Below are 49498 nucleotides of genomic sequence, written 5' to 3' on the forward strand. Positions count from 1 at the left end.
ACCCGATCCCGGCCCCCATCCCGGCCCCGGCCGAACCTCTCGCCGGCGCCCCGGACAAGCTGTTCGACCCCGCCGAGACCGAGCGGTTCCGGGAGCGGTGGCGGGAGGTGCAGTCGACGTTCGTCGACGACCCGGGCGAGTCCGTGCGCCGGGCGGACGACCTCGCGTCCGAGGCCGTCGACGCCCTCGGACGCGCGATCGCCGCGCACCGGCGGACGCTCACCGGGTCCCTGGAGAAGGGCGGCCCGGAGAAGGGCGGCCCGCCCGACACCGAGCGGCTCCGGCTGGCGCTGCGCGGCTACCGCGATCTGCTGGACCGCATCTTCGCCTCCTGAGCTCAGCCGAGCAGGAACGCGCTGACCGCTTCGCGCCCCTGCGTCCCGCGCTCACGGTTCTGGATGGAGTGGGAAGCCCCCTTCACCACGACGAGCCTGCCGCGCGGGGCGTAGCGAAGCGTCTCCCGCGCCCACTCCAGCGGCGTGGACAGGTCGTGGTCGCCGTTCACCAGCAGGACCGGGACGGACAGCTTCGCCCGGTGCGGCTCGGCGGTGTGCCGCGCCCACGGCCAGTGCAGGCATTCCTGGACGAACCCGTTGCCCACGGCGGTGTCGGCGGTGAATGGCCAGGTGGCCCGCGCCGGCAGGTGCTTGCGCGTCCGCTCCAGCGCGGCCTTGCGGAACGCGGGCGGGGTCTCCGACGTCCCCCACGGGAAGTGGCCGTCACCGCAGATGGTGGCGATGTGCAGGCCCGAGCTGTACTCGGCGATGTCCCCGCCGCCGGAGTCGAGCGCCTGGAGCAGCCGGTCGAGGTGCGCCGGATCCCCGTTCCTGGCGTCGTGGATCGCCGAGACCACGTCGCCCAGGCCCCCGAGAGCGCTTGCGTCCCGGTAGGACGGGTCGGCGAACTCGTAGCTCACCAGCATGTCCCAGATGAGGACGGCGTCGTCGCGGTGCCTGGCGAGCCAGGCCAGGTCCTCGGCCGGGTCGAATCCGCAGGCGGGCGCCGTCTCGCAGGCGTCCCGCAGGACGCGCGCGGTCGCGCGCTGGCCGGTGAGGTAGAGCATGTCGTCGTGCTGCGGATCGACGAACGGCAGCACGGAGTCGAGGACGAGCCTGTTCACGTTGCCCGGGTGGAGAGCGGCGTAGGTGGCGCCGGTCATGGTGCCGTAGGAGACGCCGTCCACCGTCCATTTCCGCACGCCGAGCGCTTGGCGCAGCAGGTCGAGGTCCCCGGCCGTCTGCTCGGTGGTGAAGTAGTGGCGCCGGTCGCCGAGAACGCCCGCGCACTCCTTGACCGCCGCGGGCGAGGGCGGCTCGATGTCGCTGCCGTCCACCTCCGCCTGCAGCCTCGGGCAGTCGATCGCGCCGAACTCGCCGGTGCCGCGCTGGTCGACCATGACGAACCGGTAGTTCGTCGCGAGCTCCGGCATCCGCTGCGAGATGCCGCCGATGAACGGGGCGCCGGGCTGGCCCGGGCCTCCGGTGAGGAACAGGAGGACGCCCTTGGGCGCGCCGGTGTTGCCGGCCGTCGCCACCTGGAGCTTCAGGGCGTCCTTCGCCCGCGGGCGGCGGTGGTCGAGGGGGACGGTCAGGAAGGAGCAGGTGAAGCCGGGCTCGTCCGCGCACGGGTGCGGGTCGGTGAGCTTCGGGCCGGACGGTCGCGCCGGCTCCGGCGCCTGGGGTGCCGCGGCCGCCGTCGCCCCGCCGGATGCGGCGAGCGCGAGGCCGAGGGCGAACACCGCTGTGAGACGTGATCGCATGGGGAGATCATCTCCCCGCCGGCGCCGCTTCGCCGGGATCTCGCCGGTACCGGTCAGGCGGGCAACCGCCGGCCCCGCCGTCCGGCCCGCCGGGGACCCTCGTCAGGAGGGGCGGCGAGGGTGAATACTGAATCCCGTTCGGTAACCCCGTGAGCGGAGGATCCAGGTGTCCGAGAACTTCTCGATGACCATCGGCGGCCAGGCCGTGACCGCGCCCGGCACCTTCGGCGTGATCGATCCGGCGACCGGCGAGGTGGCCGAGCAGGCGCCCGACGCGTCCAGGGAGCAGCTGGACGCGGCCATGGCCGCGGCGCAGGCCGCCTACCCGGAGTGGCGACGCGACGAGTCCGCGCGCCGCAAGGCGCTGCTCGCGGCGGCCGACGTCCTGTTCGCGAGATCGGAGGAGATCGGCCGGATCCTGACCCTGGAGCAGGGCAAACCACTGGCCGAGGGGACCATGGAGGTCGTCGGCGCCGGCGTGTGGCTGAAGTACTTCGCCGACCTGGAGCTGCCCCGCGAGGTCATCCAGGACGACGCGAACGCGCTGGTCGAGGTCGTCCGCCGCCCGATGGGCGTGGTCGCCGCGATCACCCCGTGGAACTACCCGCTGCTGCTGGCGATCTGGAAGCTCGCCCCCGCGCTGCTCGCGGGCAACACGATGGTGCTGAAGCCGTCGCCGTTCACGCCGCTGTCCAGCCTCAAGCTCGGCGAGGTGCTGCGCGACGTCCTGCCGCCCGGCGTGCTGAACGTCGTCACCGGCGGGGACGACCTCGGCGCCTGGATGACCGGGCACGACGTCCCGCGCAAGATCAGCTTCACCGGGAGCGTCGCGACCGGCAAGCGGGTCGCGGCCGCCGCGGCGCCCGACCTGAAGCGCGTCACGCTGGAGCTCGGCGGCAACGACCCGGCAATCCTGCTGGACGACGCCGACCCCGGCGCGGTCGCCGACCGGCTGTTCGGCGCCGCGTTCCAGAACAACGGCCAGGTGTGCTCGGCGATCAAGCGCGTCTACGTCCCGGAGTCGCTCTACGGGGACGTGGTGGACGCCCTCGCCGAGCGGGCCAGGGCCGCCAAGGTCGGCAACGGCCTGGAGGAGGGCGTCCAGTACGGGCCGATCAACAACAAGCCGCAGTACGAGCGGGTCGGCGCGCTGGTCGCGGAGGCGCTCGCCGGCGGCGCCCGCGCGGCGGCGGGCGGCAAGCCGATCGACGGGCCCGGCTACTTCTTCGAGCCGACGATCCTCGCCGACCTCGCCGACGGCGCCCGGATCGTGGACGAGGAGCAGTTCGGCCCGGCGCTGCCGATCGTCAAGTACACCGACCTGGACGACGCCCTCGCCCGCGCCAACGGCACCCACTTCGGGCTGTCCGGCTCGGTGTGGGGCGCCGACGCCGACCGGGCCGCCGAGGTCGCCGGGCGGCTGGAGTGCGGCACCGCCTGGGTCAACACGCACCTCGCGCTCGCCCCGCACCAGCCGTTCGGCGGGTTCAAGTGGAGCGGCGTCGGCGTCGAGAACGGGCCGTGGGGCCTGTACGGGTTCACCGAGCTCCAGGTGATCCACCGCTCGAAGAACTGAGGGATCCGGCGACAGGGGCCCGGCGGCCGGCCGCCGGGCCCTCCCCATTTCCGGCGCGTACTACATGAGCGGAAAGTCACGACTTCGAGTCCGGAAAGTGACATGGCCACTACTGGCGGTCGGTCCCCGGAATGGGACACTTCTGGACGAGGGGGCGTGGACCACCGCACCTACCGTGGAGGAGCCGGATGCACACCTGGGACGTCATGCGCCAGGACGACCTCGGCAACACGTTCCACGTCGCCGCGCACGACTCGCGGATCTCGGCCCTGGCGCAGGTCATGGTCATGGAGAGCGGCGTCCGCCACCGCCAGACGTACTGGGTGGACGGCCCGCCGGGACCGGCCGTCCGCAGCAACCGCGACCTGTACCTCGTGTTCCTGCATCTCGGCCAGGAGGCGCGGGCGGCATCCTGGTCGCTGTCGGCGTTCCTGCGCTCGCTCTGGAAGGTCAGCGCCCCGCTCGGCGGGCAGGAGCGGCTGGAGCCCGACGACGTCGCGGCGATGTTCGCCGCGGCGTCGACCACCCCGCCCGCCGCCTTCGACCCGGCGTGGAGCGCCAAGGACCTGTCCCTGCCCGGCGACGAGCCGGACGGCTACGCCGACTGGGAGCGGGTGCTGCTCTCCCAGATCGCCGACCTGGAGGACTTCCTGGCCGCTCCCCCGGGCCCGCAGGCCCGGTTCGGCGTGGACGCGCCCCGGCCGCCCGGCTCCGGGGGCCGCGCCACCCCGGCCCGCTGGTACAACTTCGACCCGGCGACGTACCTGGAGTGCGCGGTCGCCGGCAGCCTCGGCGGCTGGGACGCCGGCGACGGCGCCCGCGTGCCGCTGCCCACCGCCCCGGGCGAGGCGCCCGCCCGCTCCTACGTCCGCGCGATCACCACCATGAGCTGGACCGATCTGGCCCGCATCGCCGTCTGCGGGCAGATGTACGAGTAGCCGGTCCTGTCCGGCGCACGTGGTAGGACTGGAGCCATGGGCACGAGGCCGGTCGAGATCAGCGACCGGGGCGGCTGGTGGCTCGCGGAGGGGCGCCCGCACCCGGCGCTGCGCCCGTTCCTGGGCGCCTACCACGGCTACTGGGAGCCCGCGGTCGTCCCGACCCGGATGCGGACGCTGCCCACCCGCACCACCGTCGTGATCATCAACCTGGGTCCGCCGCTCTACCTGGAGGTGCCCGACCCCGGGGTGGGCCACCGCGAGTACGGCTCGTTCGTCGCGGGGATGCACGACGGCCACGGCATGTACCGCAGCCCGGGCGGGCAGCGCGGCATCCAGCTCGACATCACCCCGCTCGGCGCCTACAGCCTGCTCGGGGTCCCGATGGCGCACCTCACCAACGCCGCCGTCGAGCTGCCCGACCTGCTCGGCCCGGATGCGCGCCGGCTGGTCGAGCGGCTCGCCGGCGCCCCCTCGTGGAGCGCGCGCTTCGACGTCCTGGACGGCTTCCTGCTGCGCCGCCTCGACGCCGGTCCCGTTCCCGACCCGGAGGTGGCCAGGGCGTGGCGGCTGCTCGATGGCGACCCCGCGGTGCCGGTCGCCGACCTCGCCGCCGACGTCGGGTGGAGCCGCAAGCACCTGACCAACCGGTTCCGCGACCAGGCCGGGCTGCCGCCCAAGGTCATGGGGCGGGTGTTCCGCTTCCGGCGCGCCGTCGACCTGCTCACCGGCGGCGCCGGGTACGCCGAGGCCGCGTTCGCCTGCGGCTACTACGACCAGGCGCACCTCAACCGCGAGTTCCGCGCCCTGTCCGGCTGCACGCCGACCGAGCTGATCGGAGGCCAGCTGGACCAGCAGCGCGAGACCACCCTCCTCGAAGTCCCGGCCTGAGCCCCGCAAGGCGGACGCGGCCCGGGGGTGGACGCGGGCCGGGCACGGGGTGACGATCGGGACATGCCGCGCCTGATCCTGCTCGGTATCGGAACGACCCGCTCGTCGCCGCACGCCCCGGCCGGGCTGCTGGTCGAGTACGGCCACGCGCAGGTCGGGCTGGACGGCGGGCCCGGCTCGGAGCCGCCGGAGTTCTCCGCGGCCTGGCTGGTCCGCGACGAGCAAGGCCCCTGCCAGCCCGCCCGCCGCCGGATCGCCGCGGAGTGCGGCATGCCCGCGCCCGTCCGCGCGCCGTTCCGGCGCGGCGCCCTGCGCATCGAGCCGCTGCCGGTCCCGCATCCCGGCGGGGCGATGCACGGCTACCGGATCGCGGCCGGGCACCGGACGTGCGTGTGGGCGCCGGAGCTCGCCGAGCCGCCCGGCTGGGCGCGGGACGCCGACCTGATGTTCGCGGGCGTCCCCGGCGACGACGCGGAGGCGGCGGCCCGGGCGGCGCGGCGGCTCGGCGTGCTCCGGCTCGTGCTCGTCCGGCCGCCGTCGGCGGGGCGCGGCGAGGCGCCGCCGCACAGCGAATGGGGCGTCGCGGGCGACCTGTACCGGATGTGACGGCTCAGCCCTGGTGGACGCCGCCGCCCAGGTTCATGACGATGACGCCGACCACGATGATCACGGCGCCGGCGATGGCCACCGGCTTGACCGGCTCGTCGAACAGCAGGACCCCGCCGGCGAACGCCCCGATCGTGCCGAGCGCCGACCAGATCGCGTAGACCGGCCCGACGTTCAGCGACGTCAGCGCCCGCGCCATGAACACGAACGAGATCAGGTAGCCCGCCACGACGATGGCGATCGGCCCGGCCTTGGTGAACCCGTCGGAGGCGCGCATCGCCAGCGTCGCCGTGACCTCGAACGCGATCGCGAAGGCGAGCAGCACGAACGGCATCAGCTGCCCACTCCGTACTCGGCGGCGATCGCCTCGAAGACCTTCATGTCCGCCTCGAACGGCGTGCCGGGGCGGGGCCAGTGCAGCGCGATCTCGGTGATGCCGAGTTCCGCGTAGCGGCCCGCGAGGTCGGCGAACGCGCCGGGCGACTCGAGCCAGGGCTCCTCGCTGAAGCCCGTCATCAGGATGAGGTCGCCGATCCGGCGCCCCTCCGCCTCGCACGCGGCGTGCAGGGCGTCCAGCCGGGAGCGGACGACCTCCTGCGGCCTGCGTCCCGGGGCGTGGCCGCTGGTCACCCATCCGGTGCCGTGCCGGGCCGCGACCCGCATCCCGCGCGGCCCGTTCCCCGCGATGACGAACGGCACGCGCGGACGCTGCACGCAGCCGGGCTCCTCGACGACCTCCCGCGCGGTGTAGTACGTCCCCTCGTAGGACGTCTCCGCCTCGGTGAGCAGCCGGTCGAGCAGGCCGACCCACTCGGCGAACCGGGAGGCGCGCTCGTCCGGGCTCCAGTCGCCCCCGCCGAGGACGCCCGCGTCGGAGTCGCGGTGCGTACCGCCCGAGCCGATGCCGATGGACAGCCGCCCGCCGCTCACATGGTCGATCGTCTTGATCGCGTGCGCGGCCGGGACCGGATGCCGGAAGTTCGGCGAGGTCACCAGCGTGCCGATCCGCACCCGGGAGGTGACGGCGGCGGCCGCGGCCAACGTCGTGTACGCGTCGTACCAGGGCGTCGTGCCGTGCCAGGCGATGTGGTCGTACACCCAGGCGTGCCGGAACCCGAGGTCCTCGGCGCGCCGCCACAGCTCCCCGGCCTCCGGCCAGGACTGCATGGGCCACATGACGGTGCCGATCCTCGGTGTGGTCACCGGCTCCTCCGTTCTCCTCCGGGCGTCCCGGGGCGGGACGTCCCCAATAGATCATGACGTGGCGCGGGCCAGCCACCGGTGCAGGGCCCACCACCAGTTCGCTGTGCGGGACACCGCCGCGCCGTCCGCCGGGTCGAGCAGCGGCCGCCCGGCCAGCTCCTGGAAGCGGCGGATCCGGTACTTCACGGTGTTGCCGTGGACGTGCAGCGCCGCGGCGGTCGGCTCGATCCGGCCGCCGTGGTCGAGGTAGGCCAGGGCGGTCTCGGCCAGCTCCAGGTGGAAGGGCTCGTCCGGGTCGAGGCCGGGCAGCAGCGCGCCGGCGAGGAGGCCGCCCAGCTCCGGCTCGGCCCCGGTGACGGTGAGCAGGGCGAGGCCGGCGAGGTCGCGCATCCCGGTGAGCCCGGCGCCCGCGCCCGCCCGCAGCGCCCGCCGGCCGAGCGCGTACATCGGGGCGACGTCCCCGGGGCGGGCGGGCGGCGCCGCCACCATCAGCGGGCCGGGCGGCGGCGCGTCCGGGAGCCGGGCGACCAGCGCCGCGAACCGCCCGTCGACCAGCCCGCACAGGCCCGGCCCGGCGGCGGTGAGCCCCGCCTCCAGCCGCGCCGCCACCGCCGGGTCGCTCACCTCGGACACCACGCAGTGGTACGAGGCGGACGGGTCGAGCGGGGCGAGGACGGGGACGCTCTCGCCGTGCAGCAGCTGCCGGAGCATCTGGACGCGGCCCTCGCGGACGGTCCGCGCCAGCTCCAGCTCGGCGACCCGGTGGGCGTGCACCATCCGGTGGACGAGCGCGGTGGTGATCTCGTCGATGCGGGTCACGCCGTCCAGCAGCGCCGCGTCCGGGACGCCCAGCCGGCGGCCGTCGGCGATCAGCGTCCGGACCAGGTGGGCGCGGCCCGCCTGGAAGCCGTCCAGGAACGCCGCGACCGGCACCCCCTGGCGGGCCCGGTCCGAGCCGAGCCGCTCCGCCGCCGCGAGGACCTCCTCGCCCGGCCCGCCGTCCTCCAGCGCGGCGAGCACCCCGCGGACGAGCGCGCGGGTGTGCCGCCGGGTCTCCTCCTCGGGCAGCGCCGCCACCAGCTCCGACCTGCTCCGGGCGGCACGGACCGTCGCCTCCAGCAGCACCGGGTCGTCGCTGTGCTCGATCAGCAACCGCAGGAAGCGGTCGCCCGCGCTGGGCTCCATCCCCACATTCTGGGCCCTGGTTGTCCCGGCGGGACAACCAGGTGTGCGCGGCTTGCGCCGGTGCGGGCTAGCCGCGGGCCCGGCCGATGGTGTTCGGTGGGAGGAAGACGAGTACGAGGAGTGCCCCGATGTCCGACGAGGAAGAGTTCCTGGACAAGCTGCCGACCGACCTGATCTTCCGGCTGCCGCCCACGTTCGACGACGTCGCGGACGAGCGCCGGCACCGCAAGGAGCGCCTGGCCGCCGCGCTGCGCGTCTTCGGCAAGTTCGGGTTCGAGGAGGGCGTGGCCGGCCACATCACCGCCCGCGACCCCGAGCGCACCGACCACTTCTGGGTCAACCCGTTCGGCATGTCGTTCAAGCACATCAAGGTCAGCGACCTGATCCTGGTGAACCACGAGGGCAAGGTCGTCGAGGGCCGCTACCCGGTCAACGAGGCCGCGTTCGCGATCCACTCGCAGGTGCACCAGGCCCGCCCGGACGTGGTGGCCGCCGCGCACAGCCACTCCACCCACGGGCGGGCGATCTCGGCGCTCGGCCGGAAGCTGGAGCCGATCACCCAGGACGTGTGCGCGTTCTACCAGGACCACGGCCTGTTCGACGACTACACCGGCGTCGTGACCGACCTGGAGGAGGGCAAGCGCATCGCCGCCGCGCTCGGTGAGACCAAGGCGGTCATCCTGCGCAACCACGGGCTGCTGACGGTCGGCGACACCGTGGACGCCGCCGCCTGGTGGTTCATCACGATGGAGCGCTCGTGCCAGGTGCAGCTCCTCGCGAAGGCCGCGGGGCAGGTCGTCCCGATCGAGCACGACAACGCCGTCCTCACCCACGAGCAGATCGGCAACGACCTGGTCGGCTGGATCAACTACCAGCCCCTCTACGACCAGATCACCCGCGAGCAGCCCGACCTGTTCGAGTAATCTCCCGGCCATGGACGCTCTGCACCCGCGGCTTCTGGTGGACGACTTCGGCGCCTGCGCCCGCTTCTACGAGGCGGCGCTGCGCGCGCTGCTCGGGATCGAGCCGGTCAAGCTGATCCCCGAGGCCGAGTACGCGAACTGGGACCTGAAGGGCGAGGGCGTCCTGGTGCTGATGGGACGGGCCCGGATGGCGGAGGCCGTCGGCACCGCGGAGCTGCCCGCACCGTCCGGGCAGGACGGCTCGATGCTCGTTTTCCGCGTGGACGACGTGGACGCCTCGTGCGGGACGCTCCGCGGGCTCGGCGCCGTGCAGGTCGCCGAGCCGCGGGACCGTCCCGAGTGGGGGCCGGGGCTGCGCACCGCCCACCTGCGCGACCCCGGCGGCAACCTCCTCGAGCTGCAGTCCTACTGATCGGGCTCGTCGGCCGCCGGCTCGGTGAGCGGGAGGAGCACCTGGAAGCGGGTGTCGCCGGGCAGCGACTCCACCCGGATGTCGCCGCCGTGCCGGTCGGCGACGATGCGCCAGGAGATGTCGAGGCCGAGGCCGGTGCCCTGCCCCACCGGCTTGGTCGTGAAGAACGGCGTGAAGATCCGGTCCAGGTTCTCCTCCGGGATGCCCACCCCCGTGTCACCGATCTCCACCAGTGCGCTGTCGTTCTCCCGCGCCGTGCGGATCGTGAGCGTGCCCGAGCCCTGCATCGCGTACAGCGCGTTCACGATCAGGTTCGTCCACACCTGGTTCAGCTCGGCCGCGTAGACCGGCACGGGCGGCAGCGTCTCGTCGTACACGGTCTTCACCGTCACGCCCTCGCCGAACTTGCGCTTCAGCATGGTGAGCGTGCTGTCCAGCAGCTCGCGCAGGTCGATCTGCCGGTAGGGGGCGCGGTCGAGCTGGGAGTACTGCCGGGCGGAGTCGAGCAGCGCGGTGATGCGGCCCACCGCCTCGGAGATCTCCGCCTGGAGCTGGGTCACCTCCATCACCTCGGCGAGCCAGCGCATCGCCGCGGGCAGGTGCTCGCCCGCCGCCCGTTCGACCTCCCCGGCCTGCTCGATCCCGATCCCCGAGGCGACCAGTCCGGGCGCGAGGTCCCATGCCTCGCCGACGCCGTGCTCCTCCAGCCAGTCGCCCAGCTCGTCCTCGGCGTCGCTGACCTCCAGCGGGCTGCGGCGGCCGCCCGGCGCGGCGGGAAGAGCCGGCCGCAGCGAGACCAGCGCGCTCAGGTGGGTGCAGTCGACGCCCTGCGCGGCGAGGTCGGCGAGGCTCTGCTGGGCGCGGATCAGCCGCTCGCCGAGCTCGGCGCTCGCCCGCGCGGCCGCCGCCGCCGGGTTGTTCAGCTCGTGGGTGAGCCCCGCGGTGATCGTGCCGAGCGCGGTGAGGCGCTCGCGCTGGTCGACGACCCGCCGCGCGGTGGTCATCCCGAAGAAGCTGCCCTCCAGCAGGTGGGTGGCCATCGGGAACCACTTGCGGACGGCCTTGGCGAACTTGCGGGCCGGCAGCACGAAGAGCCTGGCGGGCCGCGTCGCCCGCAGCGTGTGCTGGTACCGCTGCTCGATCTTGTCGCCCAGGTACGCCTGCACGGCCCCGCCGTAGGTGCCCGGACGGTCGGTCCGGCTGACCTCGACCGAGTGGCCCCGCACGTTCTGCGTCATGACCATCTCGCCGTCCAGCAGCACGTAGAAGAACTCGGCCGGCTCGCCCTGGGCGCAGATGATGCCGTCGGCCGGGTACTCCGCGACCGACCCGCACAGCGACAGGAAGGCGAGCTTGTCGTCGTCGAGGTCCTCGAAGAGGAACAGCTCCTGCAGTTCCTCGGGTGAGATGGTCGTCATGCCTGCTCCAGGTAGCGATGCACAAGGGCCACGGCCATGGCGCCGTCGCCGACCGCCGAGGCGACCCGCTTCATCGACTCCGAGCGGACGTCGCCCGCGGCGAACACGCCGGGGACGTTGGTCTCCAGGTGGTAGGGCTGGCGGGCGAGCGGCCAGCCGGCGGGGCGCCGCCCGCCGGCGACCAGGTCCGGGCCCGTCAGGACGTAGCCGCGCGCGTCGCGTTCGACGAGGCCGTCCAGCCAGCCCGTGCCGGGCTCGGCGCCGATGAACACGAACAGCCAGTGCGCGTCGATGGTCTTCTTCCCGCCCGCCCAGGCGAACGTGAGCCGCTCCAGCCGGTCGGTGCCCTCCGCGGCGCACACCGTCTTGCCGGTGTGCACCTCGATGTTGGGCGTCGCGGCGATCTGCTCGATCAGGTAGTGCGACATCGACTTCTCCAGGCCGTCCGCCCGGACGATGATGTGCACCTTCCTGGCGTACCGGGCCAGGTACACGGCGGCCTGCCCGGCGGAGTTGGCGCCGCCGACGACGGCGACCTCCTCGTCCGCGCAGGACGGCGCCTCGGTCAGCGCCGCCCCGTAGAAGACGCCGCGCCCGACGAAGTCGTCCACGCCCTCCGCGACGAGGCGGCGGTAGGAGACGCCGCTGGCGAGGATCACGGCGTGCGCGGCGATCTCCGTGCCGTCCGACAGCCGCGCCACCCGGGCCGTGCCGCGCGACTCCAGCCCGACGACCTCGCCGGCCTGCAGCAGCTCGGCGCCGAACCGGTCGGCCTGCCGGCGGGCCCGCTCGGCCAGCTGCGACCCGCTCACCCCGTCGGGGAAGCCGAGGTAGTTCTCGATGCGGGAGCTCTGCCCGGCCTGGCCGCCGAGGGCGCGGCGCTCCACCACGACCGTCCGCAGGCCCTCGGACGCGCCGTACACGGCCGCGCCGAGGCCGGACGGGCCGCCCCCGACCACGATCAGGTCGTAGAAGCCGGTGGACGGGGTGCTCGGCAGCCCGACCGCGGCGGCCAGCTCGGCGTCGGACGGCGCGGACAGCGCCGTCCCGTCCGCGGTGACCACCAGCGGAAGCTCGGGCTCCCCGGCGGCGGCGACCAGCTCGGCGCCGTCCGGGTCGGAGTCCATCAGCCAGGTGTAGGGCATCTGGTGGCGGGCGAGGAAGTCGCGGACCTCGTAGCAGCGCGACGACCAGCGGTGCCCGACGACCCGCAGCTCGCGGGGCGGGTCCCGGTCGGTGCGGGCCCACACGTCCAGCAGGTTGTCGATCACCGGGTAGAACTTCTCCTCCGGCGGGTCCCACGGCTTGAGGAGGTAGTGGTCGAGGTCCACGTCGTTGATCGCGCGGATCGCGGCGTCGGTCTCGGCGTAGGCGGTGAGCAGGACCCGGCGGGCGTACGGGAACACGTCCATGGCGTGCTCCAGGAACTCCACGCCGTCCATCTCCGGCATCCGGTGGTCGGCGAGGAGGACGGCCGTGTCCTCGCCGCGCAGCCGCAGCTCGCTCAGCGCGTCCAGGGCCTGCCGGCCCGACTCGGCGCGCACGATCCGGTACGACTCGGCGTACCTGCGGCGCAGGTCGCGCGCCACGGCCCGGGACACGCCCGGGTCGTCGTCGACCGTCAGCAGCACTGGCTTCGGCAACACGTCCCCCTAGATCCGGCACATCCCCGGACGAAAGCCTACGTCGATCCTGCCCGTTCGCGCCGCACCCGATGCGCCGGACACCGGACCCGCCGCCCGGCCGCCGCCGCCCCATCGGTCATGATCGGGGCATGGACCTGCGTGTTGCGCTGATCGGATACGGCACCGGCGGCTCGGTTTTCCACGCCCCGCTGATCTCCTCGGTGCCGGGGATGCGGCTGGCCGCGGTCGTGACGGGCGCCCCGGAACGGCAGCGCGCCGTGCGGGAGCGCTACCCGGAGGCGGAGGTGGTCGACGGCGCCGACCGGCTGTGGGGGGCGCCGGGCGGCTACGACCTCGTCGTCGTCACCGCGCCGAACCGGCAGCACGTCCCGCTGGCCCGGACGGCGCTGACCGCGGGCGTCCCGGTGGTCGTGGACAAGCCGGTCGCGGCCTCGGCGGCGGACGCCCGGTCGCTGGCGGCGCTGAGCGCCGTCCGGGGCCTGCCGGTGTTCCCGTTCCACAACCGCCGCTGGGACGGCGACTACCAGACGGTGGGGCGGCTCGTGGACGCCGGCGCGCTCGGCGGCGTCCAGCGCCTGGAGTCCCGGTTCGAGCGCTGGCGGCCGGAGGTGAAGGAGAGCTGGAAGGAGAGCGCCGACCCGCGCGACGCGGGCGGCATCCTGTTCGACCTCGGCTCCCACCTCGTCGACCAGGCGGTCGCCCTGCTCGGCCGCCCGGCCCGCGTCCACGCCGAGATCGACACCCGCCGCGGCGGCGCCGTCGCCCCCGACGACGTGTTCCTGGCCCTCTCCCACCCGGGCGGCGCCCGCTCCCACCTGTGGATGAGCGCGACCTCCGCGCAGCCCGGCCCGCGCTTCCGCGTCCTCGGCGGCCGCGCGGCCTACACGGTCTCGGGCATGGACGTGCAGGAGGCGCAGCTCCACGAGGGCCTGACCCCGAAGGACCCCGGCTACGGCATCGCCCCGCCGGAGTCGTACGGCCTGCTCGGCACCCCTGGCCACCAGACCCCGGAACCGACCGCCCCAGGCGCCTACCACGAGTTCTACGCGAGCGTCCTGCGCACCCTGCGGGACGGCGCTCCCCCGCCGGTCACCCTCGCGGACGCGATCACCGGCCTCGAGGTGATCGAGGCGGCCAACCGCTCCGCCCGCGAAGGCACCGCCGTCGACCTGCCCGATCAGTAGCGCAGGTCGGCGAACACGCCGTAGTGGTCGGACGGGACGACCCCGTCCACCGGACGGTCGCCCAGCAGCCCGCACCGGACGGGATGGCCGGCGCCGCCCGCGCGCGGCCACGCCGAGAAGACGTAGTCGATGCGGCGGTCCGGCCACAGCACCGGCTCCGTCCACGGGTTGGCGCCGCTCCAGGTGTACCCGGGGGTGCCGTCGCCGGCCGTCTCCCAGGCGTCGTAGAACACCACGCCGGGCGCGCTGACGGCGGCGCGGCCGGTGAGCATGCGGATCTCGTCGGAGTCCGGGTCGGCGTTGAAGTCCCCTGCCACCACGACCGGCGCGTCCCTGCCGGTGGTCTCGCGCACGTAGGCGCCGAGGGCGCGGACCTGCTCCTGCCGCTGCGCGCTGTGGCCCAGCTTCCACCCGAGCGCGGCCCCGAACAGCTGGAGCGCCCCGCGCGGCCCGTCCACCCGGGCGTGCACGGCGAGACCGCCGTCGGCCCCGGTCCGATCGCCCAGCCGCCGCTCGCCCACCCGGCCGAGGGGCCAGCGGGACAGCAGGGCGATTCCGGACCGGCCGCCCGCCGGCGCCCGGGACTCCCCGCCCCGGAACACGGTGTGCGGCAGGCCGAGCGCCCCGCCGAGCCGTGCCGCCTGCGCGGCGTCGTCGTCCTCCCATGCCTCGACCAGGACGACGGCGTCGGGGGCGGCCTCCCGGAGCACCGCGAGGATCGCCTTCTCGCGGTCCTCCCAGGGGCCGTAGCGGTCCCAGACGTTCCAGGCCGCGACCCGGGCGGTGCTCTCGATCAGGGGGCCGTACGGGCGCTCGATGTCGTGGGGCACTCCGTCAGAGTACGGAGACGTGGACGTGGTCGAAGTGGTTCTGGGTGACGCTGCCGCGGTCCTCCATCGCGCGCCAGCCGCCGCTGCCGCGCATGTCGTAGATCCGCTGCTTCCAGATGACGTACTTGACGCCGAGGCGTGAGGCGTTGTCGATCACGTACTGGGCGACGCGGTCGCCGTGCGCCTGCGCGGAGGAGCTCGGCATCTTGCCGCCGGTGCTCTCCATGAAGTCGCAGGCGGTGCCGGAGCCGTGGTCCTGCGGGTCGCCGGGGCGCGAGCAGCCGATGGTGGGGAACGGGCCGAACTTGCCGTCGATCTCCAGCAGGACCGTGCGCATCCGCGAGGTCATCGAGTTGCCGACGATCGGGGACTTGGTGCCGCTCACCCCGTCGGGGCGGCCGCCGCCCGAGACGCTCGTGCGGGTCACCTCGGGCTTGTACTTGGCGAGCAGCTTCTTGACGCGGGAGCGCTGGCCCTCCAGGTCCTCGATCTGCTTCTTGACCTCGTCCAGCTTCTTCGCCGCCGTCTCCTGCGACCGCGCGGCCTTGGTGTTGAGCGCCTGCAGGTTCTGGATGCGGCGGCCGTTGTTGCGGGCGATGTGCTCCAGGACCGCGGCGTCGCGCACCGCGGCCGACGGCTCGGACGAGGACACCATCGGGATGACGTCGAGGCGGCCGGTCATGTAGGTGGACGAGGCGATCCGGGCCACGGCGGCGCGGGCGGTGCCGTAGTCCTTGCCGGCCTTGGCCGCGTCGGCGCCGGCGCGCTCGGCGGCCTTCTTCGCCTCTTCGAGGGAGACCAGTTCGCCCCGGTAGTCCTTGGACAGCTTCTCGGAGCGCTTCTTGAGCTCCGCGTACTTCTTCTTCAGGTCCTTCGGCTCCTGCGGGAGGCCCGCGGCGCTCCCGGACGCCGGCGGCAGGGCCGCCGAGACGCCCGCCACGAGGGCGAGCGCGGCGAGGCGTCTGGCCGCCTTGCGCCCGCGCGGGGGGCGGGGCGTCCGGCCGGGGGGATCGAGGGCCGCCACAGATCTCTCCTTGATAACAAAGCTCAAGATTGGCGGCACGCTACCACAAGCGCCCATTTCGTCTCATCTGCTTCACAAAACACACAGAGTCACACGCGAGCTACCGAAGGGCCGCGACGCCACACGCCTGAGGGGCCGGACCGCTCGCTGCGGTCCGGCCCCTCACCCGTCGCGCCGGGATGCGCCGGCATTCCCCGTCAGGGCCCGACGAGCTCCTCCCAGCGCGGCACCCGCGGCTTCGACAGCAGCCGCAGGCCGGCCTCGGAGACCGTCCGGTCGCCCTTGCGGTTGTTGCACCGGCCGCACGCCAGGACGGTGTTCTCCCACGTGTCGCCGCCGCCGCGCGACTGCGGGTGGACGTGGTCGATCGTGTTGCCGCGCTTGCCGCAGTAGCAGCAGGTGCCCCGGTCGCGCAGGTAGACGCCGCGCTTGCTCCACGGCGGGCGCCGGCCGTGCCGCCAGCGCATCGCGACGTAGCGGACGAGCCGCAGGACCCGCGGCACGGGGAAGGACCCGAACGTGCGGCCCTCCTCGACCTCCTCGACGACCGCCACCTCGCGCACCAGCATGCGGATGGCGTGCCGCAGATCCACCCTTTGCAGGGGCTCGTACGACGCGTTCAGGACGAGCACGTTCACCGGACCACCTCCCTCGCCCGTGCCGCTCCCCCACCAGGATTCGAACCTGGATTTCCGCATTAACGGTGCGGCGCTCTTCCGTTGAACCACAGGGAAATGCTTCGGCAATTCTCCGCCTTCCGGGCATTTCCCGGAAGACCTCCATAAGAGTGCCGATCAACGGGCACCGGGGGCAACGTGTTTTCGGGCCGAGGGCCGGAGCCGGAGCCGGACCAGGATGGGCAGCCGGGCGGGATCAGGGGGCAGGGAACGGGAGGGCGCCGGCGCCGGCCTGGTATTCCAGCGACTCCCGCTCGACTCGGAAGCCGAGCTCCTCGTTGACGGCCAGCATGTGGGCATTGTCGCCGGAATTGTCCGTTTCGATCTCCCGCACCTCGGGCCGCTGCTCCGCCAGCCAGCGCAGCATCTCCGCCTTCACCCAGATGCCGAGCCGCCTGCCGCGGTGCTCGGGCGCGACGGCCGTGTCGTACTGCGCCGCCCGGCCCGCGGCCCCGGCCGGCACCACGACCTCGGTGAACCCGGCGACGACGGTGCCGGACAGCGCGGCGACGGTGTACAGGTCGTCGCCGCGCTTGGCGACGATCTCGGCCATCTCGCGGACGCGGTGCGCGTCCCACGGCGTCCCCTCGTACTCGGCGAAGTCGGCCATGGCGTGCTTGGCGCGGGCGAGGGCGGAGGCGTGCTCGTCCGGCACCGCGCCGCGCCAGCGGGCGAGGCGGTACCCGGCGGGCGCCGCGGCCAGCAGCCGGGCGACGCGGCCGGCCGGGACGTCGTCCAGCCGCAGCAGGAGGCCCCGCAGCGTCAGGACGCACTCGAAGCCGTGCGACTCCAGGAACGGGACGGCCGGGGTGCCCGCGAGCACCTGCGTGATCACGCTGGTGCGCCCGTCGGCGCGCAGCCCCTCGGCCGCGGCGGCGAGGAGCCGGCCGCCGAGGCCGCGCCGCCGGTGCTCCGGGCGCACCTGGATGTCGATCTCGCCGGGGCGGTCGGCGCCCGGTTCGCCGGGCAGCCGCAGCGCCGCCACGCCGAGCAGCCCGCCCCCGGCGCCGCCGGGCACCGCCCACAGCCGCAGCCGCCCGCCGGGCTCGGCGCCGAGCAGCCGCCGCGCCGTCCGCTCCGGGTCGGGCGCGGGCTCCCCGCCCGGGTCGGCGGCGTGGACCGCGGCCAGCACGCCGTGCCACTCCCGGATCTGCGCGTCCGGCGGATCATCGAGCGCGATGACGTCCATCCGACTTTTGTACCCGATCCCCGTCCGCCGCGACCGGGACCCCGGCCAACCCGTGGTTTCGGACACCGCCAAACCGGGTTTCAGCGGTCCCGCGAGAACGCCTCCAGGATGCGCTCGGCCGCGAGCGCGGGCGTCAGGGTGCCGTCCGCGACCTCCCGCTCCAGTTCCGGCGCCATCTTCCGGACGCCGGGGTGCCCGTGCAGGTCGGAGAGCAGCCGCTCGCGGACCATCGCCCACGTCCAGCCGACCTGCTGGCGGCGCCGGCGGGTCTCCAGCTCGCCGGTCTCGCGGAGCCGGTCCTGGTGCTCGACGAGCCGGGCCCACACCTTGTCCAGCCCGGTGCCCTCCTTGGCACTGCAGGTCAGGACGGGGGTGTCCCGGACGCGTTCGTCGCTTCGCAGCAGCCGCAGCGCCCCGGACAGCTCGCGGGCGGCGCGCTTGGCCTCCATCTGGTGCTCGCCGTCGGCCTTGTTGACGGCGATGACGTCGGCCAGCTCCAGCACGCCCTTCTTGATCCCCTGGAGCTGGTCGCCGGTGCGGGCGAGGGTGAGGAACAGGAAGGAGTCGACCATCTCGGCGACGGTCGTCTCGGACTGCCCGACCCCGACCGTCTCGACGAGGACGACGTCGTACCCGGCCGCCTCCATGACCACCATCGCCTCGCGGGTGGCCTTGGCGACGCCGCCGAGCGTCCCGGTCGTGGGCGAGGGCCGGATGAACGCGTGCGGGTCGGCGGCGAGGTGCTGCATGCGGGTCTTGTCGCCGAGGATGCTGCCGCCCGTCCGGGTCGAGGACGGGTCGACGGCGAGCACCGCGACCTTGTGCCCCTCGCCCGTCAGCCGGGTGCCGAGCGTGTCGATGAACGTGGACTTGCCGACGCCGGGCACGCCGGTGATGCCGACGCGGCGGGCGTTCCCGGCGCGCGGGGTCAGCTCGACCAGCAGCTTCTGCGCCAGCTCGCGGTGGTCGGGCCGGGTCGACTCCACCAGCGTGATCGCGCGCGCGATCCAGGCCCGCGACCCGTCCCGCACGCCGGCCGCGTAGTCGCCCAGCCCGTGCCTCACCGGGGCGCGTGCCCGAGCTTGCCGGTCAGCTCGTCCAGCAGGCCGATCGCCGCGTCCGCGAGGACGGTGCCGGGCGGGAAGATCGCCGAGGCGCCGGCGGCGCGCAGCTCCGCGAAGTCCCCGGGCGGGATGACCCCGCCGACGACGATCATGATGTCGTCGCGGCCGAGCGCGGCCAGCTCCTCGCGCAGCGCGGGCACCAGCGTGAGGTGGCCGGCGGCGAGGGAGTTGACGCCGACGATGTGCACGTCGGCCTCGACGGCCTGCCGGGCGACCTCGCCGGGGGTCTGGAACAGCGGGCCCACGTCGACGTCGAAGCCGAGGTCGGCGAACCCGGTCGCGATCACCTTCTGGCCGCGGTCGTGGCCGTCCTGCCCCATCTTGGCGACGAGGATGCGGGGGCGGCGGCCCTCGGCGTCCTCGAACGCGGCGGTCGCCGCGCGCGCCTTCTCGATGCTCGTCACCTGCCCCGCCTCTTCGCGATACACACCGGAGATCGTACGGATCTGCGCCGCGTGCCGCCCGTACGCCTTCTCCAGGGCGTCGGAGATCTCGCCGACGGTGGCCTTGGCGCGGGCCGCGCCGATGGCGAGCGCGAGGAGGTTGTGCTCCGGCCCGGACCCGCGGGTGCCGTCCTCGGCGGCCCCGGCGGCGCGGGTCAGCGCGTCCAGCGCCGACCTCGCCGCGGTCTCGTCGCGCTCCTCGCGCAGCCGGCGCAGCTTGTCGATCTGCTGCGCGCGGACGGACGCGTTGTCGACCTTGAGGACCTCGATCTCCTGCTCGGCGTCCGGCCGGTACTTGTTGACGCCGATGACGGGCTGGCGGCCGGAGTCGATGCGGGCCTGGGTGCGGGCGGCGGCCTCCTCGATGCGCAGCTTCGGCAGCCCCTCGTCGATCGCCTTGGCCATGCCCCCGGCCTGCTCGACCTCGGTGATGTGGCCCCAGGCCCGGCGGGCGAGGTCGTAGGTGAGCCGCTCCACGTAGGCGCTGCCGCCCCACGGGTCGATCGTGCGGGTCGTCCCGGACTCCTGCTGGAGGAGCAGCTGGGTGTTGCGGGCGATGCGGGCGGAGAAGTCGGTCGGCAGGGCGAGGGCCTCGTCCAGCGCGTTGGTGTGCAGCGACTGGGTGTGGCCCTGGGTGGCCGCCATGGCCTCGATGCAGGTGCGAGCGACGTTGTTGTAGACGTCCTGGGCGGTCAACGACCAGCCGGACGTCTGCGAGTGCGTCCGCAGCGACAGCGACTTGGGGTTCTGCGGCCCGAACGTCTTCACCAGCCGCGCCCACAGCAGCCGGGCGGCGCGGAGCTTGGCGACCTCCATGAAGAAGTTCATGCCGATCGCCCAGAAGAACGACAGGCGGGGCGCGAACGCGTCGATGTCCAGGCCGGCGTCGCGCCCGGCGCGGATGTACTCGACGCCGTCGGCGAGCGTGTAGGCCAGCTCCAGGTCGGCGGTGGCCCCGGCCTCCTGGATGTGGTAGCCGGAGATCGAGATGGAGTTGTACTTCGGCATCCGCTGCGAGGTGTACGCGAAGATGTCGGAGATGATCCGCATCGACGGCTGCGGCGGGTAGATGTAGGTGTTGCGGACCATGAACTCCTTGAGGATGTCGTTCTGGATGGTCCCCGCGAGGGCCTCCGGCTGCACCCCCTGCTCCTCCGCCGCGGCGATGTAGAGCGCCAGGACCGGCAGCACGGCACCGTTCATGGTCATCGACACGCTCATCTTGTCGAGCGGGATGCCGTCGAAGAGCCGGCGCATGTCGTAGATCGAGTCGATCGCCACCCCGGCCATGCCGACGTCGCCTGCGACACGGGGGTGGTCGGAGTCGTAGCCGCGGTGGGTGGCCAGGTCGAACGCGACCGACAGGCCCTTCTGCCCGGCCGCGAGGTTGCGGCGGTAGAAGGCGTTGGACTCCTCCGCGGTGGAGAACCCGGCGTACTGCCGGATCGTCCACGGCTGGGTCGCGTACATCGCCGGGTAGGGGCCGCGCAGGTACGGCGCGATGCCCGGCAGGGTGCCGAGGAAGTCGACGCCGGCCAGGTCGTCGCCGGTGTAGAGGGGCTGGACGCCGATGCCCTCCGGCGTGTCCCAGGTCTGGGCGCCCGGGTCCTTGCCGGTGCTCTCCGCGACCGCGGCGCGCCACCGCTTGGCGGCCTCGTCGGCGGGCGCCGCCGGTCCGAGCTCGATCTCGGTGAAGTCGGGGATCATTCGCTCACTCCCAGATCACGGAGGGTGGTCTCCAGCACCTCGATCGCGTCGCATCCCGCGTACACGTGGGCGCCGACCCCCTCGTAGGTTCCCTTACCCGCGAGCCAGACCTTCACGGCACCCGCCTCGCGCAGAACCCGCGCGGCATCCTCCGCCTGCTCCCCGTACAGCCTGTCGCTGGAGCAGATGCAGGCGACGGCGGCACCGGACGTCCCGAACTCCTCCGGGGACCCGCTGACCGTCTCGATCCCGCCCGCCTGGAAGAGGTTGGCGGCGAACGACGCGCGCGCCGTGTGGACGGCGACGGGCCCGAGCGTGGCGAGGAAGACCTTCGGGCGCGAGCCGGTCGCCCCGGCGTGGGCGTCGGACCGGTCGCGGAGCGTCTCGAAGTCCTGCGCGTACGTGACGACCGGCAGGCCGCCGCCGGGCCGCCGGGGCGCCGGGTCGCGCTCGGGCAGCCGCTCGGCGAGGTCGGGGTACTCGCTGACGCCGGTCAGCGGGGCCTTGCGGCGCGCGATGTCCTCGCGGCGCCGCCCCCAGGTGGCGGCGAGGCGGCCGGCGACGAGGCCCGATCCGAGCGCGGCGGCGAGGCCCCCGGCCCTCTCGATCTCGGTGAACCACGTCCAGGCGGCCTGGGCGAGGTCCTCGGTGAGGCTCTCGGTGTACCAGGACCCGCCCGCCGGGTCGACGACGCGCGCGAGGCTCGACTCCTCCAGCAGGAGCGTCTGGGTGTTGCGGGCGATGCGGCGGGCGAAGCCGTCGGGCAGGCCGAGGCGGGCGTCGAACGGCTGGACGGTGACCGCGTCGGCGCCGCCGACCCCGGCCGCGAACGCCGCGACGGTGGTGCGGAGCATGTTCACCCACGGGTCGCGGCGCGTCATCATCGCCGCCGAGGTGACCGCGTGGACCCGCGCGGCCGTGCCCTCGGCGGCGCCGCTGACCTCGGCGACCCGCGCCCAGAGGCGGCGCGCGGCGCGCAGCTTGGCGATCGAGGAGAACTGGTCGGCGTTGACGGCGAGGCGGAACTCGATCTGCCCGAACGCCTCGTCCACGCTCAGCCCGGCGTCGGTCAGCGCGCGCAGGTACGCGACGCCGGCGGCGACGGCGGCGCCCAGCTCCTCGGCGTCACCGCCGCCCGCGTCGTGGTACGGGGTGCCGTCGGCGACGATCGCGCGCAGCTTCGGGAACTCGCGGGCGCACCGGACGGCCAGCGCGGCGGTCTCCTCCAGCGATCCGGGGCCGCCGGTGCGCGCCGCGAGGCCGAGCGGGTCGGCGCCGAGGTTGCCGGACGCGTCCGCCGCGTTCCCGCGCCCGGTGACCAGGGACAGGAAGGCGTCCGCCGCCTCGCCCGCCGACGCGCCGGCGTCCAGCACGACGGGCGCCAGGTCGAGCAGGACGCCGCGCAGCGCGTCCGGCAGCCCGCCGACGGGCACTCCGCCCTCGCCGAGCCGCAGCCAGACGGACGTGGCGCCGTTCTCCAGGTCGGCGAGGATCGCCTCCCGCGTGACGGCCGGGTCCGGGTGGGCGTGCCGCTGCCGGACGTCCCAGCCCGCGATGCCCTCGCCGTCGGGACGCACCTCGCGGACGTACGGGGCCAGCCCGGGGCGCCCCGCCGGGGCGTCGTCGCGCGTGTAGAGCGCGGCGACCGGTACCCCGTCGTAGGACTCGCGGGTCAGCAGGCCCTCGATCTCGTCGAGGGAGGTGTCCTCGGTCGCCGCGCCGGACCTGCGCAGCACCCCCTTCACCATCTCCCGCCACCGGTCGCGCTCGGCCGGGGGGAAGGCGGCGGCCAGTTCGAGTTCCTCAGGCGGCACCGTCATGTCCTGGATCGTAGGCGAGCGACCGAATCCCGCTCGAAACCGGGTCCCGCTGATCAGAACGCGCCGGCGGTGGCGCGCCGCGGGCCGGGGCGCCGGTTAGCGGTGCGCCGCCCGGGAAGGGAGGGGCCATGACCCTGGATCCGCTCCCCGGTGACCTGTACCACATGCAAGAACTCCTCGACGGGCCCGAGAAGGAGATCGTCGGGCGGGTGCGCGCCTTCCTGGAGGCGAAGGTCGCGCCGATCGCGAACGACTGCTGGGCGCGGGCCGAGTTCCCCTTCGACCTGATCCCGCAGTACGGGGACCTCGGCATCGCGGGCCTGGCCCACGATGAGTGCCCGGGCGAGAAGCCGAGCAGCCTGCTCACCGGGTTCCTCGCGATGGACATGGCCCGGGTGGACCCGTCCATGGCGACGTTCTTCGGCGTGCACAGCGGGCTGGCGATGGGCAGCATCGGCCGGTGCGGGTCCGCGGAGCAGCGGCGGCGGTGGCTCCCCGCGATGGGGCGGATGGAGAAGATCGGCGCGTTCGCGCTCACCGAGCCGGAGGGCGGGTCGGACGTCGCCCTCGGGCTCCGCACCACCGCCCGCCGCGACGGCGGCCACTGGGTGCTGAACGGCGCCAAGCGCTGGATCGGCAACGCCACCTTCGCCGACCACACCGTCGTCTGGGCCAAGGACGAGGCCGACGGCCAGGTGAAGGGCTTCGTCGTCGCCAAGGGGACGCCGGGCTTCACCGCCACCCGGATCGAGAACAAGATCGCGCTGCGGACCGTGCAGAACGCCGACATCGTGCTGGCGGACTGCCGCGTCCCGGAGGCCGACCGGCTCACCGGGGCGAACAGCTTCAAGGACACCGCCGCCATCCTGCGCCGGACCCGCAGCGGCGTCGCCTGGCAGGCCGTCGGGGTGATGCTCGCCGCCTACGAGATCGCCCGCGACTACGCCGTGGAGCGCGAGCAGTTCGGGCGGCCGATCGCCAAGTTCCAGCTCGTCCAGGACCTGCTGGTCAAGATGCTGGGGAACGCGACGGCCTCGCTCGGCATGGTGGTGCGGCTCGCGCAGCTCCAGGACGACGGCCTCTACCGCGACGAGCACTCCGCGCTCGCCAAGGCGTACTGCACGAGCCGCATGCGGGAGGTCGTCGGCTGGGCGCGCGAGCTGATGGCGGGCAACGGGATCGTCCTCGACTACGACATCGGCCGGTTCGTCGCCGACGCCGAGGCGCTCTACTCCTACGAGGGCACCCGCGAGATCAACACGCTGATCGTCGGGCGGGCGGCGACCGGCCTCGGGGCCTTCGTCTGACCCCTCTTCGCGGTGCCCCGGAGGCACCCCGGAAGGCCCTGCGGCAAGGGGCGTTGCTAGAGTTCGGCGGCGGAGGCACCGCGCTCCGAGCAGATCCCCGACCCGAACCTTGCAGAGGGAAGACGAACGCATGTCGACTGGCAGCCACGCCGGGCGCCCGAAGTCCTGGGTCGCCGTGGCCATCATCTTCATCGGTTTCGCCATCGGCGGCGCCGGCCTCGTCATGGGGCCCGACTGGATCGTGTTCGGGGTGGGCGCCGCGGTCACCGTGGTCGGCGGCATCATCGCCCTCGCGGTCGACATCATGACCGATGTCGTCGTGGACGAGCCCCGCGCGTAGCCAGCCGACGGCCGGGCGAGCCCGCGCGCGGGGCCGCTGAACGGCGGGTCAAAAGAGGGTCAAGAAGATCCCGCGTAGCGCGTTCCCCTGCCCGCGGCAGGTGCGAAAGGGGCGGCGGCAACGTACCGTCGAAGGGAACGTTGCCGCCTGCGTCGCCCCCGAGCCCGAGGTGGTGGGATGGCCCTGCGATTCGGAATCGAGGAAGAGTACTTCGTCGTCGATCCCGTCTCCCGGGAGGTCGTCCCCCGCGCCGCCGACGTGGTGCGGCGGGCGGGCGCGGCACTGGGCGAGCGCGCCTCCACGGAGCTGGTCGCCTTCCTCGCCGAGGCCAAGACGACGCCGTGCGACGACCTGGACAAGCTGGCCGAGCAGATCCGGTCGATGCGGGCGGCGATGGCCGCCGCCGCGGCGGCCGAGGGCGTCCGGCTCGCCGCGACCGGTACGCCCGTGCTGGGCGACCTGGTCCCCGCGCCCATCGTGGCCGGCGCCCGCTACGCCGAGAGCCTCGCCGTCTACCGCGGCCTGGACGACGAGCAGAGCATCTGCTCCTGCCACGTCCACGTCGAGATGCCGGACCGGGAGCGCGCCGTGCAGGTCGGCAACCACCTGCGCCCCTGGCTGCCGGTGCTGCTGGCGCTCACCGCGAACTCCCCGTACTGGGCGGGGCGCGACACCGGGCACGCCTGCTGGCGCGTGATGGCGTGGGCGCGGTGGCCGGTGGCGGGGCCGCCGCCGTTCTTCGAGTCCGCCGCGCACTACGACGACCTCGTCGGGACGCTGCTCGGCTGCGGCGCCCTGATGGACACCGGGACGATCTTCTGGGACGTCCGGCCGTCGGCGCGGCTGCCCACGGTCGAGGTCCGGCTCGCCGACGTCGCCCCCGCCGCGGAGGAGGCGGCGGTACTCGCCGCGCTGGTCCGGGCGCTGGTCCAGGTGGCCTCCGAAGCGGTGGAGGCGGGCGAGCGGGCGCCGGACCCGCCCCAGGAGATGCTGCGCGCCGCGTACTGGCTGGCGGCGCGGGACGGCCTGGCCGGGCGGGGCGTGGACCTGCGCACGGGGCGTCCCGCCGGGTTCCGGGCGATGGCCGGCGACCTGCTCGCGCACGCGCTGCCCGCGCTGCGCGACGCCGGGGACGCGGACCTCGTCACCCGCGGCGTCCGGGACCTGCTGGCGGGCGGGACGGGCGCGGAGCGGCAGCGCGGCGCCTACCGCAGGCGCGGCCGGCTGACCGACGTGGTCGACGGCGTGCTGCTGCGCGACCGGTGAGGCCAGACGGAAGCGATTCGACGCTCTAAAACGGATTGTTCAGGATTTCTCCTGTTTTTGACCGGCCCCTGGCGGGTACCGGTGCTCCTGGACGAAAGTTCAGCTGACCTCGGGGGATGTCCGCACGGGTCCGTCTCGCACGGCCGCCTGACGGCGCGTACCCTCGGTCGGATGCACGTGACAGCCGAACCGGACGGAGCGACCGCGCGATGAGCCTCAAGCCCGGTGGACCGGGCGTGGCGCCACCGGAGGTGTTCGTCCACCCCGCGCTCTTCTACCACGGCGACGAGGAGTACCTCGCGGGCACCGTGCCGTTCGTCCGGGCGGGCCTCGACGCGGGCGAGCCCGTGGCCGTCGCGGTGCCCGGCGACCGCCTCGCCCTGCTGCGCGGCGCGCTCGGCGCCGCGGCCGGCGAGGTCGCCTGGCTGGACATGTCGGAGGCCGGGCGCAACCCCGGCCGCATCATCCCCGGGGTGCTGCGCGAGTTCGCCGACCGGCACACCGGCGGGCGGGTCCGGATCATCGGCGAGCCGGTCTGGCCGGGCCGCTCGGCGGCCGAGTACCCGGCCTGCGCCCAGCACGAGGCGCTGATCAACCTGGCCTTCGAGGGGCGCGAGGTGACGATCCTGTGCCCCTACGACCTCGCCGGGCTCGACCCCTTCGTGATCGCCGACGCCCGCGTCACCCATCCGGTCGTGATCGACCGGCACGGCGCGCACCCGAGCGCCGACTACGCGCCGCACAGCGTCATGCACGCCTACAACCGCCCGCTGCCCGAGCCGGCCGAGCCGGTCACGATGACCTTCGAGCTCGGCGACCTGCCCCTCGTCCGCGAGTTCGCCTGCCGCTGGGCGGCGCGGTTCGGGCTCGGCGGCGACGCGGTCGGCGACCTGGAGCTCGCCGTGAACGAACTGGCGGCCAACTCCTGCCTGCACGGCGGCGGCGCCGGCACCGTCCGGCTCTGGCCCGAGGACGGCCATGTCGCCTGCGAGGTCCGCGACGCCGGGACGATCACCGACCCGCTCGCCGGGCGGCGCCCGGCGGACATGAGCCCGTACGGCGGCCGCGGCATCCTCATGGTCAACCACCTGGCCGACCTGGTCCGCGTCCACACCGGTCCCGGCGGCACCGTCATCCGCGTCTACATGCGCACCTGAGCGTCACTCCCCGACGGCGCGGCGGAGCCCGGCCAGGGACTCCGCCAGCAGCGCCTTCCGCCCGGTGGACGCGGCGTACTCGGCCAGCGTCGCGCTGAGGTTCAGCGCCAGCGTCCGCGCGGCGGCCTCCCGCTCCGGCGGCACCGGCCCGTACGCCGCGAGGAACGCCTCCCGCGCCGCGCCCGTGAAGCCGGCGTAGGCGAGCGACAGGTCGACGGCCGGGTCGGCGACGCACACGTCGCCCCAGTCGATCACCCCTGCGGCACGGCCGTCCGGGGCGAGCAGCAGATGCCGGACGTGCAGGTCCCCGTGGACGATCACCGGGTCGCCGCCCGGCGCCGTCCGGCCGAGCGCCTCCGTCAGGTACGCCGTCACCGCCTCGTCCCGCTTCCACACCCCGAGGGCCGTGAGCGCGTCGAGGCGGCCGAACGTCCGGCCGGCCCGGATCGCCGGGTCGGCGCGGTCCATCGGGTCCAAGGGCAGCCCTCCCCCCGCGTCGCGTGCGAGCACAGGGTCGTGCAGCGCCCGCAGGAAGGCGCCGGTCGCGGCGGCGAGGGCGGCCCGTTCCCCGTCCGGTGGCCGGACGTCGGCGAGTTCCCGGCCCCGGATCGTCCGCGCACCCCAGAACGGCCAGGGGAAGTCGTCCGACGGCTCCCCCGCGAACCGCGGCACGGGCACCGGCAGCGGCAGCCGCGGCGCCAGGACGGGCAGCACGGCGATCTCGCGCTCCACCCCCGGAACCGCGATCCGGCGGCGCGGGAACCGGAACACCCATTCCCCGCCGACGAGGAAGACCGTGTTGTCCCAGCCGGTGGCGAGCCGCTCCACCGGCGCGCCGCGCAGCTCATGGAACCGTTGTGCGATCAGCGTGCTCGCCAGCTCGGCGGTCACCTCGTGCTCGGGAGCCCATTCCGGAGTCGTCACGCCGGTGAACGCTACCCCGGCCGGTCAGCCAGGCGGCGGCGATGACGAGGCCGCAGCCCGCGAGCTGCGCCGGGCCGGGCCGCTCGCCGAGCAGCGCCGCGCCGAAGACGACCGCGAGGACCGGCTGGAGCAGCAGCAGGGTCCCGGCGGCGTCGGCGCGCAGCCGGGGGAGCGCGGCGCCGATGAGCATCCAGCCGCACACCTGGCCCGTCATCGCCAGGGCGGCGAGCCAGCCGAGGGCGGGCCAGCCGGGGGTGAAGTCGACGCCCTGCCAGGGAACGCCGACCGCGACGGAGGCGGCCCCCGCGCCCAGTGTCGACAGCAGGACCGGCTGGGCCCGGTGCTCCTGCCCCCGCCCGGCGACGCGGGTCAGGAAGAGGTAGCCGCCGTAGGCCACCCCGGCGCCGGCGCCGAACAGCATCCCGAGGACGGGGTCGGGGCCGCCGCCGTGCCCGGCGAGGCCGCCGGCGAGCGCAACGCCGCCCAGCATCACCGGCACCGCCGGGACGAAGGCCCGCGACGGCCGCTCGCGCAAGACCGCGAACGCCAGCAGCGGCACCACCACGACCTGCACGTTCACCAGGACGGTCCCGATCCCGGCGCCGACCCGGTCGATGGACGCGCCCCACAGCACGAGGTCGACGCCGAGCAGCAGCCCCGCGGCGACGTCGACGCCGGCGCGGCGGCGCGGGCCCGCCCGGTGCCGCTCCCAGCGGGCCAGCGGCACCAGCACCGGCAGCGCGAGCGCGCAGCGGAAGAACGCGGCCGTCCCGGCGGAGACGCCGGAGAGCCGGAACAGGATCGCCGACACGGAGATGAACGCGGCGCCGGCGATCACGAGCAGCCGCGGGTCGATTCTTCGCACGCCCACCACGCTGCCGGTTCCCGATCACTTAGCACAAGCGAATGTTCTTAAGCGGAAGTCGGTAGGATCGCTACCGTGACCATGAATCTGGACCGGCTGCGCGCCCTGCACGCGGTGTCCGCGCACGGCTCGATCGCCGCCGCCGCCGAGGCCATGCACGTGACGCCGTCGGGCGTGTCGCAGCAGCTCGCCAAGCTCGAACGGGAGGCCGGCCACACCCTGCTCGAACCCCGGGGCCGGGGCGTCCGCCTCACCCGGGCCGGGCACGTCCTAGCCGGGCACGCGGAGCGGGTGCTGGCCCAGCTTGCGGCGGCCGCCGCCGAACTCGACGGGCTGCGCGCGGACGCGGCCGGCCCCGTCCGGATCGGCGCGATCATCACGGCGGCGCGCACCGTCCTGCCGCGCGCGCTCACCGTCCTGCGCGAGCGCCATCCGGACCTGTCACCGACCCTGCGCGAGGGCGAGGCGGCGAACATCCTGCCGTCCCTGGAGCGGGGCGACATCGACGTCGCCGTGGTGGAGAGCTGGGACACCGCGCCGACGCCCATGCCCGCCGCCGTGTCGCACCTCCCCCTGTCCCGCGACGCCGTCGACCTGGCGCTGCCCTCCCGGCACCCGCTCGCCCGGCGCCGCGCGGTCGGCCTGGACGAGCTGTCCGGGCTGCGCTGGGCGGCGTGGACGGCGGGCACCGCCTGCGAGCGGCAGACCGTCCAGACGCTCCGCGACCGCAACGTGGAGCCGGACATCGTCTGCCACGTCGCCGACTACCGCACGCAGCTGGCGTTCGTCGCGGCCGGCCTCGCCGCGGCCTTCGTGCCCCGGCTGGGCCGCGACCCCGTGCCGGCCGGCGTCCGGATCCTCGCGACCCGTCCGGTGATCCACCAGAGCGTGCACGTCGTGTGGCGCACCGGCCGCGCGGGGCCGGCCGTGGAGGCGTGCGTGGAGGCACTGCGCGCCGCGGCCGGCCCGCCGCCCGGCGAGGAGCGCGCGCCGCTGCCGGTCACGGCCGGGCACGGCGCCACCGGATCCGGCCGCGGGGCTTGAACACCGACAGGGTCGCGGCGGTGAGCAGCATGGCGAGCTGGCACGAGACGACCGCGACCTGCCACCACTGGTCGCGCGCGGACGGGTCGGCCCCGCCCGCACTGGCGTCCGCCATGGCGTCGGGCGTGAACAGCAGCATCCCGGCGAGGATCACCGCGATGTTCAGCAGCAGCTTGGCGAACACCCAGTAGTGCCGCGCCAGGCCCCACGGGCTTCCGGTGGCGAGCGCGACGCCGGAGGCGAGCGAGGTGAGGCTCAGCGGTATCCCGCCCCCGAAGATCAGCACGTTCATCAGCCGGTAGGCGGCGTGGGCGAGCGCTCCGTCGCCGGTCAGCGTCGCGGTGAGGTTGAGGAGCACCAGGCCCCACACCTCCCCCAGCAGCGCGACGGACGCGACCACGTGCACCACCGTGATCGTCTTGCGGACGGGCGGGCTCGGCCGCCACCACTGCCCCGCGGCCACCGGCCGCGCCTGAACGGTCGACATTCCCATGCTCCCGGCCTCCTCGGCGACACCCCAGAGCGTGCCGGGACGGCACCGGGGGCGTCGTCGGACGCCCGGAGGCTTCCCGGCTGCTTCCGGCGGAGCATCCCGGGCCCCGCCGCGTGCGCCTCCCGTGGTACGCGGCCCGCGGCAGGCGGCCCGTGGTGGGCGGCACGCCGAGACTTGACCTGGCGATCACGTGTAGCGGACGGACCGCGGGAATGATCCCCTCCGCCCGATCTCCCGATCGTCTATGGGGAACGATGCGTCTCTTTGCTCGCGCTCACCAGATGCCCGCCCGGCTGGCCGTCGGGGCGTTCGTCCTGAACTCGGGGCTGTCCAAGCTCAAGGGCCTCGACGAGATGGCCGAACCGACCCACGGCATGGCCAAGGCCGCCTACCCGTTCCTGAAGTCGCAGGATCCGCGGGACTTCACCCGCATGCTCGCCCGCGCCGAGGTCGCGCTCGGCGCCGCGCTGATGGTGCCGATGGTGCCGTCGCTGCTCGCGGGCGCGGCGCTCACCGCGTTCTCCGGCGGGCTGACGGGCCTGTACCTGCGCCTGCCCGGCATGCGGGAGGAGGGCGGGCTGCGGCCGACCTCGCAGGGCGTCCCGCTCGCCAAGGACGTCTGGCTGGTGGGGATCGGCGCCTCCCTCGTCCTGGAGGAGCTGTCCCGGCCGCGGCGGGACCGCGCCTGCGCGTGAGACCGGTCCTTGACGCGGAGCCGCGCGCCCGGTGAGGATCGGCGCGTCCCCGAGGAGGCCGCGCCATGACGTCCCAGCCCCGTCCGGCCCATGCCGTCCGCACCGCGGCGGACGCCGACGCCGAGGCCATCGCGGCGGTGCTCGGGCGCGCCTTCGACGACGACCCGGTGTGGCGCTGGCTGCTGCCGGACGACGCCTCCCGCGTGCGGCGGATGACGGGCCTGTTCGGCATCCTGCTCCGGCGGGTGCATCTCCGGCACGCCGCGACCGAGGCGGCCGGGCGCGGCGGCGGGGCCGCGACGGAGGCGGCGGCGCTGTGGGACCCTCCCGGCCACTGGCGCGTTCCCGCGCGCCTGCAGGCGACCCAGGCGCTGCCGCTGCTGCGGATCACCGGCACGCGGACGCCCGCCGTACTGCGCACGCTCGGCGAGATCGAGAAGCACCATCCGCCGGAGCCGCACTGGTACCTGGCGGTGCTCGGCACCGATCCCCCGGCCCAGGGCAACGGCCTGGGCGGCGCGCTGCTGCGCTCGCGGCTCGGCCGCTGCGACGACGCGGGCCTCCCCGCCTACCTTGAGTCGTCCAAGGAGCGGAACGTCCCGTACTACGAGCGGTTCGGGTTCCGGGTGACGCGGGAGCTGGCGCTTCCCGGGAAGGGCTGCCCGCCGGTCTGGCTGATGTGGCGAGAGCCCGGCCAGGGACGCTGAAGGCGGTTTCAACAGGTGTTCGGGCCCACCGGTTAAGTCCCTGTCATGGCCGGAAACGGCCACCCGTCCCACGGGCCCGCGGGACGGGGCGCGTGCACCGCGACCACCCGTTCCCGTGCTGCGTTCCTGATGCCCGCCGCCCGCGGCAGCGGGACCGGGCGGGCGCCGCCAAACGCGGATGGCCCGATGCGGCCAGGCGGGGCGGGGGTCCGGGCGGGCCGTGGACGCACCGTTATCCCTTGCCGACCGTGGCCGCCTACCGTCGGAAGTGAGCCATTGCACCGCTCCCTCTGGTGAAGGCGATAGGTGACCGACCATGGCCATGCCCGGCACGAGGGCGCCGGAGGCCCCGCTCGCCCTGCACAGGCCGGGGCCGGCGCGCGTCCACGACTACCTTCTGGGCGGCAAGGACAACTACGCGGCCGACCGCGACCTCGCGCAGCGGATCCTGCGCGTCCTCCCGCAGGCGGCCGACGGCGCCCGCACCGCCCGCGGCTTCCTCGCCGGCGCCGTCCGGCTGCTCGCCCGGCGCGGCGTCCGGCAGTTCATCGACCTCGGCTGCGGGCTGCCGAGGGCCGACAACCTGCACCAGATGGCGGCCCGGCACACCGGCGGCACCCGCGTCGTCTACGTCGACCACGACCCGCTGGTCATCGCGCACGCCCGCGCGCTGCTCATCGACGGGGGCAACATCGCGGCGCTGCAGGCCGACCTCCGCGCCCCGGACGCGATCCTGGGCAGCGCCGAGGTGCGCCGCCTGATCGACCCGGCCGAGCCGGTGGCGCTGGTGTTCTCCTCCGTCCTGCACTTCCTGCCCGGCGCGGGCGACCTCGTCGCCGGCCTCGCGGGGACGGCCCCGCCGGGCAGCGCCCTCGTCGTCTCGCACCTCACCGCGGACTTCGCGCCCGCCGCGGTCGCCGAGGCCGCGCGCCTCTACCGGGAGGCGAGCACCGTGCCGGTCCATCCGCGGGACGGCGCCGAGATCGCACGGCTGCTCGGCCCGTTCCGCCCGCTGCCGCCGGGCGTGACGCCGCTCGGCGCCGGCGGCGCGGCCGGCGATCCGATCGTGTACGGGGTCGTGGGAGTCCGCTGACCCCGATCCGGGCATGTGGGCTTGATCACACCATCCCGGCCCGGCGGCCCCCTCCGGTTCGCCGCGCCGACCGGACGGCGGCCCTGCTCTCGCCGGTCATCGGGCGTTCCGGTACCGTCACGCTGAGTCAGCCGGACGGGCGTTTTCCAAGGGAAATCTCATTCAGTCGTTAGAAACGGTAACGGTTCGGCCCCTATGGTGGCCGGAATGCCGACGAACACCCTGACGCCCCCGGACACGAAGACCGGCGCTCCCCCGGCGAGGGCGCCCCGGATGAGCTGGCTGGACGCCCTGCGCGGGCTGGCCGCCATGGTGGTGGTGTTCGAGCATTCCCTTGACGTCCTGCTCCCCGAGGTCCGCCGCACGGCCAGCCCGTGGTTCGACTTCGGCCGGTACGGGGTGTTCGTCTTCTTCCTCGTCAGCGGCTACGTGGTGCCGTTCTCGCTGGAGCGGCGCGGCAGCGTCCGGCAGTTCTGGGTCGGGCGGTTCTTCCGGCTGTACCCGGCGTGGCTCGTGTCCGCCGTGCTCGCGCTCGCGCTCGGTTTCGCCGGCCTGTCGTACGGGCTGCCGGGCGGCCTCACCGACCGGCCCTGGGCGTCCACCCTCGCCCATCTGACGATGCTGCAAGACCTGCTGGGCGTGCCGAACGTCGTCAACGTCTTCTGGACGCTGTCGTACGAGATGGTCTTCTACCTGCTCGTGACGGCGATGTTCGTAGCCGGCGTCCACCGGTCCAGCGCGCGGGTGGCGCTGGGGTTCGGCGTGGGCGCGGCGATCCTGGGCGTGGCGCTGCCGTCCGGGCTGCTGGCCTCCCGCTGGCCGGGCGGGACGATCCTCGCCGCCGCGCTGATCCTCGCCGCCGGCCTCGCCGCGATGGTGAGCCGGCAGCGCGCGGTGCGCCGGACGGGGGTCGCGGTCGTCGCGGTCCTCGCCCTGACCCTGCTCGTCCTCGACAGCCGCATCGGCGCCATCGAGAGCCTGTGCATCATCGCCACCATGTTCGCCGGGACGGCGATCCGCGGCATCCAGGACGGCAGGCTCCGCCTGTGGCCCGCCGCCGCGATGGTCGCGGTCGTCGCGCTGCTGACGCTGGCGGCCGGCATGCGCACCCCGACCACGTGGGCCCTGCACGCCAACCCGAACCCGCTCGGCCGGGACTGGTCCATCGCCGTGGCCGCCGCGTGGCTGACGTTCCTGGGCGGCCTCGCGCTGCGGTACCGGCCCATGCCCCGGTTCCTCGTCTGGCTCGGCCTGGTCAGCTACTCGGTCTACCTGCTGCACCCGCTGGTCGTCCAGGCGATCTGGCACGCCGCCGGGCCGGACACCTGGCAGCTCCCGGTCGCGGTCCGGGCCGCGTGGGGGGCGGCGCTGCTCGCGGCCGTCCTCGTCGCGGCGGCCCTGGCGCACCGCTACGTCGAACGCCCGGCCCAGAACCTCGGACGCCGCCTGACGGCCCGCCGGAGGAGCGCCCCCGCGCCCGCCGCGCCCCAGCCCGCACGGTCCTGACCCGGACGGTCCTGACCCGGACGGTCCCGACCCGCACGGCCGGCGCCGCGGTGCGCCGGGGGCGGGTGATGACAGCGTTCACTTTCTTGCCTAGGGTGAGGCCGATTCGCCACAGAGCCCCCTAACCCCCGCAGATCGGACACCGGATGACCGAAGGGCCGATGCCCGCCGAGCTGCCGGACGTGCTGCGGCAGCACCTCCAGGCCGCCGTCGACGAGATGGAGCGGGAGATCCGCGACCAGGTGCCCGAGTACGCGGGCGCCGACGGCGGCGAGTACGCCAGGCGGGTCGAGCGGACGGTCAGCGACACCGTCGCGTTCTTCGTCGACTCGGTCGACCACCCGAACGCGGACGCCCGCAACATCACCGAGCTGTACATGCGGCTCGGCGAGGAGGAGGCCCGGCACGGCCGGAGCCTCGCCGCCCTGCAGAACGCGATGCGGGTGAGCAGCCAGGTCGCATGCCGCCGGTTCATCAAGGACGCCTACCGGCTCGGCTGGTCCCGGGAGACGCTGGGCCGGCTGACGGACTCGCTGTTCCTGCTGCTGGCGCGGGTCGCCGACGCCGCCGCGCAGGGGTACGCCCGCGAGCAGGGGCAGCTGGCGACCGAGCGGGAGCGCCGCCGCGACCGGCTCCGCGACCTGCTGGTCGCCGAGCCGCCGCCCGGGCAGGAGGCGATCGCCGAGCTCGCGGTCGCGGCCCGCTGGGAGCTGCCGAAGAGCATCGCCCTGGTCGCGCTGCCGGCCGGCGCGCCCGCCGGGGCGCGGATCCTGCCGCCCGCCGTGCTGGCCGACTGGGAGGCGCCCATCCCGTTCCTGGTGCTGCCCGACCCGGAGGGCCCCGGGCAGGACCGGCTGTGGCCCGCGCTGCGCAGGCTCGGCACCGCGGCGATCGGGCCGACCGTCCCGATCGGGCAGGGCGCGGTCTCGCTGCGCTGGGCCCGGCACGCGCTGACGCTGGCGGAGCGGGGCCTGCTGCCGGGCGACGCCCCGGTCCGGTGCGTGGACCACATCGCGGCGCTGGCCACCCTCGCCGCCGACGAGCTGGTCGGCGCGACCGCCGCGGCCGTCCTCGGGCCGCTGCTGGAGCTGGCGCCGGCCCGCCGCCGGCCGCTCGCCGAGACGCTGCTGACCTACCTGCAGTGCGGCGACAACGCGGTGATCGCGGCGGAGCGGCTGCACATCCACGAGCAGACCGTCCGGTACCGGCTGCGCCGCATCACCGAGGTGACCGGCGGCCGGTTCACCGAGCCGGACGGCCGGCTGGACCTCATGCTGATGCTGAGCTGGCTGGTGCGGACGGGCCGCGCCGAGCAGCCGGCGTAGCGGCGCACACCGGGCAGTCCGGGTCCTCGGCGAACGGCTCCCAGCGCGGGACGAGGCCCGTCTCCAGGTCGAGGACGACGTGCGCCCCGGCGGCGCGCGGCGGCTCGAAGCCCGTCAGGTACCGCAGCGCCTCGTAGGCCACCAGTGAGCCGACCTGCATGGTGAGCGGTCCGATGAGCGCGTTGGTGAACGGCCGGGACCGGACGAGCCGCTGCGCGGCGGCGCCCGCGGGGTCGTCCGGGCCGGGCATCCCGGCCTCGTTGCAGCGCAGGCACCGGCTCCGGCCCGGGTCGACCGAGCAGTACAGCAGCTGGGTGCGGGTCATGCCGCCGGTGACGAACGGGACGCCCGCCCGCACCGCGGCCTCGTTGATCCACAGTTGCGACCCCGGCTCGCCGTCGAGGCCGCCCACGATCACGTCGGCGCCCGCGGCGAGGCCGGTGAGGTCGTCCGGGCCGCCGATCCAGCGGTCGACGGCGCGCACCTCGATGGACGGGTCGTACTCGCGCACCCACTCGGCCGCGCGCTCCACCTTCGACCGCCCCACATATGCGTGCCGGTACATGAACTGGCGGGTCAACTACTCGCCCTGAAGGACCGAGCTTGCGGCGTTCGGTCCTTGTGGGCTTCGTTTACGCTCCCGACTGCCCGCTACAGGTGGGCGGTCACGGGTCGCATCCACCGGCCCCCGGGCTATCCGGGGGCTGGTTGGGGCATGTTGACGAATACCCACGCCGAGCGTGCGCGGTCGCGCACGTTGACCCCGGCGACGACGTCGGCGGGCCCAGCGAGACCGCACCAACGACAGGAGAAAAGGTCCCGAGTGCGCCGGTTGGCTCGCTCGCTGTGGCCGCAGCGCGGACAGCGCTGCGAGGTGTAGGCCGGATCCACCTCCAGGAACGGCACCCCGTGCAGGCGGGCCTTGTAGGCGATGAACTCACCCAACTGATGGAAGAGCCAAGAGGACAGGCGTGCCCGCTGGTCGCGAGGAACCGTGACCCGTCCGCGGATCCCACTCAGCTCTTCGAGTGCGATGCCGCGTCCGGTGCGTGCCGCGACGGCAACGACCTGCTTAGCGATCGAGTGGTTGACATGCGTGGCGTGCCGGGCCTCCCGGCGGGCCCGCTTCTTCAGCAGCCGGACGGCCGCCCGGGTGCGCTTGGCCTGGAGTTCGGCCCGTTTGCGGGCCTGCCAGCGCCGGTACCGGTCCAGGCGGCGGCCCTGATGGTTGTCACCGTCGAAGGTGGTGGCCAGGTTGACGATGCCGCGGTCCACCCCCACCCAATCGACCGGCTCGTACACCGGGGGTTCGGGGACGTCGCAGGTGGCGAGCAGGAACCATTTCCCGTCCCGGCGGACCAGATCCGATTCGCCCTTGCGGTGCGCGGACAGTGTCTTGGCCTGGTCGGGCGAGCAGGCGAACCGCAGGTTCTTGCATCGTCCGGCCACCGTCCAGATGCTGACGGTGCCCGCGTCCAACTGCCACGACAAACATCGATCGTCGAAAGTGTGCGCGGCGTCGGCGCGGAACACGATCGGCTTGGCCTCGGCCTTACGGCGACGCTTGGACGCCGGGCCTCCCAGGTTGCCGTTGCGGATGCCGGCCCGGAGGGTGGTGTAGGCGTCCACGACCCGTTTGATCACGTGCTGGGCGGCCTGGGCGCCGAGCCCGCAGGCTTTGAGGTCGCCGTAGCACAGCGCCCGCGCCGCCGCCCGCGCCCGTTCGGGCGGCGTTCCGAGCGAGGCGAACACGTCCGCGGCGAAGCGGAGCAGATCGGTATAGCCCACCCGGACCGCGGGCGGGGCTGCGGCGCTCGGGAGCGGTGGCGCGGGGTCCTGGAGCGATGTTCGGGAGGACGGGGTCACACGGGTCCCTTCCTGTCATAGGTGCTGTGCTCGTCGGTGCTGTGCTCGTCGGTGCTGTGCTCGTCGGTGCTGTGCTCGTCGGTGAAGGCGATGAGGAGGCGGGCGACGGCCGCGGCGAAGTCCGCCAGGTCTCCGGCCTCGGCGAACTCTCCGTCGGCGTGGGCGTTGTTGGCGGCGAGGTCCCCGGGGCCGAGCACGACGGTGCAGGCGCCGGGGACCTGCGACATCCAGATGGCGTCGCAGGTGAAGGGGGGCTCGGCGGCGGGCCACGGCGGGATTCCCGCACGGTCTCGCAGCAGCGCGTGGCCCCACGCGTCGCGGTCGTCCAGCACGGGCAGCCCGTGCTTGCACCACTCAAGGCGGGTGATGGCGCATGCGTCGGCGGCGGTACGGCCGAACAGCGCCGTGCCGGCGAAGGCCGCGGCGAATTCTTTGAGGCCCTCGTCCAGCGCGTCCCGCAACCGCCGCTCCAGCTCGCCGGCGGCCTCCGGCGAGGCGTAGCCGAAGTTCAGCAGGAGGGAGCCGCTGCCGTACACCTTGTTGTGCCGCGTTCCGGTGTGCAGGCCCGCCACGCAGACCGCCGCCTCGGACGCCGCCGGATCGAGCGCGCGGCCCAGCTGCTGGGCGAGGAACCCCAGCAGGACGGTGGCGTTGTGGCCGCGGCCCGGACGGTCGTCCACGGCGTCCGAACCGTCGACGACGATGCGCGCGGTCATCGCCGCCGTGCTGCGCGGCAGGAAGCGTCCCCGGGTCGGTTCGCAGAAGACGTTCAGACGGCCGGTGAATCCGCGCCGGACGAGGGGGCGCGTGCCGAAGACGCCCATGGCGCCGCCTTCCTCCCCCGCGACGGCCTGCACCAGCACGCCGACCTCGCGTCCCAGCGCGGGACGAAGCGCAACCGCGGCGCGGATGCCCGCGAGGAGCGCCACGGCGGGGCCCTTGGCGTCGATCGCGCCGCGCCCGTGGAACCGCTCACCGTCGAACCGGGCGGGTTGCAGCCCCGCGACGGTGTCCAGGTGCACGTTGAACATCACGGTGCGGGCGGCGGGCAGGCCGTCCGGTCCCAGCCGGAGCACGAGGCTGGGCTGGTCGGCGAGGAACCGCGGGTCTGCGACGGCCTCGCGGACCGTCGCGGGGACGGGACCGGAGTCCAGCTCGGCCGGTTCCGCCGGAGCGTGCCGGACGACGCGCAGGCCCATCGCGGCGGCGTGGCGCGCGTAGGCGTCCTGCGCCTCGGCGATGCGGGGCGGCGGCGCGTCCGGGCCTGCCTCCAGCGGACCGGCGGTCGGCAGGTCGAGGAGCCGGAGCAGCAGGTCGCGGTCGGCGGGGGTCAGCGGCGCGGGAAGGCGGCCCCCGGTCATCGCCGCCCGCCCGCCGCGCAGGCCGGCCGCGCGAGGAGCCGTTCCAGTGCCCGCCCGCAGGCGACGAACCCCTCCCGGTCTCCGGTGCCGGATCTCAGGTGCGGTTGCAGCTTCACGTGCGGCTCGATGGACAGGACGCCGCCGTACCCGTTCCGGAACAGGACGTCCAGGCACTCGGCGACCCGGGCCTCGCCTTCGCCGGGCGGGACGAAGACGACCTGGCCACGGGCGCCCGCACGCGCGTCCTTCACATGGACGTGCACCACATGAGGCACGATTTCGCGGAGCATCGGCAGCGGCGGATACCCGTGCGCCACCCCGTTGCCGATGTCGAACAGGAGCCGCAGCGCCGGGCTGCCGATACCGGCGACCAGGTCCAGCATCCGGTCGGCGCGCTCGCCCGCCCACCCGGCGCAGTTCTCGTGCGCCAGCACCAGCCCATGGTCCTCGGCGCGCCGCGCCAGCTCGCGCAGGCGCGCGCGGACGCGGCGGCCCCACTCGGGCTCGTCCAGGCCGCCGTGCGGGTACGACATGACCCGCACCAGCGGGGCGCCCAGCACGGCGCACCGGCGGGCGAGGACCTCCAGCTCCCGCACGTCGTCGGCGAAGTCCCCGGTGACCGGGCGCGACCAGTCGCCGATCTTGGAGGCGACGGCCGCCACGGCCGTGCCGGCGCGCTCCAGATGCCCGGCCGCCCGGCGGAACGCGTCCTCGTCCAGGGCCGCGACGGGCGTGCCGCCGATGGTCCGCAGCTCCAGCCGGTTCCAGCCCAGCTCCGCGACCGCGTCGATCTGCCCCGCGAGATCCGGTGCCGCCTCGTCTCCGAGCCCGGCGAGGCGGACCTGCGGCACACCCTCAGCGAGCGCCACCCCGGACCTCCTCTCGCTGGAGCGCGCCTGCCCCCTGGAAGGCGCACAGGCGCTTGGCCTCGGCGAGCAGCCGGACGGCGTCGACCTGCACCGGCAGCGTCCTGTGCATGCGGGACACCGGACCCGCGTAACGGGCGTAGGCGCCGCGCAGGAACGCCGCGAACGCGTCGTCGGTGAACACGCTCCGCGTCACCTCGCCGCCGGTACCGACGACGCGCAACTGCGCGGTGCTGTCGGCCTCGCTGCAGGGGTAGTGGCCGACGAGGACCGCCCGGTCGAACTCCAGGGTGATGCGCCGCTCGCGGACCGGCGAGGTCAGGTCCGAGTCGATCTCGGTGCGGACGCCTGCGACATGGTTCAGCCGCAGCCGGGCGCGGCCGAGGCGCGGGACCCTCGACCGCCCGAAGACCATGTCCTCCCACGAGGCGCCGGCGACCCGCGCGCGGCCCGCGAGGCTGAGCACGACGGCGAGCGCGTGCGGCAGCTCGACGTCGAACGCGGTCGGATGGTCGTGGACCGCGGTGCTGCGGGTGAACCGGGGCTTGTTCTGGATCACGTCGATGCGCCGGAGCTCCCCGTGCCGCCCTGCGCGCACCGCCGCGTGCAGCCGCCGCGTGAGCGCGCTGTCGAGCCAGTGCGTGGCGACGGTGACGTCCAGGTCGGAGCCGCGCCGGATCCGGGCCATGTCCACCAGCCCGGTCAGGTCCACGGCCAGCGGCTTCTCCACGATGATCTTGCGGTAGCCGAGCGCGGCGAGGCGGGCCAGGACGCTCGCGCGGGTGCCGGGGGGCGTGCAGAGGTGCACCACGGTCCGGGACGGGGGGCGCAGCCGCGCCGCCTCCTCCAGCGACCCGGCCGCCACCACGCCCGGGACCTCGGCGGGCGCGCGGAACGGGTCGACGGCGAGGATCGGCGTCCGGGCCATCAGGCCGGGCGCCGCGGCACGCACCCTGGCCAGCGCCGGCAGGTGCAATCCCTGGCCTGACCTGCCCATTCCGACGATGAGAGTATGCAGCATCACTGGGTCAAGGCCCTTTCCCGTGCGCGTGGGGAATCCCGTCGGACGGCACGCGGAACCCGTGATCCGACAGCGAGCCAAGCTAATTTGACTCACTGTCACCAGTCAATGACGGTCTGTCGCCTTGATCATTGCCGCGACACAAAGGCGCACGTCAGAGACCGATGCCGAACCGAAAGTAACCACAAACAGTTACAGGATGCTTGCTCAGTGTTACAGCGTGAGACGCGGCGGGCATCAACGCCCCGTTCCCACCCCCGTCACGCAAGGAGCGGCATGCCCATTCACGCACGCCCGACCACCGCCCTCGCCGCCGCCACCGCCCTCGCAGCGGCTCTGCTCACCTCCGCGGCCGCACCGGCGAACGCCCGGGAGCGGGCCGCCGCCCCGGACGGAAAGATCGTCGTCTTCGTGTCCGAAGGCACCCAGGTCGCCTGGGCCGGAACCAGGCTCGTGGAATTCCCGGCCTCGGCCCGCTGCCAATCCCTGCCTCCGGGCGCGCACGTGATCGCCAATCACAGCGGCGGGCGGCTGCTCTTCTTCACCGACCCGTTCTGCGCATTCCCCGTCCCGCCGCCGTTCAATTTCATCGCCCCCGGCTACGGCGCGCACGTCTCCCCGACCGGCGCCTTCAGGGTCGGCTGACCGTCCGGTCCGGGACGCCCGGCGGCGGGCCGCTGGCCGCCGGCCGGGCGTCCTCGCTCGGGCCGGGCCGGCTCAGGACGTGTGGCGCAGCAGCGCGGGGACGACCGTGTCCCAGGTCCGGCGGGGCAGTTCGCTCCCGGTGGCGGGCAGCGTGAGGAGTTCGGCGCCGGGGATCTCGGCGGCCAGCGCCCGGCCGTTGCCGAGCGGGAAGAAGGGGTCGTCCTCGCCGTGGACGACGAGGGTCGGCGCGGTGACGGCCGGGAGCCGCTCGCGCCAGCGGTCGCCGGAGTCCATGGCCGCGAAGGCCGTCGCCATCTGGTTCGCGCGGTGCGCCTTGCCCGGGTCGGTGCCGATCGGGGTGCGGTCGTAGATACGTTCGATGCTCGCGCGGGCCTCGGCCTCGTCGAACGCCGGGCCGGCGAGGTGGCGGGCGCTCTCCAGCATGAAGGCGGTCACGGACGCGCGGTCCGTCCAGTCGACCTCGGGCGGGTTCATGATGTGCGCCATCAGCTCGGGCGCGTGTTCGGGGAGGTCCTCGTCGCTCGGGCCGGGCGCCGTGGGCCTCGTGGCGACGAGGGTCAGGGTCGTGACGCGGCCTGGGTGGTCCAGGGCGAGGAGCTGGGCGATCCAGCCGCCGGGCCCGAACCCGGCGACGTGCGCGGCCGGCAGGTCGTGGGCGTCGAGGACGCCCGCGGCGTCCTCGACGAGGTCGCGCAGCGTGTAGCCGGGTGCCTCGGGGTCGGCGGACGTGGACCGCCCGGTGTCGCGCAGGTCGTAGCGCACGACGAACCTCCGCAGGGCGGCGAGCCGCTCGCAGAGGTCGTCGGGCCAGGTGAGCATGGTGTTGCCGATCAGCAGGATCGGCGGCCCGGCGGCGTCGCCGAACGTCTCGGCGCACAGCTCCACCCCGTTGGCCTTGATGAACTTCTCCATGCAGGGGTGGACCGCGGCCGGACCCGGAACTCATCGGGTCACTCCTTCTGCCCTTGGACGATGGCGTTCAGCGCCTCGGTGATGTTCGCCTCGGCGGTGGCCTTGTCGATGCCGGACTCGGAGAGGATGCCGGTGCCGTTCTCGTGTTCGAGGAGGGCGAGCAGGATGTGCTCGGTGCCGATGTAGTTGTGGCCGAGGCGGAGGGCCTCGCGGAAGGTCAGTTCGAGGGCCTTCTTGGCGTCCTGGTCGAAGGGGATGAGCGCCGGGAGGTCGGCGGACTCCGGCGGCAGCGCGGCGGTGGCGGCCTGGCGGACGGTGTCCAGCAGGACGTCCTGCCCGGTGATGACCTTGGCCGCGAACGCCTCGGGTTCGGAGAGCAGGCCGAGGACGAGGTGGGCGGGGGTGATCTCGGCGCTGCCGGCGGCGCGGGCCTCGTTCTGCGACGCGACGACGACGTTGCGGGCGCGGACGGTGTACCGGGAGAAGGCCTGGGCCGGGTCGATGTCGGCCCCCGCGGCCTTCGGGACGAATCGTTTCTGGGCCGCCTGCTTGGTGACGCCCATGCTGCTGCCGATGTCGGTCCAGGAGGCGCCGGAGCGCCGGGCCTGGTCGACGAAGTGGCCGATGAGGTGGTCGGCGACCTCGCCGAGGTGCTCGGCGGCGAGGACCGCGCTGGTCAGCTGCTCCAGCGCGTCGGTGTGGACCTTCTTGATGGCGGTGATCAGGTCGTCCAGGCGGACCTGTCCGACCGGCTGGGTGGGTTCGGTCATGCGTCAACCATAGGTTGACGATCCTCGATCGTCAACCCTGGGTTGACGATCACCAGCGGGCGGCCCCGGCGAAGGACGTCGGGGCCGGGTCGTACCCGAGGACCTCGCGGGCGGCGGTGATGTCGAGGGTGCGTTCCAGCGCGAGGTGGCTGATCGCGTAGCGGGTGATCCGCGGGGGCTCGGGGCGGCGGGCCAGGAGGAACAGCCCTTCCGCGACGGCGGCGAGCGGACGGGCGGCGCGGACCGGGACGTAGACGGGACGCGCCCGGATGCCGCGCTCGCGAAGGATCTCCCGGAACGCGTCGTCGATCGTGACCGGCGCCGCGTCCGCGATGTTGAAGACGCCCGAGGCCACCGGGCCGGTCGCGGCCAGGACGCAGGCCCGGACGAGGTTGCCGATCGAGGTCAGGCTGACGCGCTGGCGTCCCGTCCCGACCGCGGGGAGGAGCGGGCCGCGCACCGCCGACAGGACGCGCGGCAGGAGCGTCGTGTCACCGGGCCCGTAGACGGCGTGCGGACGCAGGATGATCGCGCCCCGGTCCAGTGCCAGGCGCTCGGCGGCCGCCTTGGAGGCGCCGTAGGCGTTCATGTAGCGCTCCACCGGGGCCTCGTCCTCGCGGGCCATGACGCTCGGACGGAACGGGTCGTACACGCTGGCCGTGCTGACATGCACGAACCGGGCCCCCGGGAAAGCGGCCAGGGCGCTGCGCGTACCGGTGAGGTTGGCGGCGAACAGGTCGGCGGCCCGGCCCCAGTCGGTGACGCTGCCCGCGCAGTGGACGACCGCGTCGACGCGCGGCGGGTCGGCGAGCGGCCCGCGCGTCAGATCCCATGACCGGTAGACCGCGCCGCCCACGTGCTTGGGCGCGAGGGCCGGACGGCGGCCGAACGCGAACGTCGTGACGCCCTCGGACGCGAGCGTGCGGCACACCGCGCCGCCGACGAACCCCGAGGCGCCGGTCACCGCGATCCTCATGGCGTCACCAGCTCGCGGAGCAGGTCGCGGTCGAGCTTGCGGGTGCGGCCGGAGCGCGGCAGCTCGTCCACGACGACGATGCGGTCCGGGAGCGCGTCGTGGTCGATGACGTCCGGAAGGGAGCGACGGAGCCTCGCGGGAAGGTCGGCGGGGCCGACGACCGCCAGGACGACCTCCTCGTCGCCCGTCTCCGCGTCGGGCACGCCCACGATGGCGGCTTCGGCCACGTCCGGAAGGGCTGCGATCGACGGCTCGTACAGGCCGGGGTAGAGGTTGAACTTACCGCGGATCAGCATGTCCTTCTTGCGGCCCACGAGGACGAGGCGGCCGTCGTCCAGCCGCGCGAGGTCCCCGGTCGGCAGTTCGGCGAGCGGGTCGGCGCCGAGGTAGCCGCGGCAGAGGCTGGGCCCGGAGAGCAGCAGTTCGCCGTCGGCGGCGAGCCGGGCCCCGACGCCGGGCAGCGGCGCGCCGAGCAGGTCGCCGGACGCGCCGTGCGCGAGCTTCTCCCGCGCCGACGCGATCGCGACCGGCAGGATCTCCGTCATCGCGTACACCGACAGGACCTCGGCGGACGGGGCGGCGGCGGTCGCGCGCCGGAGGATCGCCGGGGGCGCCGGCGCCGCGCCGAGCAGCACGTACCGGACGGACGGCGGCAACTCGCCGCACGCGTCCAGGATCTCGGCGAGGTGCACGGGGACGCAGAACGTGTGCGTGGCCTCCCGCTCGCGCATCAGCCGCGCGAACCCGGCGGGCGGGCAGAACAGCGGCGGCATCGACCAGCGGGCGCCCGAGATCAGCGTCGGCAGCCCGAGCATCAGCTGGTCGGTGTGGACGACGTCGCCCGGCCCGAGCGGCAGCCGGGACCGGAACAGGTCGAGCGCCGCGGCGAGCGACGCCTGCGTGTGGACGACCGCGCGCGGGTCCGCCGTCGTCCCCGACGTGAAGATCACGGCGGCGGGCGCGCCCGGGTCGGGCTCATCGGCGGGCTCCGGGGCGTCCCCGCGGACCAGGTCCGGGAACGCGATGGATCCGCGCGGCACCCCGGGCAGCCGGCGGCCGACGTGGATGTGCCGCATCGGTTCCTCGCCCGGGATCCGCAGCTCGCCGAGGTTCGGCAGGAGCAGCCCGCGCCGCCGCGCGTACGCCCGGACGGGCCGCAGCCGGCTCCCCGCGTACAGCACCGATTCGGCGGCCGACCAGTGCGGGCGCGCCAGCCGCAGCCGCGCGGTGAACATCTCGGGGCCGGCCCCCGGATCGGCGAAGACGACCACTCCCCCGGCCGCGACCACGCCCAGCGCCAGGACGAGCGACTCCGGCGAAGGACGCACCGAGAACAGCACGCCGTCCCCCGCGGCGAGCCCGCCGGACAGCAGCCCGTGCCGGACGGCGAGCACCTGCCGGCGCAGTTCGCCGTAGGTGAGTTCGGTCCCCTTCCCGGAGATGAGCGCGACGGCCTCGGGTGTCCGTGCCGCCTGGTCGAGGAGCCGCCGCACGAGCGTCATGCCGCCACCTCCGAACGGACGTCCAGGTACCGGTACGTCGGGATCAGGACGTTCCGGGCGGCGGCCCGTCGAGTGATCACGAGCGGCCCGGCGGCCAGGAGCGTCCGGGCGACCAGGCGGATCTGCGCCATCGCCAGCGGATACCCGATGCAGAAGTGCGGCCCCGCGCCGAACCACAGGCGCCGCAGCTCGGGCGGGTGCGGGCGGTCCAGGTCGAAGGGCCCGTACGCGCGGCAGCAGTTGTGCGTGGCGATCAGCACCCGCTCGCCGGGCCGGATCGCGACGCCCCCGACCGCGGCGGGACGGTGCACGCTGCGCAGCATGACCGGCGTCGGGGTCGTGACCCGCATGGCCTCCTCGATGGCCCGGTCGAGCAGCGCGGGATCGTCCGCGACGCGAGAGGACTGCCCGTGGTCGTGCAGCAGGGCGATCAGGCGGGGCAGCAGCGTGGCGACGGTCTCGGTGCCGGTCAGGAAGAACGCCCCGGCCGCGCCGCGCGCCTCGTCCTCGGACAGGCCGAGGGCCCGCATCCGGCCCATGACCGTCGACTCGTCCCCGGCCAGGTAGGACTTCGCCGCGATGTCGCCGAGCGGGCCGAGCACCTCGCGCGCCCGCCGCGCCTGGGCCGGGGACAGCCGGCGCGTCCGCAGCGACACCATCGACACGATCCGCTCGCCCTGCTCGAACAGGTCGCGGTAGGCGGCCTCGGTTCCGCCCTCCAGCCCGATGACCTCGCCGATCACGGTCCCGGACATGACCCGCGCCGCGTCCACGAGGTCGAGCGCGGCGCCGCGTGCAAGCCGGCCGGTCAGCCCCGCGAGCGGCTCGGCCAGCACGCGCCCGCACAGCGCCTCGGTACAGGACGGGACGAACAGGTCGGTCAGCCGCCGCCGGAGGGCCCGGTGCGCGTCCCCCTCCATGTTGAGCAGGACGGACGGCCCCAGCACGGGCGTCCACAGGTCGCCGGGCGAGCCGGGCCCGTCCTTGCGGAACGTCTCGCCGTCCATCAGGACCTCGCGGGCCAGAGCGGCGTCGTTGACGACCACCCCGACCTTGGGCACCCGCACGATCGGCCCGCGCCGGGCGACCCCGCGCAGCAGCGGATACGCGAACGGGTGCGCGGTCAGGTAGAGCCGCTCCTCCCAGTTCACCGGATGTCCACGACGTCGGGCTTGTAGCGGTGGTCGGCGTACCAGCCGAGCGTCCTCACCAGGCCGAACGCGCGCAGCCGGCGCACCGACCCGTACACGGCGACGTCCTTGCGCAGCCCGTAGGCGTCGGTCACGTACCGGACGCGGTTGACGAGCGCGCGGTCCTCGTGGACGTCCTCGATGCGCGTGCGCGGGAAGCCGCCGGCCCGTTCGTACAGGTCGGCCGTGATCGCGAGGTTGCAGCCCGGCATCATCACGTACGGGCCGAGGTACAGCGGGTCCTGGTTGCCGGGACGGAACCGTCCGAACAGCGCGGCGATGCCGATGACCGCGGGCAGCAGGCGCCGCTCCCAGAACTTCAGCGGGAACTCGTCGGTGCGCGGCAGCAGCGGCCCCGACACCATCTCCAGCCCGTCGCCGAACGCCCGCCTCACCGCCGCGATCCAGCCGCGGTGCGGGAGGCAGTCGGCGTCGGTGCGGGCGACGTGCGTGGCGCCGGCGCCGATCGCGTGCCGGACGCCGGTGTCGGCGGCGGCCCCGGTCCCCTTCTCCGGCTCGTGGACGATCCGGACGTCGAGCCCCGGGTGCCCGGCGGCGAACTCCTTGACCACCGTGGCCGTCCCGTCGGTGCTGCCGTTGTCGACGACGACCAGCGAGAACCCGGTATCGGTCTGGTCGGCGAGGCGGCGCAGCGTGGCGCCGATCGAGCGTTCCTCGTCATAGGCGGGGACGACGACCCACAGCCGCATCATCAGAGCTCCGCGAACATGACACCGAGGCTGACCCCGCCCGCGAGGCCGATCAGCGCGACCCTGTCGCCGGGGCGGCAGCGGCCCTCGCCGAGCGCGGTCGCGATCTGGAGCGGGAGGCTCGCGGACGCGACGTTCCCGTGCTCCGGCAACGTCACGACCAGCCGGTCGGACGGGACGCCGAGGATCGACCGCAGCACCTCCAGATACGGCAGCGTCACCTGGTGGACGGCGATGACCGCGAAGTCGTCCCAGGTCAGGCCGGTCTTACTCAGCGCGGTCGTGAAGATATCGGGTCCGTTGGCGACGAACGCGTCCTTGAGGCGCCGCCCGTCCCCGCTGAAGTAGGTGAACTCGGGGTCGCGCGGGTGCATCGAGCCGCCGCCCGGGAGCGTCCCGACCCGCCAGGCGCTGGAGACGGCCGCGAAGTCGCGGTAGAAGATCCCGCCGTCCGGGGCGGCCTCGACGAGCATCGCGGCGCCGCCGTCGGAGAGCGTGTAGCCGGCGAACGCGTCCACGAACTGGGCGCGGTCGCGGACGCTCCACCGGATCGCGCGGGACGGGCTCTCCCCCGTGCAGACCAGGACGCGCTCGTGCTGCCCGGTGCGGATCAGCGCGTCCGCCATCTGCAGCCCGTTGAGGAAGCTGTTGCAGGCGTTCTTGACGTCGAAGACCGGGCAGGCCGCGCCGAGCTTGGCGGCGACGATGTGCGCGGTCGCGGGCTCGACGAGGTCCTGCGACGCCGACCCGAAGATCAGCAGATCGAGGCCCGCGGGGGCGGTCGCGCGCTCGGCGAGGACGCGGCGGGCGGCGGCCACGGCCAGGTCGGACGCCTGCTCGCCGTCGCCCATGACGTGCCGGGCGCGGATCCCGGTCATCCGCTCGACGATCGTCGGATGCGGCCGGTAGCCGGGGCTCTCGGCCGCGACGCGGGCCTCGACCTCGGCGCTGCTGACCGTCCGCTCGGGCAGGTGCGCGGCGACGGCGGTGATTCGGGCTCTCATGGGCTGGGGCTCCCCCGGTTCCTCGGGCTCGGTGTGCGGCCAGCCTCGCCGCCCCGGGCGCTCCCGGTCAGGGAGACCCTACGCATCCCGGGGCGGGCGTTGTACCCGGTTCGCCGTGAGTACCGCCACTTAGCCGATATGAGCAGTATGGCGTTTTTGCCGTGATCCACCCGACCGGCAGAATCGCCGGGTGACCAGCACGAAGATCGATATCGCGGCGCGGCACGAGGCCCGGCTGCTGTGGGCCGCGAACCCCGCCCTGTTCGCCCTCCTGGAGGCGGCCCGCCACACCGGCCCCATCACGCGCGTCCCCCGGCTCGGGTGGGTGGTGACCGACCCCGTCCTGGCGCGGCACGTCCTCAACGACCACGCCGGCTTCTCCATGAACGGCGAGGGCGGCGTCGGGCACCTGTGGACGCAGCTGTTCGGGGACGAGATGGCGCAGTTCTTCGGCGGCGCCCGGCACGCGGAGATCCGCACCCGCGCCCGCGACCTGTTCACCGAGGACGCCGCCCGGACGCTGGTGGAACGCTCCCAGGGGCCGACGCACGCCGCGCTCGCCGCCCGGCTCGCCGCCGGGGCGAGCGTGGACGTGGCCGGCGCCGCCCGCGTCCTGGCCGGACGCATGGTCGCCGACCTGCTCGGCCTGCCCGCCGACCGGCCCGACGCCGCGTACCGGGAGGTCTTCGCCGCCGGGGAGCGCCTCGCGCGGCTGGCGATGGGCACCACCGCCTCCACCGGCCTCGACCCGGCGGTCCTCGCCCGCGCCCGCACGATCGTGGACGGGCTCACCGCCGCCGTCCCGCACGCCTACCGGACGGCCGGGACCGGCACCCTCCTCGGCCGCTGCCGCGAGATGGGCCTCGGCCTGCCGCTCAGCCGCGGCCTCGCGACCCTGCTGGTGATCGCCGGGACGGAGACCGGCGCGTCCGGGACCGTCCGGACCGCGGCGCTGCTGCACGACACCGGAGCGCACCGGGCACTGCTGGCCGAACCGGCCCTCATGGACAACGCGGTGCGCGAGGGCCTGCGCGTCGCCACCCCGGCGCCGGTGATCGGACGGCACGTGTCCCGCGACACGGCCGTCGGCGGGCGGCGGCTCCGCGCCGGCGACCGCGTCCTGCTGCTCACCTACCGGGCGACCAACGGCGCCGGGCCGTTCGACGTCCACCGCGATTACGTTCCCGAGACGCGGCAGCTGTGGTTCGGCGGCGGACGGCACCTCTGCCTCGGCGCCGCCGTGGCGCGCGTCCAGGTGGCGCGGATGCTGGCGACGCTGCTGTCCGGCGGGCGCCCGTACCGCATCGCCTCCCGCCGCCCGGCCCGCCGCGTCCTGGTCCCCGGGTACGCCGAACTGCGGGTGCGGCTCGCCTAGAC

48 protein-coding genes and 1 tRNA gene are annotated in these 49498 nt (G+C 74.4%); 20 read left to right on the forward strand and 29 right to left on the reverse strand.

Going from position 1 to position 49498, the window contains the following annotated elements; genetic code table 11:
- A partial coding sequence (locus tag E1293_RS47355; protein WP_207938775.1) for a hypothetical protein occupies nucleotides 1-335 on the forward strand: 335 nt, incomplete at its 5' end.
- A gap of 2 nt (nucleotides 336-337) precedes the next feature.
- On the opposite strand, the gene E1293_RS10520 is transcribed toward E1293_RS47355, so the two are convergent.
- Nucleotides 338-1759 (reverse strand): alpha/beta fold hydrolase, encoded by a 1422-nt coding sequence (locus E1293_RS10520; RefSeq protein WP_132196414.1) that lies wholly within the window; start codon nucleotides 1757-1759, stop codon nucleotides 338-340.
- A gap of 166 nt (nucleotides 1760-1925) precedes the next feature.
- On the opposite strand from E1293_RS10520, the gene E1293_RS10525 reads away from it, so the two are divergent.
- The 4 genes from E1293_RS10525 to E1293_RS10540 all read left to right on the forward strand — a co-directional run bounded on the left by E1293_RS10525 (nucleotide 1926) and on the right by E1293_RS10540 (nucleotide 5770).
- Nucleotides 1926-3335, forward strand: a complete 1410-nt coding sequence (locus tag E1293_RS10525) for an aldehyde dehydrogenase family protein (RefSeq protein ID WP_243716142.1) — start codon at nucleotides 1926-1928, stop codon at nucleotides 3333-3335.
- 188 nt (nucleotides 3336-3523) lie between these two features.
- Nucleotides 3524-4273 (forward strand): hypothetical protein, encoded by a 750-nt coding sequence (locus tag E1293_RS10530; RefSeq protein WP_132196416.1) that lies wholly within the window; start codon nucleotides 3524-3526, stop codon nucleotides 4271-4273.
- Nucleotides 4274-4309: 36 nt separating this feature from the next.
- A complete protein-coding gene (locus E1293_RS10535) occupies nucleotides 4310-5164 on the forward strand; it encodes a helix-turn-helix domain-containing protein (protein WP_132196418.1) in 855 nt (284 codons plus the stop codon).
- 63 nt (nucleotides 5165-5227) lie between these two features.
- On the forward strand, nucleotides 5228-5770 hold the full coding sequence (locus E1293_RS10540) for an MBL fold metallo-hydrolase (RefSeq protein WP_132196420.1): 543 nt from the start codon (nucleotides 5228-5230) through the stop codon (nucleotides 5768-5770).
- A gap of 4 nt (nucleotides 5771-5774) precedes the next feature.
- On the opposite strand, the gene E1293_RS10545 is transcribed toward E1293_RS10540, so the two are convergent.
- Genes E1293_RS10545 through E1293_RS10555 form a run of 3 tightly spaced genes read right to left on the reverse strand, consistent with a single transcriptional unit; the run spans nucleotide 5775 to nucleotide 8158 of the window.
- Nucleotides 5775-6104 carry a DMT family transporter gene (locus E1293_RS10545; RefSeq protein ID WP_132196422.1) on the reverse strand — a complete coding sequence of 110 codons (330 nt, stop codon included), beginning with the start codon at nucleotides 6102-6104 and terminating at the stop codon, nucleotides 5775-5777.
- Nucleotides 6104-6973, reverse strand: a complete 870-nt coding sequence (locus E1293_RS10550; protein WP_207938776.1) for an LLM class flavin-dependent oxidoreductase — start codon at nucleotides 6971-6973, stop codon at nucleotides 6104-6106. The genes E1293_RS10545 and E1293_RS10550 overlap by 1 nt, the downstream gene beginning before the upstream one ends.
- Before the next feature lie 51 nt (nucleotides 6974-7024).
- Nucleotides 7025-8158: a helix-turn-helix domain-containing protein gene (locus E1293_RS10555; RefSeq protein ID WP_132196424.1), complete on the reverse strand. Its 1134-nt coding sequence runs from the start codon at nucleotides 8156-8158 to the stop codon at nucleotides 7025-7027.
- Nucleotides 8159-8286: 128 nt separating this feature from the next.
- On the opposite strand from E1293_RS10555, the gene E1293_RS10560 reads away from it, so the two are divergent.
- Entirely contained in the window at nucleotides 8287-9081 is a 795-nt protein-coding gene (locus E1293_RS10560) for a class II aldolase/adducin family protein (RefSeq protein WP_207938777.1), read from the forward strand.
- A 10-nt stretch (nucleotides 9082-9091) separates the two neighbouring features.
- The gene (locus E1293_RS10565; protein WP_132196426.1) at nucleotides 9092-9493 is read left to right on the forward strand and encodes a VOC family protein; all 402 of its coding nucleotides are present in this window, start codon (nucleotides 9092-9094) and stop codon (nucleotides 9491-9493) included.
- Here the strand turns inward: E1293_RS10565 and E1293_RS10570 are convergent.
- Entirely contained in the window at nucleotides 9487-10911 is a 1425-nt protein-coding gene (locus tag E1293_RS10570) for an ATP-binding protein (protein ID WP_132196428.1), read from the reverse strand. The two genes, E1293_RS10565 and E1293_RS10570, sit on opposite strands and share 7 nt — an antisense overlap.
- Nucleotides 10908-12554 carry an NAD(P)/FAD-dependent oxidoreductase gene (locus tag E1293_RS10575; RefSeq protein WP_132196430.1) on the reverse strand — a complete coding sequence of 549 codons (1647 nt, stop codon included), beginning with the start codon at nucleotides 12552-12554 and terminating at the stop codon, nucleotides 10908-10910. Before E1293_RS10575 ends, E1293_RS10570 begins: the two co-directional genes overlap by 4 nt.
- 131 nt (nucleotides 12555-12685) lie before the next feature.
- Here E1293_RS10575 and E1293_RS10580 point away from each other — a divergent pair, with 131 nt between their 5' ends.
- The gene (locus E1293_RS10580) at nucleotides 12686-13741 is read left to right on the forward strand and encodes a Gfo/Idh/MocA family oxidoreductase (protein WP_132196432.1); all 1056 of its coding nucleotides are present in this window, start codon (nucleotides 12686-12688) and stop codon (nucleotides 13739-13741) included.
- Here E1293_RS10580 and E1293_RS10585 read toward each other — a convergent pair.
- The 8 genes from E1293_RS10585 to E1293_RS10620 form a co-directional block, all read right to left on the reverse strand.
- Complete coding sequence (locus tag E1293_RS10585; protein WP_132196434.1) at nucleotides 13735-14571, reverse strand: endonuclease/exonuclease/phosphatase family protein; 837 nt, start codon at nucleotides 14569-14571, stop codon at nucleotides 13735-13737. The genes E1293_RS10580 and E1293_RS10585 overlap by 7 nt on opposite strands.
- 4 nt (nucleotides 14572-14575) lie before the next feature.
- Nucleotides 14576-15595: a coiled-coil domain-containing protein gene (locus tag E1293_RS10590; RefSeq protein WP_243716143.1), complete on the reverse strand. Its 1020-nt coding sequence runs from the start codon at nucleotides 15593-15595 to the stop codon at nucleotides 14576-14578.
- Nucleotides 15596-15792: 197 nt separating this feature from the next.
- A complete protein-coding gene (locus E1293_RS10595) occupies nucleotides 15793-16233 on the reverse strand; it encodes an HNH endonuclease (protein WP_132196436.1) in 441 nt (146 codons plus the stop codon).
- 25 nt (nucleotides 16234-16258) lie between these two features.
- Nucleotides 16259-16329 (reverse strand) — tRNA-Asn (locus tag E1293_RS10600).
- Nucleotides 16330-16468: 139 nt separating this feature from the next.
- A complete protein-coding gene (locus E1293_RS10605; RefSeq protein ID WP_132196438.1) occupies nucleotides 16469-17461 on the reverse strand; it encodes a GNAT family N-acetyltransferase in 993 nt (330 codons plus the stop codon).
- An 80-nt stretch (nucleotides 17462-17541) separates the two neighbouring features.
- The gene (meaB, locus tag E1293_RS10610) at nucleotides 17542-18525 is read right to left on the reverse strand and encodes a methylmalonyl Co-A mutase-associated GTPase MeaB (protein ID WP_132196440.1); all 984 of its coding nucleotides are present in this window, start codon (nucleotides 18523-18525) and stop codon (nucleotides 17542-17544) included.
- A complete protein-coding gene (scpA, locus tag E1293_RS10615) occupies nucleotides 18522-20735 on the reverse strand; it encodes a methylmalonyl-CoA mutase (RefSeq protein WP_132196442.1) in 2214 nt (737 codons plus the stop codon). Before scpA ends, meaB begins: the two co-directional genes overlap by 4 nt.
- Nucleotides 20732-22555, reverse strand: coding sequence for a methylmalonyl-CoA mutase subunit beta (locus tag E1293_RS10620; protein WP_132196444.1), 1824 nt, complete (start codon nucleotides 22553-22555; stop codon nucleotides 20732-20734). The genes scpA and E1293_RS10620 overlap by 4 nt, the downstream gene beginning before the upstream one ends.
- 128 nt (nucleotides 22556-22683) lie before the next feature.
- Here E1293_RS10620 and E1293_RS10625 point away from each other — a divergent pair, with 128 nt between their 5' ends.
- The 4 genes from E1293_RS10625 to E1293_RS10640 all read left to right on the forward strand — a co-directional run bounded on the left by E1293_RS10625 (nucleotide 22684) and on the right by E1293_RS10640 (nucleotide 26625).
- Nucleotides 22684-23862: an acyl-CoA dehydrogenase family protein gene (locus E1293_RS10625; protein ID WP_132196446.1), complete on the forward strand. Its 1179-nt coding sequence runs from the start codon at nucleotides 22684-22686 to the stop codon at nucleotides 23860-23862.
- A gap of 130 nt (nucleotides 23863-23992) precedes the next feature.
- Nucleotides 23993-24202, forward strand: a complete 210-nt coding sequence (locus tag E1293_RS10630; RefSeq protein WP_132196448.1) for an HGxxPAAW family protein — start codon at nucleotides 23993-23995, stop codon at nucleotides 24200-24202.
- A 177-nt stretch (nucleotides 24203-24379) separates the two neighbouring features.
- Nucleotides 24380-25468 carry a carboxylate-amine ligase gene (locus tag E1293_RS10635; RefSeq protein WP_132196450.1) on the forward strand — a complete coding sequence of 363 codons (1089 nt, stop codon included), beginning with the start codon at nucleotides 24380-24382 and terminating at the stop codon, nucleotides 25466-25468.
- Between the two features lie 209 nt (nucleotides 25469-25677).
- Nucleotides 25678-26625, forward strand: a complete 948-nt coding sequence (locus E1293_RS10640; protein ID WP_132196452.1) for a sensor histidine kinase — start codon at nucleotides 25678-25680, stop codon at nucleotides 26623-26625.
- Nucleotides 26626-26628: 3 nt separating this feature from the next.
- Here the strand turns inward: E1293_RS10640 and E1293_RS10645 are convergent, their stop codons facing one another.
- On the reverse strand, nucleotides 26629-27549 hold the full coding sequence (locus tag E1293_RS10645; protein ID WP_132196454.1) for a phosphotransferase: 921 nt from the start codon (nucleotides 27547-27549) through the stop codon (nucleotides 26629-26631).
- Nucleotides 27470-28414, reverse strand: coding sequence for a DMT family transporter (locus E1293_RS10650; RefSeq protein WP_243716144.1), 945 nt, complete (start codon nucleotides 28412-28414; stop codon nucleotides 27470-27472). Before E1293_RS10650 ends, E1293_RS10645 begins: the two co-directional genes overlap by 80 nt.
- A gap of 81 nt (nucleotides 28415-28495) precedes the next feature.
- Between E1293_RS10650 and E1293_RS10655 the strand changes: the two genes are divergently transcribed.
- Complete coding sequence (locus E1293_RS10655) at nucleotides 28496-29458, forward strand: LysR family transcriptional regulator (RefSeq protein WP_132196496.1); 963 nt, start codon at nucleotides 28496-28498, stop codon at nucleotides 29456-29458.
- Here E1293_RS10655 and E1293_RS10660 read toward each other — a convergent pair.
- Nucleotides 29415-29945: a DUF2269 family protein gene (locus E1293_RS10660; RefSeq protein WP_132196456.1), complete on the reverse strand. Its 531-nt coding sequence runs from the start codon at nucleotides 29943-29945 to the stop codon at nucleotides 29415-29417. The two genes, E1293_RS10655 and E1293_RS10660, sit on opposite strands and share 44 nt — an antisense overlap.
- A gap of 260 nt (nucleotides 29946-30205) precedes the next feature.
- Here E1293_RS10660 and E1293_RS10665 point away from each other — a divergent pair, with 260 nt between their 5' ends.
- The 5 genes from E1293_RS10665 to E1293_RS10685 all read left to right on the forward strand — a co-directional run bounded on the left by E1293_RS10665 (nucleotide 30206) and on the right by E1293_RS10685 (nucleotide 35277).
- Nucleotides 30206-30646, forward strand: a complete 441-nt coding sequence (locus tag E1293_RS10665; RefSeq protein WP_132196458.1) for a hypothetical protein — start codon at nucleotides 30206-30208, stop codon at nucleotides 30644-30646.
- Nucleotides 30647-30711: 65 nt separating this feature from the next.
- The gene (locus E1293_RS10670) at nucleotides 30712-31353 is read left to right on the forward strand and encodes a GNAT family N-acetyltransferase (RefSeq protein WP_132196460.1); all 642 of its coding nucleotides are present in this window, start codon (nucleotides 30712-30714) and stop codon (nucleotides 31351-31353) included.
- A 316-nt stretch (nucleotides 31354-31669) separates the two neighbouring features.
- Nucleotides 31670-32446, forward strand: coding sequence for an SAM-dependent methyltransferase (locus E1293_RS10675; RefSeq protein WP_132196462.1), 777 nt, complete (start codon nucleotides 31670-31672; stop codon nucleotides 32444-32446).
- A gap of 207 nt (nucleotides 32447-32653) precedes the next feature.
- Nucleotides 32654-33952: an acyltransferase family protein gene (locus E1293_RS10680; protein ID WP_165978168.1), complete on the forward strand. Its 1299-nt coding sequence runs from the start codon at nucleotides 32654-32656 to the stop codon at nucleotides 33950-33952.
- Between the two features lie 146 nt (nucleotides 33953-34098).
- The gene (locus E1293_RS10685; protein WP_132196466.1) at nucleotides 34099-35277 is read left to right on the forward strand and encodes a PucR family transcriptional regulator; all 1179 of its coding nucleotides are present in this window, start codon (nucleotides 34099-34101) and stop codon (nucleotides 35275-35277) included.
- On the opposite strand, the gene E1293_RS10690 is transcribed toward E1293_RS10685, so the two are convergent.
- The 5 genes from E1293_RS10690 to E1293_RS10710 form a co-directional block, all read right to left on the reverse strand.
- Complete coding sequence (locus E1293_RS10690) at nucleotides 35222-35857, reverse strand: HesA/MoeB/ThiF family protein (RefSeq protein WP_243716145.1); 636 nt, start codon at nucleotides 35855-35857, stop codon at nucleotides 35222-35224. The genes E1293_RS10685 and E1293_RS10690 overlap by 56 nt on opposite strands.
- Nucleotides 35858-35970: 113 nt before the next feature.
- Nucleotides 35971-37065, reverse strand: a complete 1095-nt coding sequence (locus E1293_RS10695) for an RNA-guided endonuclease InsQ/TnpB family protein (RefSeq protein WP_207938779.1) — start codon at nucleotides 37063-37065, stop codon at nucleotides 35971-35973.
- Nucleotides 37066-37139: 74 nt separating this feature from the next.
- Complete coding sequence (locus tag E1293_RS10700) at nucleotides 37140-38504, reverse strand: M20/M25/M40 family metallo-hydrolase (RefSeq protein ID WP_132196468.1); 1365 nt, start codon at nucleotides 38502-38504, stop codon at nucleotides 37140-37142.
- Entirely contained in the window at nucleotides 38501-39373 is an 873-nt protein-coding gene (locus E1293_RS10705; RefSeq protein ID WP_207938780.1) for a sugar phosphate isomerase/epimerase family protein, read from the reverse strand. The genes E1293_RS10700 and E1293_RS10705 overlap by 4 nt, the downstream gene beginning before the upstream one ends.
- Nucleotides 39360-40391, reverse strand: a complete 1032-nt coding sequence (locus tag E1293_RS10710) for a Gfo/Idh/MocA family oxidoreductase (protein WP_132196470.1) — start codon at nucleotides 40389-40391, stop codon at nucleotides 39360-39362. The genes E1293_RS10705 and E1293_RS10710 overlap by 14 nt, the downstream gene beginning before the upstream one ends.
- A 276-nt stretch (nucleotides 40392-40667) precedes the next feature.
- Here E1293_RS10710 and E1293_RS10715 point away from each other — a divergent pair, with 276 nt between their 5' ends.
- Nucleotides 40668-41036: a hypothetical protein gene (locus E1293_RS10715; protein ID WP_132196472.1), complete on the forward strand. Its 369-nt coding sequence runs from the start codon at nucleotides 40668-40670 to the stop codon at nucleotides 41034-41036.
- A 72-nt stretch (nucleotides 41037-41108) separates the two neighbouring features.
- Here E1293_RS10715 and E1293_RS10720 read toward each other — a convergent pair whose 3' ends face one another.
- The 7 genes from E1293_RS10720 to E1293_RS10750 are packed head-to-tail and all read right to left on the reverse strand — an operon-like array spanning nucleotide 41109 to nucleotide 48121.
- Entirely contained in the window at nucleotides 41109-41969 is an 861-nt protein-coding gene (locus tag E1293_RS10720) for an alpha/beta fold hydrolase (protein ID WP_132196474.1), read from the reverse strand.
- 38 nt (nucleotides 41970-42007) lie between these two features.
- The gene (locus tag E1293_RS10725; protein WP_132196476.1) at nucleotides 42008-42739 is read right to left on the reverse strand and encodes a Clp protease N-terminal domain-containing protein; all 732 of its coding nucleotides are present in this window, start codon (nucleotides 42737-42739) and stop codon (nucleotides 42008-42010) included.
- Between the two features lie 49 nt (nucleotides 42740-42788).
- Nucleotides 42789-43715, reverse strand: coding sequence for an NAD-dependent epimerase/dehydratase family protein (locus tag E1293_RS10730; RefSeq protein WP_132196478.1), 927 nt, complete (start codon nucleotides 43713-43715; stop codon nucleotides 42789-42791).
- The gene (locus tag E1293_RS10735) at nucleotides 43712-45217 is read right to left on the reverse strand and encodes a class I adenylate-forming enzyme family protein (RefSeq protein WP_132196480.1); all 1506 of its coding nucleotides are present in this window, start codon (nucleotides 45215-45217) and stop codon (nucleotides 43712-43714) included. Before E1293_RS10735 ends, E1293_RS10730 begins: the two co-directional genes overlap by 4 nt.
- On the reverse strand, nucleotides 45214-46368 hold the full coding sequence (locus E1293_RS10740) for a cytochrome P450 (protein ID WP_132196482.1): 1155 nt from the start codon (nucleotides 46366-46368) through the stop codon (nucleotides 45214-45216). Before E1293_RS10740 ends, E1293_RS10735 begins: the two co-directional genes overlap by 4 nt.
- Complete coding sequence (locus tag E1293_RS10745) at nucleotides 46365-47120, reverse strand: glycosyltransferase family 2 protein (protein ID WP_243716147.1); 756 nt, start codon at nucleotides 47118-47120, stop codon at nucleotides 46365-46367. The genes E1293_RS10740 and E1293_RS10745 overlap by 4 nt, the downstream gene beginning before the upstream one ends.
- On the reverse strand, nucleotides 47120-48121 hold the full coding sequence (locus tag E1293_RS10750; RefSeq protein ID WP_132196484.1) for a 3-oxoacyl-ACP synthase III family protein: 1002 nt from the start codon (nucleotides 48119-48121) through the stop codon (nucleotides 47120-47122). The genes E1293_RS10745 and E1293_RS10750 overlap by 1 nt, the downstream gene beginning before the upstream one ends.
- 190 nt (nucleotides 48122-48311) lie before the next feature.
- Here E1293_RS10750 and E1293_RS10755 point away from each other — a divergent pair, with 190 nt between their 5' ends.
- Nucleotides 48312-49496, forward strand: a complete 1185-nt coding sequence (locus tag E1293_RS10755; RefSeq protein ID WP_243716148.1) for a cytochrome P450 — start codon at nucleotides 48312-48314, stop codon at nucleotides 49494-49496.
- Nucleotides 49497-49498 lie beyond the last annotated feature (2 nt).

Source organism: Actinomadura darangshiensis, from assembly GCF_004349235.1.
In the GTDB taxonomy this organism is placed as follows: domain Bacteria; phylum Actinomycetota; class Actinomycetes; order Streptosporangiales; family Streptosporangiaceae; genus Spirillospora; species Spirillospora darangshiensis.

What these genes read in the sequence shown, in the direction of transcription:
- E1293_RS10520 (WP_132196414.1), bottom strand. Translation starts at nt 1,759, where the DNA reads ATGCGATCACGTCTCACAGCGGTGTTCGCCCTCGGCCTCGCGCTCGCC.
- E1293_RS10530 (WP_132196416.1), top strand. Translation starts at nt 3,524, where the DNA reads ATGCACACCTGGGACGTCATGCGCCAGGACGACCTCGGCAACACGTTC.
- E1293_RS10535 (WP_132196418.1), top strand. Translation starts at nt 4,310, where the DNA reads ATGGGCACGAGGCCGGTCGAGATCAGCGACCGGGGCGGCTGGTGGCTC.
- E1293_RS10540 (WP_132196420.1), top strand. Translation starts at nt 5,228, where the DNA reads ATGCCGCGCCTGATCCTGCTCGGTATCGGAACGACCCGCTCGTCGCCG.
- E1293_RS10545 (WP_132196422.1), bottom strand. Translation starts at nt 6,104, where the DNA reads ATGCCGTTCGTGCTGCTCGCCTTCGCGATCGCGTTCGAGGTCACGGCG.
- E1293_RS10555 (WP_132196424.1), bottom strand. Translation starts at nt 8,158, where the DNA reads ATGGAGCCCAGCGCGGGCGACCGCTTCCTGCGGTTGCTGATCGAGCAC.
- E1293_RS10560 (WP_207938777.1), top strand. Translation starts at nt 8,287, where the DNA reads ATGTCCGACGAGGAAGAGTTCCTGGACAAGCTGCCGACCGACCTGATC.
- E1293_RS10565 (WP_132196426.1), top strand. Translation starts at nt 9,092, where the DNA reads ATGGACGCTCTGCACCCGCGGCTTCTGGTGGACGACTTCGGCGCCTGC.
- E1293_RS10570 (WP_132196428.1), bottom strand. Translation starts at nt 10,911, where the DNA reads ATGACGACCATCTCACCCGAGGAACTGCAGGAGCTGTTCCTCTTCGAG.
- E1293_RS10580 (WP_132196432.1), top strand. Translation starts at nt 12,686, where the DNA reads ATGGACCTGCGTGTTGCGCTGATCGGATACGGCACCGGCGGCTCGGTT.
- E1293_RS10605 (WP_132196438.1), bottom strand. Translation starts at nt 17,461, where the DNA reads ATGGACGTCATCGCGCTCGATGATCCGCCGGACGCGCAGATCCGGGAG.
- scpA (WP_132196442.1), bottom strand. Translation starts at nt 20,735, where the DNA reads ATGATCCCCGACTTCACCGAGATCGAGCTCGGACCGGCGGCGCCCGCC.
- E1293_RS10620 (WP_132196444.1), bottom strand. Translation starts at nt 22,555, where the DNA reads ATGACGGTGCCGCCTGAGGAACTCGAACTGGCCGCCGCCTTCCCCCCG.
- E1293_RS10625 (WP_132196446.1), top strand. Translation starts at nt 22,684, where the DNA reads ATGACCCTGGATCCGCTCCCCGGTGACCTGTACCACATGCAAGAACTC.
- E1293_RS10630 (WP_132196448.1), top strand. Translation starts at nt 23,993, where the DNA reads ATGTCGACTGGCAGCCACGCCGGGCGCCCGAAGTCCTGGGTCGCCGTG.
- E1293_RS10635 (WP_132196450.1), top strand. Translation starts at nt 24,380, where the DNA reads ATGGCCCTGCGATTCGGAATCGAGGAAGAGTACTTCGTCGTCGATCCC.
- E1293_RS10640 (WP_132196452.1), top strand. Translation starts at nt 25,678, where the DNA reads ATGAGCCTCAAGCCCGGTGGACCGGGCGTGGCGCCACCGGAGGTGTTC.
- E1293_RS10655 (WP_132196496.1), top strand. Translation starts at nt 28,496, where the DNA reads ATGAATCTGGACCGGCTGCGCGCCCTGCACGCGGTGTCCGCGCACGGC.
- E1293_RS10660 (WP_132196456.1), bottom strand. Translation starts at nt 29,945, where the DNA reads ATGTCGACCGTTCAGGCGCGGCCGGTGGCCGCGGGGCAGTGGTGGCGG.
- E1293_RS10665 (WP_132196458.1), top strand. Translation starts at nt 30,206, where the DNA reads ATGCGTCTCTTTGCTCGCGCTCACCAGATGCCCGCCCGGCTGGCCGTC.
- E1293_RS10670 (WP_132196460.1), top strand. Translation starts at nt 30,712, where the DNA reads ATGACGTCCCAGCCCCGTCCGGCCCATGCCGTCCGCACCGCGGCGGAC.
- E1293_RS10675 (WP_132196462.1), top strand. Translation starts at nt 31,670, where the DNA reads ATGGCCATGCCCGGCACGAGGGCGCCGGAGGCCCCGCTCGCCCTGCAC.
- E1293_RS10680 (WP_165978168.1), top strand. Translation starts at nt 32,654, where the DNA reads ATGCCGACGAACACCCTGACGCCCCCGGACACGAAGACCGGCGCTCCC.
- E1293_RS10685 (WP_132196466.1), top strand. Translation starts at nt 34,099, where the DNA reads ATGACCGAAGGGCCGATGCCCGCCGAGCTGCCGGACGTGCTGCGGCAG.
- E1293_RS10700 (WP_132196468.1), bottom strand. Translation starts at nt 38,504, where the DNA reads ATGACCGGGGGCCGCCTTCCCGCGCCGCTGACCCCCGCCGACCGCGAC.
- E1293_RS10710 (WP_132196470.1), bottom strand. Translation starts at nt 40,391, where the DNA reads ATGCTGCATACTCTCATCGTCGGAATGGGCAGGTCAGGCCAGGGATTG.
- E1293_RS10715 (WP_132196472.1), top strand. Translation starts at nt 40,668, where the DNA reads ATGCCCATTCACGCACGCCCGACCACCGCCCTCGCCGCCGCCACCGCC.
- E1293_RS10720 (WP_132196474.1), bottom strand. Translation starts at nt 41,969, where the DNA reads ATGGAGAAGTTCATCAAGGCCAACGGGGTGGAGCTGTGCGCCGAGACG.
- E1293_RS10725 (WP_132196476.1), bottom strand. Translation starts at nt 42,739, where the DNA reads ATGACCGAACCCACCCAGCCGGTCGGACAGGTCCGCCTGGACGACCTG.
- E1293_RS10730 (WP_132196478.1), bottom strand. Translation starts at nt 43,715, where the DNA reads ATGAGGATCGCGGTGACCGGCGCCTCGGGGTTCGTCGGCGGCGCGGTG.
- E1293_RS10735 (WP_132196480.1), bottom strand. Translation starts at nt 45,217, where the DNA reads ATGACGCTCGTGCGGCGGCTCCTCGACCAGGCGGCACGGACACCCGAG.
- E1293_RS10745 (WP_243716147.1), bottom strand. Translation starts at nt 47,120, where the DNA reads ATGATGCGGCTGTGGGTCGTCGTCCCCGCCTATGACGAGGAACGCTCG.
- E1293_RS10750 (WP_132196484.1), bottom strand. Translation starts at nt 48,121, where the DNA reads ATGAGAGCCCGAATCACCGCCGTCGCCGCGCACCTGCCCGAGCGGACG.